Raw genomic sequence first — 57,671 nt, 5'->3', positions numbered from 1 at the left:
CTGCTGGAAAGTATGTTGTGCGTCAGGACATCAGCAGGATTCTGCACGGACTGGGTCCTCAACAAGGAGACGAGCTGCTGAAGGACGTCCGGGGTGACCACGGTTCCCTTTGCCACGAGACCACGGACTTCTTCGAGAAGTCTCATGATCCGGGGGATGACGGTGGAAGGTCCCGTCATGGAGAGCTCGTTGCCGCGGACATGGAAATTGACGTCCTGGAACTGTTCCTCGATGTACCGCAGGGCTTCGTCGTGGCTGCCCAGCGAGTGAACCATCTGGTCGGAGTTATCGAACGTGACAACTTCCGTGCGCGTGCCCGGTAAGGTGTGCGGGAACTCGTTGGGCGGCTGGTTGCCGTTTCCGGTCCTGAGCCGCCCGTTCAAAGATTCACTCATAGTGCTGGCCGTCAGGCCTGTTCTCCTCCGGTTGGTCGTAATAACGCCATCGATTCGACATCAGCGGTGGACTTTCAGCGACCGCATTGATGCCGGAATGTCTCCAATCCTACGCCAGCCCGGCCTGCGATGAACCTCAGCAGGCGGCCACGTTCCGGCGCGCATCGTGATTGCCGACTTTTTGTCTCAACTCTGCATCAAGCCGGTATCAATCACGTTTCAGTTGGCGCAGGTCCACGGAATCCCGGCCGCCCGCCGTCGGCAATGTGCCAAGCTGGCATAGCGGGTGGAACCACAACCCCGCACCCCAGCCGCTCCATGGCTCCCAAATAAATGCAGGGACAGGACAGGAAACCCATCAAGAAGTCAGCCAACAACGCTCCGGGCGTGCACAAGCGGACCAAGTCCGCTATCGCCGTGCCTGTGATGCTTGCTGCCCTCTTGCTGACTGGGTGCATTGCCAACGGCGAGAGCACCCAGGCCACATCCAGTCCGCCGCCTTTGACCATGCAGGATGCCCCGGCCAGCAACGCCCCGTTGGAGACTACCCAGGCCTCAACCAAGATCCCGGTCTATTGGATTGGGCGCAGCAAGGAAGAGGTCTACCTCTACCGCGAGTTCAGGGATATCTCCGGCGACGGAAACCCCGTGACCACGGCGCTGCGGATCATGATGGCGGAAAAGCCACTGGACCATGACTTCTTCACGCCATGGCAGGAACCGGCCAGCCTGGCCACGTCCATTTCAGGCAAGAACGTGATTACCGTCGACATTTCCCGCGACGCATTCAATTCGAACCTGGACGCCGGTATGGCGCAGCGGGCCATACAGCAGCTGGTGTATACGGCGACAGCAGCGGCTTCGTCCTCGGGCCTCATCAATTCCGGACAGCAGATCCAGGTGGTCATCCTGGTTGACGGACACAAGGATTACATGGCGTTCGGGCAAATCCAGTTGGGTCAGCCCATGGCCCGCGATGCCTCCCTGGTGGCGCCTCTGTGGATCATCGATCCACAGGAAGACACCTCGATGCCCACAGGCTTGGTCAAGTTCAATGGGCGGAGCACCGACAGCTCCAAACCCATCGCGTGGCAGGTCCTGCAGGACAACGGCAAGGGCGAGAAGACAAGTCTGCTGACGGGTCAAACGAAAGCCACGGGCGAACCCGGACAGTACGGCCTCTTCACGTTCGGCGCCACACTCAAGGCCGGTCAGTACGAGGTACGTGTCTCGCAGGTCGACGATGCTGGAAACACGATCGCGACAAGCACTGACACCCGGTTGTTCAGGGTCGGATAGCTCCTCAGGGTAGCCCGGCCGGCTACCAGCGACCCAGAATGTCGCTCGCAAGAACGACGGCGGCAGGTCCCGCCGTCGACGATCGCAGAACGTGATGACCCAACAGCGCCGTAACGGCCCCGGCGTCACTGAGCCGCGTTACTTCGCGGGGCGAGATTCCACCCTCCGGTCCTACGATCAGAAGTACTTCCCGGAACGTCCCGGTGTCCGGTCCACCCTGCAACACCTCGAGGACAGTCCTCAACGGGTTTTTGGCGTCCTCGTGCAGGATGATGGCCAGGTCGGCGGCGGCGACTGCTTTGGCCAAGGCTCCGGTATCCACGATTGTCCGCACGTCCGGAATCCATGCCCGCCGTGCTTGCTTGGCCGCGGCGGCTACCACAGACTGCCACTTCCCATGGGCTTTGGCGGCGCGGTCGCCCTTCCAGCGCACGATTGATCGCTCTGACTGCCACGGAATCACTGCGTCGATACCCAGCTCGGTGGCCGTCTCGATGGCAAGTTCATCGCGGTCACCCTTGGCCAAGGCTTGGACGAGCACCAAGCGGACGTCGGGCTGGTCCTCGAAGACAACATCGGAAGCAGTGACGGTCAGGCCGGCGGGCCCGGCGTCGGCGACCGTGCCGGTCAGCCGTGTGCCGGAACCGTCGGCAATGTCAACGGGCTCCCCCACTGCCAGTCTCTTGACCGTGACGGCGTGCCGTGCTTCAGGCCCCTCCAGCACGAACGTGCCACCGGGACTTACATCGCCAAGACTCCCGGCCGGGGTGAAGAAAACGGGGTTGCTCACCGCTACAGGTTACCGAGCTTGTCACGCAGCTTTGCGAACATGCCGCCACTGGCCACGAGTTTGCCTTCGGTGAACTGCTCCCCGCGAAGCTTGGCGAGCTGCTGCAACAATTCTTCCTGGGCGGGATCAAGCTTGCTCGGCGTTTCAACATGGAGGTGCACCTTGAGGTCTCCCCTGCCGTAACCGCGCAGGTGGGTGACGCCAAGGCCGCGGAGCGTGATGACCTCGCCCGACTGGGTTCCGGCCTTCACATCAATGTCCTGTGCGCCATCGAACGTTTCCAGTTGCAGCTCAGTGCCCAGTGCAGCGGCTGTCATGGGCACGCTGAGGGTGGCGTGGAGGTCGTCGCCTTCGCGCATGAACATGGAATCGTTGTTGACCCGGATCTCCACGTACAGGTCGCCGGAGGGGCCGCCTGCGGGTCCTGCTTCGCCTTGGCCGGACAACTGGATACGCGTACCGGTCGCAACACCGGCGGGCACCTTGATGGTCAGGGAACGGCGGCTGCGGATGCGGCCCTGGCCGTTGCACTCGTTGCAGGGATCCTTGATGACCGTGCCGAAACCCTCACAAGATCCGCAAGGGGCCGTGGTCATGACCTGGCCAAGGATGGATCGGACGGCGCGCTGGACCTGGCCGCTGCCGCCACAAATGTCGCAACGTTCCGGATGGGTTCCCGGGCGGCAGCAGCTGCCGTCGCACGTAGGGCAGGTGACGGCAGTGTCTACTTCGAGCTTCTTGTTAACACCAAATACGGCGTCCTTGAGGTCAATACGGACACTGATGAGGGCGTCTTGTCCGCGACGAACGCGGGAAGCCGGTCCACCGTGGCCGCCGCCGCCACCAAAGAAGGTGTCGAAGATGTCCTGGAACGCGAAGCCCTGGCCGGAGTAGCCACCGCCGAAGCCGTTGTCCGTTCCGTTCTCATTGCCGGTGGCATCGTAGACGCGACGCTTCTGGGGGTCCGACAGAACCTCGTAAGCATGGGTCACGGCCTTGAACTGCTCCGCGACATCCTCACCCGGATTTACGTCCGGGTGGAGTTTCCGCGCCAACTTGCGGTACGCCTTTTTGATCTCTTCCCCGGTGGCTTCCGGCGAGACTCCCAAAACGTCATAGTGGCTGCTCAAAGTCGGTATCTCTTCCTTGTCGTACTGCGGATGTTTCCTCGGGCCTGCGTTCAGCCGCCGAGAATGCGTGAAAGGTAGCGGGCCACGGCCCGAACTGCTGCCATGGTGGTTGGATAATCCATGCGGGTTGGACCGAGGATTCCCACTTTGGCACCCGAGCCGTAGCCAGTGGCCACCACCGAAGCTTCGGCCAAGCCGTCATAGGGGTTCTCCCGGCCGATGCTCACCGTGACGCCGCGGGGGTCGTCCCCCATGTCGGACAACAACCGGAGCATGACCACTTGTTCCTCAAGGGCTTCCAGCACGGGTCCGATACTCAACGGGAAGTCCACGTTGGACCGGGCAAGATTGGCTGTGCCGGCCATGAGGATGCGCTCTTCGCGGCTGTTGTCGCTCAGTGCCTGCAGTCCGTGCGCCAGTGTTTGAGCCAGGCCACGGAGTTCCGGCGGGCACAGGGCAACCACTGAGGGAAGTACTTGCGGCAACAGGGCCAGTTGCGTCCCTGCAATGCTGCCGAGGAATCGTGACCTCAGAAGCATCAAAGCGTCATCGCCCACGTCCGAGCCTGCCTCGATGACCTTCTGGCCAACGCTCCCGGTATCCGCAATCAGGACGACGAGCACTTGCTTGGGAGCCAGGAGGACGAACTCCACGTGCCGCACCAGCGCCCGGTTTGAGTGTGGATATTGCACGACGGCGACCTGGTTGGTCAGCTGCGACAGGAGCCGCACGGTGCGCTCCAGGATGTCGTCGACGTCGTCGGGCCCTTCAAGCAGCGAATGGATCGCGCGGCGTTCCGCCGCGGACAGCGGCTTGACCTGGGAGATGCGGTCCACGAACAGGCGGTAGCCCTTATCAGTGGGAATGCGTCCGGCGCTGGTGTGGGGTGCCGCAATGAGGCCTTCTTCTTCAAGAACAGCCATGTCGTTCCGGATGGTGGCACTTGAAACACCGAGGTGGTGTCGCTCCACGAGGGCCTTCGATCCGACAGGCTCCCTGGAATGCACGTAATCTTCAACGATGGCACGCAGTACTTCCAACTTGCGCGGTTCACTCATTACTCCACCTCCTGACGACTGCCATGGTCACTGCGACCGGCCACCGCGGGATCCCATGGGATCACCGCACTTAGCACTCAACATGCCCAAGTGCTAACCAGTCTAGTATGAGCCACCCCGTTGCTAGCATTGAAACTGCCCATGGCCAGCATCAAGCAACCCAGCATAAACCAGTACAAAAAGGTAGGAATTCCTTGGCTTTCGACTCTTGGGGTCCGCAGGACCTAGCAGCTCCAGCCAAACGACAACTCCCCGAGGTAGCCGTCCAGCGCGGGATGGTCCTCGAAGATGTCCAGTCAGGCTGGGTGGGCGAAGTCACTCGGGTTGAAAAAACCGGGGGCATGCACATCGTGTCCCTTGAGGACAGGCGTGGTAAAACGAAGTCCTTCCAACTCGGCTTCGGCTTCCTGCTTGAAGGCCAACCCATCCGGTTGATGCCTCCGGCCCCCCGCCAAGCGACGGCCCCCGCGCAACCGGGACGAACGGCCTCGGGGTCGGTGAAGGTCCAGGGACAACGCGCCCAAGTGGCAAAAGCCAGCCGGATCTGGGTGGAAGGAAAGCACGACGCCGAACTCGTGGAGAAGGTCTGGGGCGACGATCTCCGCGTCGAAGGCATCGTGGTGGAGCCATTGCACGGCGTCGATGACCTCAAATCTTCCATCGCCGCCTTTAATCCGGGCCCTGGCCGCCGCCTAGGCATCCTGGTGGATCACCTCGTGGCCGGATCCAAGGAGTCCCGCATTGCGGCCGAAGCCATGACGGTCCCCGGGGCGCCAGGAAATGTCTTGATTGTCGGCCACCCGTACATCGATGTCTGGCAGGCCATCAGGCCGAAGGTGCTCGGCATCGATGCCTGGCCTTCCGTGCCTCGCGGCATCGACTGGAAGACGGGAATTCTCACCGCCTTCGGGTGGCCTCACGAGACCGCTGAGGACATTGGCCTGGGCTGGCAACGGCTTCTCGGGGCGGTTCGCAGTTACGCCGACCTTGAGGCCTCCCTGCTGGGCCGAGTGGAGGAAGTCATCGATTTCCTCACGGTTCCCTGACACTGGCCCCGAAAGCGGCAGCAACTGACGTGTCTTCGTGGCGCTTGTCCCGGGAAGTCCACGGAGGCCGGTATTCTGGGACAGCAACACCGCAGCATCTTTACAGCAAAGGGAACACACCGTGGCAGAGAACGCTCCTGAAGAACCGGGCAGCGCCGCAGGCCAGCCCCAGTACCATGGCGCGCCTGCAAATGCGCTGCCACTGACCGCCAGCGAGGACCGGCAGTGGGCAACCTTGGCCCATTTTGGCGGCATTTTGGGATGCCTGCCATCTCTCCTGATCTACCTGATCTTCCGCGACCGCGGACCCTTCACGGCACAGGAATCCAAGGAAGCGTTGAACTTCACGCTGCCTCCTACAATCGCCGCAGTTTTGGCGAACATCCTGGTGCTGCTGCCTGTGGTGGGCAACATTTTCGCAGTGATCGCCACCGGCATCTGGGTGGCCCTGACGTGCTTCTCCGTCTCGGCGGGCATCCGGGTCAACCATGGCCAGCCGCACCGTTACAAGCTCAACCTGCGCTGGATCAAGTAGCTTCCCGCCGCCTTCGCCCAACCACTGATTGTTAGTCGGGCAGGATCCTGCGCACTACAGCGTCAGCGAGCAGTCGACCCTTCAACGTAAGGATCAACCGGCCCTTGAAGGCCTGCACCGGATCCACAAGTTCATCGGCAATGAGCCCAGCCATCGCGTGGCGACCAATCGCGTCCAACGCATCTACGGCCAACCCGGTACCCAGCCTTGCTTCAAGCATGACGCGCTCGACTTCCCGTGTGTCGGAGTCCAAGGTCTCCCGTCCTGCTGCCGGCGAGCTTCCTGCAGCCAACCGTCCGGCATAAGCAGTGGGGTGCTTGACGTTCCACCAGCGGACGCCTCCCACGTGGGAGTGCGCTCCTGGACCGATGCCCCACCAGTCGTCCCCGCGCCAGTAGGCCAGATTGTGCCGGCAGGCTTGGTCCGGCGTCCTGGACCAGTTACTGACCTCGTACCAGCTCAAACCGGCTTCAGAGATCATTTTGTCGGCCAGTTCGTACTTAGCGGCGTGATCGTCGTCGTCGATGCCCGGCACTTCGCCACGCCGGATTTGGGCAGCAAGTTTGGTGCCGTCTTCCACTATCAACGCGTAGGCACTGATGTGGTCAGGTTCGTAAGACAGAGCCGTCTCAAGCGACAACCGCCAGTCCTCCATGGACTCCCCCGGCGTACCGTAGATCAGGTCGAGGCTGACGGCGAGCCCGGCCTCTCGCGCCCACTGCACAACGAGCGGCACACGACTGGGAGTATGGGTGCGATCCAGCACCTTCAGGACATGCGGCACAGCTGACTGCATGCCGAACGAGACCCTCGTGAAACCGGCCTCGGCCAGTACCCTCAGGGATTCGGGAGTCACCGAATCGGGATTGGCTTCAGTGGTTACTTCAGCACCGGGCTCAAGCCCCCAGTGCCCGACGGCGGCACGCAGGATCCGTGCCAAGTCTTCCGCGGGCAGGAGTGTCGGAGTGCCGCCACCGAAGAAGACTGTGCTCATGCGCCGTTGAGGCAGCCCCGAGGCGTCAAGGGCCACAGCCGCAAAGTCGAGCTCGGACACTGCGGTGGTGGCGTAGGCATCCTGGGAAGCACCGCCTCCCAGCTCGGTGGCTGTATAGGTGTTGAAGTCACAGTAGCCACAACGAACGGCACAAAAAGGGATATGGACGTAGAGCCCAAACTTGCGGTGCTCGACGCCAGCCAACACCTGCGGAGGCAGTATGCCGTCCGCAGGTGCCGGATCGCCCAAAGGTAGGACGCTGGGCATCTACTTCTTGGCCTTGTCCTTGGACTCGTCAGTGGTCAGGGCTGCGATGAATGCCTCCTGGGGCACCTCGACGCGACCCACCATCTTCATGCGCTTCTTGCCTTCCTTCTGCTTCTCCAGCAGTTTGCGCTTACGGGTGATGTCACCGCCGTAGCACTTGGCAAGAACGTCCTTGCGGATGGCCCGGATGCTTTCGCGGGCAATAATGCGGGACCCGATGGCAGCCTGGATGGGCACCTCGAACTGCTGCCTCGGAATCAGCTCGCGAAGCTTCCCGGTCATCATCACACCGTAGGCGTAGGCCTTATCCCGGTGCGTGATGGCGCTGAAAGCGTCCACTTGCTCACCCTGCAGCAGGATGTCGACCTTAACGAGGTCGGCGACCTGTTCGCCGTCGGCCTTCCAGTCAAGCGAGGCGTAGCCACGCGTCTTGGACTTCAGGAGGTCGAAGAAGTCAAAGACGATCTCGGCCAGCGGGATCCAGTAGCGGAGCTCGACGCGGTCCTCGGACAAGTAGTCCATGCCGCGCATCTGGCCGCGGCGGCTTTGGCAGAGTTCCATGATGGACCCAACGAACTCGTTGGGCGCGAGGATGGTTGCCGAAACCATTGGCTCACGGACTTCGGAGATTTTGCCTGTGGGGTATTCGCTGGGGTTGGTGACGTGGATGACCTTCTTGTCCTCGAGGGTCACCTCATACTCCACGTTGGGAGCGGTGGAGATGAGGTCGAGGTTGTACTCACGCTCCAAGCGCTCACGCGTGATCTCGAGGTGAAGCAAACCAAGGAAGCCAACGCGGAAGCCGAAGCCGAGTGCTGCAGACGTCTCGGGTTCGTAAACCAACGCAGCGTCGTTGAGCATCAGCTTTTCAAGAGCATCGCGCAGGACCGGGTAATCCGTGCCGTCAAGGGGGTAGAGACCAGAGAAGACCATCGGCTTGGCGTCTGCGTAGCCGCTGAGTGACTCCGATGCCGGCTTGGCCAGGTTGGTGACAGTATCGCCAACCTTGGACTGGCGTACATCCTTAACGCCGGTGATCAGGTAGCCCACCTCGCCGACGCCCAGGCCCTTGGATGGCGTGGGCTCCGGGGAACTGACACCAATTTCAAGGAGCTCGTGCGTTGCCCTGGTGGACATCATCTGGATGCGTTCGCGCGGGTGGAGCATGCCGTCCACCACGCGCACATAAGTGACGACGCCGCGGTAGGTGTCGTAGACAGAGTCGAAAATCATGGCGCGGGCCGGGGCATCGGGATCACCAACGGGCGCGGGAAGGTCGCGGACAATCTTGTCCAGCAGCGCCTCCACGCCTACGCCGGTCTTGCCGGAAACCTTGAGGACGTCATCGGGATCGCCGCCAATCAAGTTGGCAAGCTCCGCTGCGTACTTCTCGGGCTGGGCGGCCGGAAGGTCGATCTTATTCAGCACAGGAATGATGGTGAGGTTGTTTTCCATCGCCAAATACAGGTTGGCGAGGGTTTGTGCCTCGATACCTTGGGCCGCATCCACCAACAGCACTGCGCCTTCGCAGGCGGCAAGCGAGCGGGAAACCTCATAGGTGAAGTCGACGTGGCCGGGAGTATCGATCATGTTCAGCGCATAACTGTTGCCATCGAGTTCCCACGGCATACGGACAGCCTGGGACTTGATGGTGATGCCGCGCTCACGTTCGATATCCATGCGGTCCAGATACTGGGCCTTCATGTCGCGTTGCTTAACGACGCCGGTGTACTGCAGCATGCGGTCGGCCAAGGTGGACTTACCGTGGTCAATGTGGGCAATGATGCAGAAGTTCCGGATGATGGCCGGATCTGTTGCGGCGGGCACCGGTGCGGTGCGGGCCATGGGAGACACGCAGGATCCTTACTGTCGACACTCACACGGCAATTCCCGGAACTGGGCATAGGCCAGCCGGAACACGCCGCGCATCTGATCCTCTAGTCTCCCATGAACCGGCGCTTCGCCGTACATTGCCTGCCGGGGCTTCAGCCGCATACGGCTGTAGCGTGGTCACATGGCTTTCGACTTGCGCCCCTTGGGCAATCTCATCCTGCGGTCCCTCAAGTCGCTTGGAGGCAATGGCACCAAGGCAACCACCCCCGGAGGTGCCCGAAGGACGCAGACCCGGCGATCCGACGTCGTGCATCAGCCAGGCTCCTACCCAGGCGACTTTCGCGGTTCATTTAAGGTCAGCTACTCCCCTAAGCCCGATGGTCAACCGGACCCCGGCGAAATTGTCTGGAGCTGGGTCCCCTACGAAGAGGACCACACTCAAGGCAAGGACCGGCCGGTGCTTTTGGTTGGTCGGGACCGCGAATGGCTTCTGGGCCTCATGCTGACTTCCAAGGACCACGACAATGGCGCCCGGGCGGACGACTACGTTGACATAGGAACCGGTTCCTGGGATCGGCAAGGCAGGCCCAGCGAAATCAATGTCGGGCGCGTTATCCGGCTTGATCCCGGCACGATCCGGCGCGAAGGCGCCGTCCTGGGAAAGCCGCGGTTCCAGGAGGTAGCCCGGGCCCTCCAAGCGCGGCAATAGAGCGACTGAGTACCGGTTCGGCGTGAGCCCTGACTTTCTGCTATCCTTTATAGCTGTGTGTCCGTGCAGGTCGACGGCCACTCATGGTTGGCTGCCATAGGCATCCCCACGCCGCTCAGTCGATGGCCAACCTGAAAACCCTCTAGACCATTTCCGCATTAAAAAGAGAGTTCATACGTGGCTAATATCAAGTCCCAGAAGAAGCGCATCCTCACCAACGAGAAGGCTCGCCTGCGTAACAACGCAGTCAAGTCCGAGCTGAAGACGGCCATCCGCGCCGTCGCCACCGCCGTTGAGTCTGCTGACAAGGATGCTGCTGGAACTGCACTTGTTGCTGCCAGCCGCAAGTTGGACAAGGCTGTCAGCAAGGGCGTTATTCACAAGAACAACGCTGCAAACCGCAAGTCGGCGATCTCCAAGAAGGTCAACGCACTCTAAGGTTTTTCCAGTTCGACTGAGCTGATCAAAAGGCCGGCACCCTTTGGGTGCCGGCCTTTGGGTTTAACCGGCGATGCCGCCGCGCGCTGGCTTCAGCGTCGACTGGCTGACATGGCAATCACAGTCACCGCATGCTCCACGGCGTAAACGGGGTCACGCGACTCACCCTTCACCTGGGCATCCGCTTCCGCGATGACCTGGATGGAACGGATCAGGCCTTCGGGCGTCCAGCGGCGGACGTCACGCTGCGCCTGCTCTACAAGCCACGGCTGCATTCCCAGGTTCTTGGCGATGGTCGCCGGAGAACCGTTGACTCCGGCAACTTTGGCCAGGGTGCGCAGCTTGGCCGCCAGCGCCGCAACCAGGGGAACAGGATCGACGCCGGTGGCCAGTGCGTGCCTCAGGGTGGACAGCGCCACTGGCCCATTGCCGGCCATTGCAGCATCGGCCACCTTGAATGCCGTAGCTTCCACTCGGCCACCGTAATAGCGTTCCACCGTCTCCGCCGTCACGGCGGTAGTGGCGTCGGCAATCAGTTGGTTGCACGCTGCTGCAAGTTCGGAAAGGTTCGCGCCCACGGCGTTCACTAGTGCCTGGACAGCTTCGCCCTCAATGCGGCGACCTCCGGCCCTGAATTCGGAGACGACAAACGCGGTCTTGTCTGAGTCCTTCTTCATCGGCTGGCAGTCGATCACTGGCCATCCCGCGGACTTCACGGCGTCGAGCAGCTTCTTGCCACGGACTCCCCCGGCATGACGCAGGACAAGGACAACGTCCTGGTCCGGATGCTGGAGGTAGGCCAATCCGTCGGCCAGGAAAGCATCATTCATTGCCTCGAGGCCCTCGACCTCGATGAGCTTGCCCTCGCCAAAAAGCGACGGCGTGACGGTCATGGCTAGGGAACCGGACTCGTAGGAGCTTGCGTTCAGTCGGCTGAGCTCGACATCCGGAGTAGTGGCCCGCACCTGGGTGCGGATGCCATCCATTGCGCGGATCCCAAGGTATTCTTCCGGGCCCATGATGAGGACTACGGCGGCGGGCGCCGCTTCCCGCCAGCTGACGGTGTTTGCCGCGGCACTCTTGGCCCGGGTGTTTTGGGCAGCAGCCACAGATGGTTCCTTCCGGATGTTACTTTGCAGGCTTCAAGTCTGCCATGCTTGCGCCTTGCACCGCGCTCCAGGAGCACCGTCACAACACCGTGCAGGCCCATGACGTGCCGCTTCACAGCCGCAGGATGCAGCGCCGCCCAGACGACCAGCACAGTCACGACCGATGAGAGCACCATAGCCATCATTCCGATCGGCCCCTCAGCCCAGGGCAAAGCAGCTCCAGGCAAACCGGCAAAGAACCGTGCCAGCCCCGCAACCATCCCCGCGCAGGTCCCCGCAACGGCGATCGGCACCACCGCCAGCCAGGGCAGGACCGTGGCCAGCGGCGCAGCGATCGTCCCAAAAATAGTCACCGGCGCCACCAAAGGACCCGCCGCCACGTTGGCGATCAGGGCATACGGCGTGAACTGAGGCTGAAGTGCCACAATCACCGGCCCGCACAACAACTGCGCCGACAAAGGCACCGCAATTCCGGCAGCCAACCACCGTGGTACCCACAACGGAATCCACGACGCAATACGGGTGGCAAGCAGCACAATCCCGAGCGTAGCCAGAACCGACAAGAGAAACCCCACGTTGGCTGCCATGGCCGGGTCCAGCAACAGCAGAATCGTCGTGGCGAGGCAGAGGAAAGTCAAGGACCGGCCCCGTAATCCGCCCGTCAGGGCAGCCAAGCCCACAGCTCCCATGACCGCAGCCCGCAAGACACTCGGGTCCGGCCCAACCATCACGACGAACGACAACAGACCGCACGCAGCGAACGCCCCGGCGGCCGGGCGTACCAGCCGGAAGCAACGCGCCAACAGCCAAGGGCCGGGGTGACGGACAGTGAGTGCCGCCCACCCCGGAACCTAAAAACGGGCACTCGACGTCTTCCCTCGCATTGTCAGCCGCCAGAGCGCCTCAATGAGTGGCAGACTACAATAGGACCCTAGACCAAAATGTGTCATGAGGCCTTATCAAACGAGGAATCTTTGACTAATAGATTTGCCAAACATCGCATCAAAGTATTAGTAATCGGCTCCACGGGATTTATCGGAAGCCGCGTGATGACGGAACTTGATTCGTGCGATAACGTGGAAGTTTCCATAATGACCAGAAGACGGTATAGCGTCCCCAATCACCCAAGAATAAAAGTCTTGCTTGGTGACGTAACCGACCTCACCTCCTTAAACCTCGCTATCAGAGACTTCGAGGTTGTAGTCAATGCTGCCTCGTACGTCGGAGATGATCCCCTTAGAGCACAACAAGTGAATCACCTCGGTGCTGAAAATGTCGCCCATGCATGGAAATCCTCCGGCGCACGAAAACTGATCCACATCAGCACGACCGCCGTGTATGGCACGGGACCTCACCGATCTCACCCGGCCAACCCTACGGTCTATAAACCCGACTCGGTCGTCAGCCAGACCCGGGCGGCAGGGGAAGCATCCATTCTCAACCTCGGCGGAATAGTCATCCGACCAAATCTCATTTATGGGCCGGGGGACCAATGGTTTATCCCAGGAATTATCCGGCTCTTCAGGACGCTTGGCACCCAAATTGACAATGGGGCCGCCAAAATTTCCGTGGTTGACGTTGCAGACTTGGGGCGTCTCGTTTCTGCTTTGGCGACTTCCCCCGCACCCCTAGATGGCGCCTTCCATGCAGCTAACCCGACCCCCACAACACTCGCACGTCTCGCATATACGATCAGGCGCGAGGTCAGCCCGTTACAGATAGAGGGGACTACAACTCTCGACGAGGCCGTTCGCATTCTCGAGCCGGCCGGCTTCCGCCCCCACCAAGTCAAAATGGTAGGCATGGACCATCACTATGAATCGCAGAATCTCTGGGATCTAGCCGAATTAGGCAAGACCTCACCGACGATTTCGCGCGAAGCGGTAGACTGGTATCGTTTAGTTGCGAAGATTTGAAACAACATTCCAGATCCGAGGCATAGTTTGCAGCGCCCCCACACATCCCCACCCCCCAGAATGGAGTCCGAGGGCGGAGCGCCCACCGGCGGCTTCACGGAACCGTCAGCTTGCCAGGCAACGCAGCTCCCAGCTAAGCCGGACATTGATATAATAGATGAATCACCCCAGATTGAAGGATTAGTGTTGAATCAGAGCCGTGCCGTTGAAACGCGAAGGAATATTCTCTACGCGGCAGCGCGTGTTTTCGAGCGCAAGGGATATTCGGCAGCCACAATTGCCGAAATACTGGCTGAGGCCGACGTAACGAAGGGTGCATTGTATTTCCACTTTGAGTCGAAGGAAGCCCTCGCAAACGTAATTGTGGAGGAACAGTCAAACTGGATCGACGAGAACACCGACCCCCGCATCTCGCCTATACAGAGAAGCATCGATCTCAGCTACCGGTTTATTGAAGCTCTCCAAAATGATCCCCTCGTACGGGCTAGTATTCGACTCACCCTGGAACGAAATACTTTCGGCACGGACAATCCATCACCGTACGTAAGCTGGGTCTCTCTCCTCGCAGACATGCTGGAAAACGCAGCTGCACAAGGCCTGCTACTACCGCATGTCAGCCCACAAGATGCCGCGCACCTGCTTGCATCAGCAGTCACCGGAACACAGTTGACATCGGAAGCGATCACACACAGATCGGACCTTAAATACCGAATAGAACAGATGTGGGTAATTCTGCTGCCGGCATTGGTCCCTTCCAGTCTGCTACCGGCGCTGAACTCAACAGCACCGGCCGAAACCTCTGCCGCCTAGAATCAACCACTCAGCAACTGACAAGGCGAAATCTGCCGGGAGGGGTTAATATAGCCCGTTACGGTAGAGAGGCTTGCCCGGAATGGGTGCTGGATATGGCTACAATGGCGAGAGTCCTTCCCAATTGCTTGAAAATGAATGAGCACTCATCGCCGCTTGGGCCATCAGGAACGTCCGTCGCGATCTGAACGGGCTCGTGCAGTTCCCCGTAATTGAAGAATCGCGCACTGATGACGTTGAACGAAGGATCTCCTCCTCTATTCAGTGCGAATGCCTGCCTGGCAGCGTCGATGACCAGCATTCCTGGAATATGGTCCGCAGGGTGATCAAACAGCCATTTATGTGATGTGTTGATAAGCAGATCACCACCGCCCTCATTCAGAAGGACGTCCTCTTCACAAGTCCGCCCCACATGGGAGGCCTCTGCTCTGAGCCCGGGCGAACGGAACTCCTTGGGCTCGGCGCCGTTGCGCACCCGATGGTACGAGTGTTGTTCCAAGACGATCAATTTCCCCCGCCCTGTCCCAATAATGGCTTTATCGAGCCGGAATGTAACCCTGATGCCCAGTCCAATGAGGCGAGTGCCGCTGAAGTCAGGAGTGAGTTCCAGCCAGAGATCCGGCGTTCCAGTCATGCGACAAGAGTCAAGGCTGATCCCGATGTGCTGTAACGAAAAGGCCGATTCCAGCGGCACGCCATACATGGAATGCGCAACGATGATGACGGCCTGGCGGAAAGTCTCTAACGCCAGCATAGGATCACTCATGCCTTGAGATGCAAGACAGTGATACTCCTGCTCCGCTGCCCATGAGGCCGTCAGCTCTGCAGTGTTCTCACACGTGCTTCGCCACCGGGCTATGAAGTTGGCGGCCGCACTGACTTTATGCACAAGTCGATCCTCAGCCGGACGCCATTCAGCGAAAGCTTGACCGGGCAAGTATGCCTCCGCAGCGAGCAGAGCCCCCCCTCCATTGATGTGACTTTGCGTCATCAAATCCCCCCCTAAGAAACCATCCATGCGGTTTTTTAGAGATTAGTCCAATTGGAGGTGAAACTCACAACGCGCAGGTTCCTCCGGCATGTTCCGTAACAAGTAACGAACTTTTGACATGTACGACTAAGGTTGGCGGCCGCTTGATCACGACAGACCAGTCATCGGGTTATGCATCTCCGAGGTCGAGCTCATTTCCGAGGTCTTCGGCGACCGCCCTCCTGTATATGGACTCCGCCGTGGCCACGTCCAGGGCCCCCAGCCCGAAAGGTGAGCAAACGATGGGCCTTTCGGTAGCCTGCACCTGAGCATCCCGGCGAAGCAGTGACGGAATTTCAAGAACGGAAAGTTCGTTGGGGCCGTATGCGTCGACGGCCAAGTTCAGGGATGTTCGCTCCCTACAAGCGTGCTCGAAATCATCTACAACGTTCACGGCATCGCGAAGTACTGCCGGTGTCAGGTCGCGCAATGATAGGTGCAGAATGATCTGCCCGGGCCGAAATCGATGATCCAGGTAAGGCTCACCGGCGGTTGTGGCCAGCAGAACAACATTCTGGACCAATGCGTCCTCCACGGATCCTACGATCGCATCGACTCCCTCAAGGAGTAAGCGGTCTACTGTCGCTTGAGCTCGCAGCGGATCTACGTCAGAGACAACAACGCGACCAAGGCCAAGAACATGTCGAATGTAGTCAGTCGTCGTCGATGCTATGAGTCCAGAACCGACAATGCCTACGTTCGGCCGCTGGGTTCCGCCAACAACTTGTAATGTGAGTGCTGCTGACGCCGCGGTACGGGCGGCATTCACGGGGGCAGCACTCAAGACGGCCTTGAGATATCCCGAATCCATCGAATTCAGTAGGATCGTTGCGCCAGCGCGCTGAAGCCCTCGACCTGTGTTTGCCGGAACGCTGGACACCCATTTCATTCCCGCAACATCGAACAATTCGTCCTTGACTCTGGACAACAGAGCGATAATTCGATCCCCGGGCCTATCGGGAAATTTCAGAAACGTCGACTGCGGCGTTGAGCTGCTTCCCACGCCATGGGCTAAATAGGCTCTTCTCACAGCATCGAGAACCAAGTCCTTATCCTGAAGGACATAAGAGACAACACGAGCGTCAAGAAAATGAATTTTTGTCACAGAAAGCAACCTTCGATAGTTTTTGGAAGATGAAAATCTATTGGGGACGTCGTTCTTCGGCAACGCGCCCGTCTCCTCACCTCGAATAATCAGGGACCGCGGCGGAGGAAGAACGCAGGTAGTCACGAGCTTCTATGAACGGCGCCAAGGGCGGAGTGAAGTACATAGTTCCAGCAATCCCACCCCTTCGAAGGGTCGCGCCAATGTGAACCGGCGGGACCAGACCCGAAGCCGCGATCGAATCCACGTCAAATCCGAATGGAACACCGCGTTGTCTTAACGCCGGGATCCTAAGGTTTGGATGCTCTGTCCACGCTATGTCGTACATGGATTCCGTAAGCCGACTCATGTCCTGCGGCGTTCCTACCGAACCCGGACTCATACACGGAGCAGCGGCAGCCGAAACTGCACCAAGACCTAGCGTCTCCATCAGCAGGCTGTCGCCTCCGCTGTACCCCAGGAGCTCGCGTTCGCTCCTGCCTACGAGCCGGATGGGGACATCCGAGATCGGCGGAAGCGCGGTACGGAACCAGCGGCCGGGAGCACCAGCGACTCTGATCGCAAATTCCTTCTCATTCATGGACATCGCCGTGAGAATTGAGCTTCCAGGTACATCGGCAGCAGCCTCGCTGACTACTTTTGCAGCGGCCATGGCAACATGCAGGAAATGGAAGTCGGCTGACACCAGATAGCCCAGAAGAGAATGAACAGCAGCATTGTCCCAGGAACCACGAACCTTGATGATGCGCTCCTGGATGGCCGCCCTAAAAATGTAGCCGGCGGCGTTCTGCCGCCCATGCATTTCATCGCCCATGGACAAGGCTTCGACCATCATTGGCATCAGCGCGATGGGTGCCATACGCACGTAATGCCCCAATGCGGGTCCGATGACATCGCGAACGAGTTTGAGGTTGCTGTCTACGCATGCGTTCCAGGAACCAAATGTTAGTGACTCCGCGTGACCGCCCTCGTTCAGACGGCACATTGCAATTCTTCCGGACGTTCGATCACGAACAACCAAAACCGGCATGGACGCGCTGCAAACACCTGTCAACGACCCGACAGTGCCGTGATCCTGGCTCGAGGCAAGTTTTATTCGACCCGATCTGATGCCGGCGTCCGCTTCATAAGGATTTGAGGCGAGGCCTTCGAAGATGGAAGCACCGATAATGGCTCCTCGTTGGCATCCGTCATAGTCCTCCCAATCCATGATTGGTCCGGAGACAAGGACCATATTCGCCGACATATCGGGCACTGTGTCGATCGCGCTCACGACGTCAACCAGCTCCGGTTCGACACTTGCCATGGCTGAGGTAGCAATCGTGTTGGGACTGAGCTTGGTTGAAAGGCGTGGCCCCATGGACGTTGTAGCAGTCAAGAGAGCTCCTAGTAGAGGCTTCAATCTGGGAGCTGAAGGTCTGGAAGCTGGCTTCCCAGCGAGAACCGCGCTTTCCAGCGTCAGCAGCTAGTCCAACTTTACATACAAACCGACCATGTGGTTTTCTTTTCTTGGCAGCACACTCCGCTCGCGTCGAACAGATGCGAGTTGGGTGCCATCAGGCCGAGAACAGCGACCCCCATCTATCGGGCCGCCAACCGGAGGACGAAATTTTGATCTACAACAGCGCTCACGAAATTGCCCTGGACGACTGCTTTCTTCGCATGGATACTCTTGTTCCCGGCTCGGAGTTGTTCCTGAAAGTTGAGGGCCTGAACGCCGCAGGCTCCATCAAGTTGAAACCAGCGTTGGCTATGGTTGAGGCCGCAGAGAGGCGTGGTGAGCTGCAACCCTACTCTCAGATTGTCGAGTCCTCTTCGGGAAACCTGGGCATCGCACTTGCCATGGTTGCAGCCAGCAAAGGTTATGGCTTCCTATGCGTGGTCGATCCCAACGCCTCCCGACAGAGCATCGGAACGATGCGCGCCTACGGCGCCACAGTCGTAGAGGTCGCCACCAGAGATGCAAACGGCGGTTATCTCGGAGCCCGTGTCGAAAAGGTCAACTCCCTTCTACAGGAGGATCCAAGTCGTATTTGGCTGAACCAATACTCAAATCCTGCAAATCCCGCAGCACACGCTTCCACCACTGCCACACAGATTCTGAGTGCTATTGGCCGCGTCGACTATCTCTACGTCGGCACGGGAACGGCTGGAACTCTTATGGGTTGCGTAAAGCACTTTCGTCAGTACTCGCCAAAAACCGTGATCGTTGCAGTGGATTCAATGGGCTCTGTGACTTTTGGCGAGCAGGCTGGCCCACGCCATATTCCAGGACTCGGCGCAAGTCGGCCCAGCTCGCTCTACCGCGAGGGGGCCCCGGACAGAACTTCGCTCGTTGCCGAACGTGACGCCGTGTCGATGTGCCAAACGATGGCCAAGCAGCATGGAGTTCTATTGGGCGGGTCGACAGGATCAGTTTTGGCAGCAGTCGAGATGGACAGCCACAGCATCCCAGCCGGCTCCAAGCTCGTAACCCTCTCTCCCGACTTGGGCGAGAAGTACATCAACACCATTTACAACGACGACTGGGTCGATATGAAATACGGCCTACTTGGCTCCTCGGAAGCCATCGCCGGAGAACCTAAGAGCTATGGCAAGGGCAAAGTCGACCCCACCATTCATCCACTGCAAGTCGTGTAGGGACTTCTGCATAGCATCCAAACGTGAAGCACCACTTCTCTAGCTCTTCCAAAGACCAAAAGTGTACGCAAAGGCGGAATCAAAGTTCTCATGACTTCACATAATCCCAGCACTGTTCTAGCACCGCCAGAAGCAGAGCTGATCAATCTTGTAGTTGAACGGATATCCAAGCAGTTTCCCTGGTATGCAGAACTCGCCAAGACTGACGCCCCTTCACTTTCCACCCTGCCGTTGATCAATCAAGCCATTCTTGAAAAGCATTATTACCTGGAGACACAGGTCCCGAACGGAACGGATACATACTTCACGTCAGGAACCTCCGGCGGAACTCGGAAGCGGATCCTGTACGGGGAAGACGATGACAACGCCTACGTCGCTCAGCGGCGCCAACTCTTCGATCGCTTCCTTACCGGGGTACCCCGCGGGTCAAACGCTGTCGCTGATCTGGGTACCGGTCATGCAGCGGCATCTGCCAGGAGAATCTTCGAGGAGATGGGCCTTCAGTCCTTTGACATAGACTTCCAGCGGCCGATCAGTGAACACATCAGCCTGCTGAATGAGTGGCAACCTGACGTACTCTTCACGATGCCGATGATCCTTGACCAATTGATGCAGCAGTCAGCCGCGCTGCAAATAAGCCCACGCAAAATCATCGTGGTGGGAGATCTCGCTACAGCGGCGTGGCGTCAAAGAGTGGCCTCGCATTTTGGGATTCAGTTCAATGACGTTCTCGATCTCTTCGGGTCAATCGAAATCGGTGCGATTGCGTATTCAGACGCAACGACTGGCCGCTACAAATTCCATTCGCACATTATCCCAGAGTTAGTGAACTACGAGGAGGTGACACGAGGCCATGCGCGAGGCAGCCGCAGCGGCTCTGGAATCCTTGTGTTGACTTCAATTAGCCGACGTTATTTCCCGGCGATTCGTTATGTGACGGGCGACTCAATCACCGACTTGCGCAAGGAGACTTCGGGCGAATGGACCTTTGAACGTATCGAAGGCAGGCAGGTCGGAGATTTCAAGCATGGCGAACGTATCAGCAGTCATGACCTTTGCGAGGCCATGGCCACCGTATTCCCCGCTCAGCCTTTTGAAGTACTCGACGGAAATGCAATGACTATCCGCGTTGTGGGTAGCGTTTCGGATAACCAAAGGAAGGAATTCCGTCGCTACGTGCATCATGCCTCCCCTGATATCGCCGTCATGACAGATGCAGGACTCGTAGGTGAAATACTCATCCAATCCGTTAACTCATCGGATGCATTGGTCAGTGGCGCCAAGCGTCGTTTTAACGTTCGCAGCTCCTGATGTGCGGCATTGCAGGAACAGTTACCTTTGACGGGTCAAGGGTAAGCGACCGTTTCACCGAAACGGCGTGCGAGGTGATGAAACACCGCGGACCGGACGAAGTTGGATACTTCAATGCCCCGGATGCAGCTCTCGGAATGTGCCGCCTATCAATCATCGGTTTGCATGGTGGTAGCCAACCTCTGTTCAGCCGCGATCGTTCAGTGGTGTGTGTCGTCAACGGTGAGATCTACAACCACATGCAGCTGAGAGCCGAGCTGGAGCGCTCGGGCTACGACGTCGATGGCACAAGTGACGTGGCCGTGATTCCCGCCCTGTACCAAAGGTACGGCGATTCTTTCGTCACGCATCTCCATGGGATGTTCGCTATAGCGCTCCTGGACATAAATCTACAACGAGTCATTCTGGCAACAGACAGAACCGGCAAAAAGCCTTTGCTGCATGCAACCTCAGCTTCCGGACAGCTCGTTTTCGCGTCCGAGATGCAAGCCTTGCTGACACATCCAGGCATAGGACGTTCCACATGTCCCACAGCGATTGATGCCTACCTGAGCTATAGAGTCGTCCCGGCGCCCGCGACGATATACCAGGATGTCAAAAAGGTACCGCCGGCCACCTTGATATCGCTGGAATCATCAGGCACGCGCACTTGGCAGTACTGGGATTTTCCATTTACAGCTGAGCTTCAGGACGAACCCGAAGAAGAACTTGTAGCCACGATCGATGCCCTGCTGCATCAAGCTGTTCAGGATCGTCTGGAGTCAGAAGTTCCATTGGGTGCCATGCTCTCCGGCGGCCTCGATTCCAGTTTGGTTGTTGCCTTGGCTGCGAAAAAGTCGTCAGAACCTCTGCACACCTTCTCCGTGGGCTTCGATCACCCAGACTTCGACGAGTCGGTATTTGCAAAGGAAGTCTCCGACTACTGCTCCACAATTCACCACAACGTGCAGTTGAACGCATCACACGCAGCCGCAAGCATCGACCGGATCCTTCGTCACATGGGTGAACCCTATGCCTTCCCGTCCGCCATCGCTTCCGATGCCATGTACGCCTTGGCTAGGAAGACGGTCGAAGTAGTCCTCACCGGAGACGGTTCTGACGAAGTATTCTGCGGATACAGGCGCTATAAGTCACTCCTTTCACTCCCCCACGGGAACTTGGCGGATGACTATGAAGGCATACTGGTCGACGGTCTCAGCCAGGCGAACAAAGCACTTCTGTATTCAGATTCAATCAAGAATGCGCTTGGCAACTTCCCTGAAAACCATCTGTCTCACCGGTTCGAGCTGACCGACAGAAAGAGTCCACGACTAGATCGAGCGATGCATGTCGATGCCCGGTTCTGGCTGCCAGATGCCCAACTGGTGAAGATTGATCGCATGTCCATGGCAAACTCCATAGAGCCGCGGAGTCCTTTTCTGGATCATCGACTGATTGATTATGTTGCTCGCATTCCAGCAGCACGCAAGATGGTTGATCTAAATGAAAAGGCTCTGCTCAAATCCATGGCGGTCAACTACCTCCCATCAAGTATCGTCAACCGACGAAAACAGGAGCTGGCTGTCCCTCTTGAGGGTTGGCTGACCACATCACTTCGACCTGCAATTCAGTCAACGCTGCTGTCCGAGGAATCTCTTTCACGGGACTATTTCGATGCAGATGCTTTGCGCATCTTCGTAACCGACTTCAGGCCCGAAAACGCATACGCCCTTTGGACACTTTTCATGCTTGAAAGATGGCATCTACTCCAAACCGGAACTCCCGACCCGATATCCGTCTGAAAGGACTGCTAAATGAAAACTCAACCCATTGGTGAATTCTCGACGCCTGCTGAAGCTGCCCGCTTGAAAGGTAAGTACGACCACGAGCGCATGCAATCAGAGCTTCGCACAGCTACCCGTGAATCCTGGAGCAAGCAACGTTCATATAACGAACACGGCGTTGGAGCCGAAACCGAAGCCGACTGGCGTTGCCTGGCGTTGAGAAGCCCAGGCGGGGACCCCAGCCGGACCGATCCCGGTGGACCCGGCCCGGAACTTTTTTCCGACACAAAATGGATGTCAGAGTTGCCCTACCTGCGGGAGGTTCTCAACAGCATTCCCGCGCCGATGCATGCCGTCCGTCTCATGGCACTTGGTCCCGGAACCGTGGGAATGACCCACGATGATCCGAAGTACAGCCCAAAGTACGGCGTCCTGAGACTGCATATACCAGTAGTCACCAACCCCGACGCACGGACCATTCTCGACGGAAAACCTCACCACTGGGAACCTGGCGAGTTCTGGTTCGGAGATTTCAGCCGGCTGCACCACGTAGAGAATCTTGGTCCCGAACACCGCACGCATCTGGTGATGGATACCCTTGCAGTGCCAGGCACGGCGTCACTCTTTCCAGAAGAATGGAGCGAATACTTTGCCAGCGGTGATGTCCTTTTCAACAGGCAGCCTTCTCCCTTGCGTGAAGACGAAATGCGCAAGTTCGAATGCGACCTCAAGATTCCCTTTGGTTTCACTCTCTGGGAAGAATATTGGCCCTTGGAAGGCCATGCCGACGATGAACAGGCCAGCATCCGACTGGATGCCTCCGGCCTCGCTCTATCACCAACGGATGGCCAACCGATCGTATTGGTGCATGTTGGGGATGGGGAATTCAGGTTCTCCGGCTGGAGTGAAGAACGCACGATTCAATTGTTCCCGGGAGGTCCCAACCCGACAGCCGTTCTACGGCTTCGGGCTGGCCGCGACGTAATCGAGCGCGTCATTCCGATTCGCCCCACGCCATGACCGCTCAGTCGTCACCTCCGAGGGATCCAGTCGTCCTGGTCGTCACAGACCTTGTCGTCTTCCGGCGCCACACTGCGCTGATCGGCGAGATTCGACGCCAAGGATGCGAACCGGCATTCATCTTTGGTCCAGAGACGGATCCTCAGGAATTGGCAGCATGGAGAAACTCCCCGGGTATGCCGCTTGCTGGACTCGATTTGATCTTCCATGTCACTGATACCGACCTCGTATCCCTCATCCATCCGGTTCGTGAAATTCAGCGCAAGTTTCAGATTGCCGGGCTCATTTGTTGTGGCGAGGTGTTTGTTGAAGCGGCCGGGGTCCTGAGCGAGTCGCTCTGTCTCCCCGGCCCCGGCAGCCATGCTGCACGTGTAGCGCGGAACAAGGCACTACAGCGCCTCAGTGTTCCTTCGCTGTCACCCACATGGCATCTTATCGGTACGGACAGGGACACAACCTCAGCTTCTGGCATCGCATTCCCGGCCATACTCAAGCCCACAGGCCGGATGTCCAGTTCAGGTGTCTATGAGGTGAGCTCCCAGGAACAGCTGAGGGATCTCATCGAGTCATATCGACCCGATGAAGAACTCTTGCTCGAATCCCGAGTGAGAGGGCAGGAGTACTCAATCGAATCAGTTGTCGTTGCCGGAGTGATTCGTTGGGTCGGCGTGACTGCAAAAGATACGAACGAGTCAAGCACCAGCTATTTCACCGAAGTTGGTCACACCTCCCCCGCGCATGAACTTGACAGTAGAGATATCGAGACTCTTCTGGCAGCCAATGAACTGCTGCTGGAGCAGATAAAGCTGTGCACAGGCATAAGCCACGCTGAATTTCGAATGACGCCGTCAGGACCCGTTCTCATGGAGGTCGCGGCCCGTCCTCCGGGAGATGCAATCTCAAAGCTATGGCTCTTGGCAACAGGCATATCCTTTGAGGCGACAATGGTGGCCCTGGCCCTGGGGCTGGAGCCAGAGACGCGGCATAGCGTGCGTCGAGCTCGACAAGTGTTCCTGGATCAGCCGACCGGTGTCCTGCAATCAGTAACGTGTGAGGCTGACGTCCCGGTTACGTGGATTCACGAAAGCCACATATGGCCGGAATTTGAACCCGCCGCACCTGATGCGCCGGCCAGATTATGCGCTGTCATCGTAGGCAAACGACCGGGCGATCGCGTTGGTCCCGTGCGGGACTCATCAGAACGTTGCGTATCAATTGTCGTTGATTGCGCATTGGACGAAGACATTGCGGCCATTACGGAAAATCTTGCCAGCTACGTGCAGACCACCTATACGGATACATCGGATGTCAGGAAGCTGACAGAGGTGCCGTCTTGATCAACAGTGAAGCCTATTTTAGCAGCCCAGTAGGTTCGGTCGGATCTCAGAGATGGGCCGAACTCGCCGGAACGAGCTTCATGAGTAGCGAGGAATGGCTGACATACTGCGCCTTGGAAGCGGAGTTCAGTGGTGCAATCCATACCACCGGCCCCAACGGGTTGGGGGCCGTAGCTGTCACTGCGGTCGACCACTGCAGCAACAGCCTCTATCGCTGGGATCGTATTCTGGCTGAACGGGGCTTGGCCTCCCCACCACCATGTGGTCTTCATATCGGACCGGCCAGAGGCTATCAAGGCGACTTCCTCTGCGAAGATACGGATGTCATTCCCGATCTAGTAGCACTCGGCCAAGAAGCTTGCCAGGAAGCTGTACCCCGGAAACTCAATCGGAAAGCACCTGTTCCTTTCGTGGGTATGTACCTCAAGGACCACGACGTAAACCACCTGACTTCACACGGCTTAGGCTCAGAACCACTGTTGATCGCCTTGGATGCCTATATCCCGGTTCGCGGTCAAAATCTTGACGAGTTCGCAGAGGGACTACCTCGAAAGCGGAGACACACAGTGCGAAAGGAACACGGGGAGTTCCTGGACGCCGGCTACGGAACCACCAGCACCCTTCTCAAGGACAGCACTAGGACGGTCGCTGAGTTAAATGTCGAGATGCAGCTCCGCCGAGGCATCGTAGACGACGTTGACGTAACCCAGGGCCTCTTCCAGCAACAGGCGGCCATTTTTGGGGATAAGGCACATGTTGAAATCCTTCACGACAAGGACGGGCAGAGCGTTGGGTTCATGCTCTGGTACGACAAAGGTGACACCCTTTACGTTCGAGCCGTGGGCTTCAAGGAAGACAAACTGGTGGGCGCGTCGGAGTACTTCAACCTGACCTACTACTGTGCCATCGAGATAGCACAAGATCGAGGACTCAACTGGGTCCACGCGGGTATCGAGGCTTCCAAGGTAAAGGCAATAAGAGGGGCAGAGCTGCGTGGCTTGTGGCTTGTGGACTTGTCAACGGACTCGATCCTACTGCCTTATTCCGACGACATCCGACTGAAGAATGGACAATTCATACAGCAAGCAGTATCGACATCACCCCAGGTGGGGGATGCTCTCGTGGGTGGCGCGTCTCTACTCCTCTAGTACTCCCACGGACCCACCTGACCCGATTGAACATACACCGCAGCCAAAGGCAGTCAATAGCCAATGAACCCCCTAAGCAAGCACAAATCTGTGAAGTACGTTTGGAACAGATTCCCATCCATGCTGCTCGACCAGACCGCAGGCTTCATCATTCCTGTATCCGTCTACGCTCAATCAGGCAATGTGGCTCTTTCCGGGATTGTATTCTTGGTGCAATGGGCTCCAAGAGTGCTATCAACCGGATTGTTAGGAACCCTGCTCGATAAATACACCAGTCTTAGAATATTCGCCACCTCGGATCTTGTCCGCGGACTACTTTGCCTTATTGTTGCTGTCTCAGACTCGATGGTGACACTCTTCCTAGGCGCTGCTCTGCTGATGTTCTTCGGTGGCATCGCGGTGCTTGGTATCGAGAAGGTGATTTCGCTGGATGACCTTGATTCCAGAGAGGTTAGCCAGTCCCATCAACAGGTTGCACTTCAGCTCACGCAAGTAGCAGGGCCACTACTCGGTGGGATGTTGATTCTCTTCCTACAGCAAAAGCTCACGTTCCTGATCCTCGCTGGGGGCTTTGTTATTTCTGCGCTGTCGGCGATCGCTTTCCGGACGACGAAGGCTCAAAAGGGCGACGCAAAGGCACGTCGTGCCGTCCATTCATCCCTGTTTCTTGGAGTCCTCCAAGTCTGGCGTAACAAGGGACTTATGAAGCTTCTCAGCATGGGCGTGATGGTTAATTTCATAGCCGGATTGGGATTGGCAATAGCGCCAGCGGTGGTGATTGGCGAGTTCGCCGGAAACGAATCCACGGTGGGGATGGTTAGTGGTGTTGGCGCTTTGATCGGAGCCGCCTCGGCGATCAGCCTCGCGACGTACGTAAGTCGGGGAGGCAAGATATCCCTTTGGATTGTCAAGGCCAGCTTCATTCTTATGTTTGTCTCGGGGCTCGGGATGGGTTTGGCTGGCAATGCCATCATCTTTGCTGCGGCCTTTGGTCTCTGGTCAGCAGGTTTAACTGTTTTTTCCGTTTGGCTCAGAACCGAACGATTGAAGATCGTTCCCGCTGCCGAAGTTGGGAGTACCATTGGGGCTTTTGTTGCTATCTTGTTGCTCTCGGTACCGTTGTCGGGCGCCGTTTTGGCCCTCTTGGGCGGACTAATGTCACCTCGGCTGATAATACTGCTATCGGTAGCCCTCGTGGGACTAGTGGTTGTCCTAATGTCTATTCGATACGGCATGCTCCGGCATGCCCGTGCTGCATCCGGGCAACCTCGCGAGGAGGATTCTATTGTGCAGCACTGACCAAGGTGACATAGTCCGGTTCTGTTGACGTCAGCCACGACGCCGGTGCTTCTCATTGATAGCGGGGCTTCGCCTTAGGCCTATCCCTTCAGTAAGCGGATCGATTGCTCAGCACAGCATCGCTGCCTCACAACTGGCTCAACCAGGCAGCTCTCCCGCGGCGATGCAGTCGGCGGCCAGCTTGTCAGTGAGGTAATCCCCTACGACAGTGGCGGTAGTTCGCCATACGTTCTGGTTATCGTGTGCCTGGACTATTGCTGTAGGAATTGGTCTGAGCTGCGCTGGTCGTTCCTCATACGTTTCGCAATCCTTGTGAGGATGGCGGCTGCTCTATGCGCGGCGGCTAGCCTCTGACTATGCTGGTCTGATCGGTGCCATGAGGTTGACCCGGAACGATGCCTTAACGTGCAGGTCGTCACCGACGACGGCACAGCGAAGCATTGCGCGTCAAGGGAGTCGGTTCCTCGTGAGAGTCTGCTGATGGACAGCATCTTTTCGGAGTGTTGCACTCGATGATGCCCGAGTACCAATTCGACGCGCTGACCGCGCTCCAGGAGCACCGTCACAACACCGTGCAGGCCCATGACGTGCCGCTTCACAGCCGCAGGATGCAGCGCCGCCCAGACGACCAGCACAGTCACGACCGATGAGAGCACCATAGCCATCATTCCGATCGGCCCCTCAGCCCAGGGCAAAGCAGCTCCAGGCAAACCGGCAAAGAACCGTGCCAGCCCCGCAACCATCCCCGCGCAGGTCCCCGCAACGGCGATCGGCACCACCGCCAGCCAGGGCAGGACCGTGGCCAGCGGCGCAGCGATCGTCCCAAAAATAGTCACCGGCGCCACCAAAGGACCCGCCGCCACGTTGGCGATCAGGGCATACGGCGTGAACTGAGGCTGAAGTGCCACAATCACCGGCCCGCACAACAACTGCGCCGACAAAGGCACCGCAATTCCGGCAGCCAACCACCGTGGTACCCACAACGGAATCCACGACGCAATACGGGTGGCAAGCAGCACAATCCCGAGCGTAGCCAGAACCGACAAGAGAAACCCCACGTTGGCTGCCATGGCCGGGTCCAGCAACAGCAGAATCGTCGTGGCGAGGCAGAGGAAAGTCAAGGACCGGCCCCGTAATCCGCCCGTAAGGGCAGCCAAGCCCACAGCTCCCATGACCGCAGCCCGCAAGACACTCGGGTCCGGCCCAACCATCACGACGAACGACAACAGACCGCACGCAGCGAACGCCCCGGCGGCCGGGCGTACCAGCCGGAAGCAACGCGCCAACAAAATGAAGCCACCCAGGATCAGGCTGCAATTGGCGCCCGAAACGGCGGTTAGATGTGTCATGCCCGTGGTCTTCATTGCGGTTTCCAGACTTTCCGGGAGCGCACTGGTGTCGCCTGTCACCATCCCCGGAAGCAACCCGGCCGAGTCCTCGGGGAGCCACTGTGCAGCGGCTACAAACCCTTTTCGCATGTCGGCCGCGGTTTGTCGGACATCGAACCCAGAGCCCGTAACGACGGGACCAGAGGACGCGTTCAGAAGGGCAGCTTTCGATTGCCCCTCCCTCACCTGTTTGAGCGCACCGGTTGTCCTGATCCTTTGCCCTGGCCGGACATTCTGCCATCCGTCGCCGCCTGTGATGACGATGTCGGCAGATCCGCGCACCACGCTTCCCTCGGACCTGAGATCAATCAGGCTCGCATTCACCATCCACCTGTCGTCATGTGAATGCCCCGGTGAACGCGCCGCTGTGGGGCTGCCAGTAATGAGTACATGGATCACAACCCCATCATCGGCGGCCACCGCCGGGGCTAGCGGCCCATTCTCACGGTTGCCGGCCGAGACCCCGCAGTGCACCGCCACAGCGGCTCCCAGAACGCAGGCAAGAGCGAGGGTCGCGAACAGAGTTCTGCCCCGTACTCCGGACGGCCTTTGGCGGCGCCCCAACACCAGGAACACTCCGCCCATCACGGTCAGTGCACCCGCCAAAGCTGCAGACCAGGATGCACCTATGAAGCCACCCGCCAGCGCTACGGACCACGTCACCAACACAACAGGAACGAGCCTCAGGTCAATGCGCTTTCCCGATTCCTGACCACCCAGGGATTCAGCCATCCTGCACCGTCACAAGGTCCTTGAGCGACTCCATGAGCTTGGGCCCTATCCCGTCAATGGCATCCAGTTCGTCCACCGATGCGAAAGCTCCGTGCTCTTTCCTCCAGTCGAGAATTCGCTGGGCAGTTACGGGCCCCACCCGAGGCAAAGTCCCCAACTCTTCCAGGGAGGCTGTGTTGAGATTGACCTTCGTTGAACCTCCACTCGAGTCGCCGGTAGCAGCGCCACTGCCGGCAAGCGCGGACGGGGCAGGCTGCGGCGCCTCTCCTACGACCGGAACGACGATTTTGACCCCGTCGTTGAGCACCTCCGCAAGATTCAAACCGCCGAGTTCAGCGTTGGTGGCTGCACCCCCGGCGGCATCTATGGCCTGAAAGACGCGGCTACCCAGCGGAAGGGAAATAACGCCGGGCTTCTGTACGGCCCCTGCAACATGAACCAGGAGGCTCCCTTGAGCCTCCGATCCCGCTGGCTCCGTCGATTCTGACGGATCCGGAGCTTCCGGACCAACCGACGTCGACGAATCCAACGGTTCTGATGTTGGCTGACCCAGGGAAGACTGCCACAAGTGCCACACAATGAGACCCGCCGCTACGACAGCCAGGAGTACCGCCACCCGCCAGGGAGTCCGCCACCGAAGCCGGACACTTCGAACGTGGGCGCCGGGTTCTTCATGGCCAGCTGAGCCGGGCGGATCTTCCGCTGGCAACTCCAGGAGCGGCGAGGCCTGGGTGTCCCCTGCCATTCGCGAGGCAAAGCGTTGCCGGACTGCCTGCGCTGCGGCATCTGGGGAGGTATCCCGGCTCAGGCGTGGCATACAACGAGCCTATGGCTGCCGCCGCTGCCACGAAGGGGACGCGGTGCCTTATGTGGATAAGACGACCCAAGGGTCAGTCTGTTGGCGTGCTGCTCTCCCCCACGATGACAGCAAGAACGCCCAAGCCAGCATGTGCCGCCAGGACGGCCGGGAGCGCGCTGATTTGGGGCGCGGGACAGTCGGGGCACATTTCGTTCAGGCGGGCAGCCAAGGCTTCGGCCTCCAACTGGTTGCCAAAGTGGTGAACTGCCAACCGTTGCTGTCCGGCCGGGCGGGACGCAACGTCCGCTGCAACAATCTCCTCCAAGCGAGCTACGGCGCGCACAGCGGAACGGACCTTCTCCAGCGGCACGATCTTGCCGCCGTCGACCGCCAAAATGGGCTTGATGGCGAGGACTGTACCCAACAGCGACGCTGCCGCACCGATGCGTCCACCGCGCCTTAACTGCTCCAGGCTGGGCACGTAGAAGTAGACCTTAGTGCGCTCCATACGCCTCTCGGCGAAGCCGCGAACTTCTGCTGCCTCCTGCCCGTCGGCGGCGGCCACCACAGCGCTTTGGACACCCATGCCCTGTGCCATACCGACCGTGCGCGAGTCGATGACCTCAACCGGGATGCTGACGCGGGCAGCGGCAAGCCTCGCGGCATCAGCCGTTCCGGAGAGCTCGGAAGAAATGTGAATGGAGACCACGGACTCGAAGCCGTGGCGCTGGGCAGCGAGATACGCCTGTTCAAACTGCCCGGGCGATGGCCGTGACGTTTTCACCGAAGCACCGGAAGCAAGAGCCAGCGACAACGTTTGGGTGATGTCGTCTTCGCCCTCGCCGTAGATTTCGTTCCCGACCATGACGGGCATGGGAACAACTGCAAGGCGTCCGTCGGCGGTAAAGGCCGACACCCAGTCAGGCGGCAGTGCAGCTGCTGAATCGGTGACGACTGCTGTCTTGACGACGGCGGCCAGCGGCTCGACAACGGATGTAACCGGGGCAGTGGGTTGCCTGAGGCGCGCCACTCTTTCCTTGAGCCATATCCATGCGGGTGGTTCTCGCTCAGGCACGCAACCTCCAAAGATGATGGCTGGCCGCCGGCACAGTGCCGGCGGCCGCGCAATCCCTGCTAGGCAGGGACGATGTTCACCAGTTTAGGTGCCCGTACGATCACGGTGCGGATGCCGCGTCCGTCCAGCGCACGCTGGACGTTTTCCGAGGCAAGCGCGAGTTCGCGCAACTCGTCTTCCGTGATGTCGGGCGAGACATCCAGGCGATCGCGAACCTTGCCCTGGACCTGCACCACGGCAGTGACGGTGTCCTGCACCAGCAGCGCTTCGTCGTGCTTCGGCCAGCCGGCGTTGGCCACGGAAGCGGGGTGACCCAAGGTGTTCCAGAGGTCTTCCGCGGTGTAGGGAGCGAACAGGCTCAGGATGACCGCAACGGCCTCCACCGCTTCCCGTACAGCCGGATCTGCGGAACCTGCACCCGAATCGATGGTCTTGCGGGTGGCGTTGACCAGTTCCATCAGTCGGGCTACCACGACGTTGAACTTGTTGTTGTCAAGGAGGTCAGCGGCGTCGGCGATGGTCTTGTGGGTCACGGTGCGCAGGGCGCGGTCACCGGTAGCCGGGTCTGCACCCGGCTCGCTGCTGACGTCCTGGCCGAGCCGCCAAGCACGGGCCAGGAACTTGGCCGAACCCGACGGCGAAACATCCGCCCAGTCGACGTCGTCCTCCGGCGGGGAGGCGAAGACCATGGTGAGACGGACGGCGTCGACGCCAAATTTGTCCAGCTGCTCGCCGAGGTCAACACCGTTGCCCAGGGATTTACTCATGGCCTTGCCGCCGTTGAGCACCTGGCCTTGGTTGAGCAGCGCGGAGAACGGCTCATTGGCTTCGATCAGGCCAATGTCCTTGATGACCTTGGTGAAGAAGCGTGCGTAGAGCAGGTGCAGGATGGCGTGTTCAACGCCGCCAACGTACTGACCCACCGGCATCCAGTTGTTGATCTTTTCGGGATCGAACGGGCCTTCGGTGTACTCGGGCGAGACGAAGCGCAGGAAGTACCAGGAGGAATCCACGAAGGTGTCCATGGTGTCCGTGTCGCGCTGGGCTGCGCGGCCACAGTTGGGGCACTCAACGTTGACCCATTCGACGGCGGCGGCCAGCGGAGAGGTCCCCTTCGGAGACAAAGCCTCACCGCGCAGGTTGTCGGGCAGCCTGACGGGCAACTGGTCATCGGGGACGGGCACTTCGCCGCATTCACCGCAGTGGATGATCGGGATGGGTGTGCCCCAGAAGCGCTGGCGGCTCAAGAGCCAGTCGCGCAGCCGGAAGTTCACGAACTTCTCGCCGGTTCCGAGCTTCTCAAGAATTTCAATGGCGGCCGGAATTCCTTCGGACTTGGACAGCCCGTCCAGCTCGCCGGAGTTCTTGAGAGTGCCTTCGCCGGCAGTGGCTACGCCCGTCTCTGCAGGGTCCTCGGCACCGGTTTCCAATACCGCCCGGACGGGCAGGCCGAATGCCTTGGCGAAGTCGAGGTCGCGCTGGTCATGCGCGGGCACGGCCATGATGGCTCCCGTGCCGTAGTCGGCCAGCACGTAGTCAGCAGCCCACACGGGGAGCTTTTCGCCGTTGAGCGGGTTGATGGCGTAACGGCCGGTGAAGACGCCGGTCTTCTCGCGTTCGGTGGACTGCCGCTCGATTTCGGACAGGGCCTTGACCTTCTCACGGTAGGCCATGAGTTCGTCATGCTGTCCCGGCGTGACCAGGTCCAGCGCCAAATGTGCATCTGCTGCGACAACGAAGAACGTTGCGCCGTAGAGGGTGTCCGGACGGGTGGTGAATACGGTGACTTCACGCTCGGCGCGGTCCTCGGTGGCTTCGATGACGAAACGCACGTGGGCACCTTCGGAGCGGCCGATCCAGTTGCGTTGCATGGCGAGGACGCGCTCGGGCCAGTGACCCTGCAACTGGTCCATGTCCTCAAGCAGACGGTCGGCGTAGTCGGTGATCTTGAAGTACCACTGGTTCAGTGACTTCTTGGTGACAGGCGTGCCGCAGCGCTCACAAGCGCCATTGACGACCTGCTCGTTGGCCAGCACCGTGAGGTCCTTGGGGCACCAGTTGACGGGCGAATCCTTACGGTATGCCAGGCCACGCTCGTAGAAGCGCTTGAACAACCACTGGGTCCACCGGTAGTACTCGGGGTCAGAGGTGTGGAGGCGGCGCGACCAGTCGGCTGAGATGGCATATCGCTTGAAGGACGCCGCTTGGGTGTCGATGTTCGCGTAAGTCCACTCGCTGGGGTGTGCGTTGCGCTTGATGGCAGCGTTCTCGGCCGGCAGGCCGAAGGAGTCCCAACCGATGGGGTGCAGTACATCGAAGCCCTTTTGGCGCAGGTAGCGTGCCACGACATCGCCCATGGCGAAGGCCTCGGCGTGGCCCATGTGAAGGTCGCCCGAAGGGTAGGGGAACATGTCCAGCACATAGCGGCGTTCCCGCGAGCCGTCGTCGGCGGGCGTGAAGACTTTGAGGTCTTCCCAGACCTGCGGCCACTTGGCTTCCATCGCAGCGAAGCTGTAGACGCCTTCTTCGGGCGCTTCGGCTGCGGCTGTTTGTGCTGTTCCGGTCTCTGTCTCCGGCTGAACGCTCACTGCTGCCCTCTTCTGTTCTTCGATGGCGGTTTTGCCTCCTGCTGCGGTCCCGGATACCCCCGGACACACAAAAGCCCCTCAACTATGGAGGGGCGGCCGCACGGCTATTGAAGCCGAGCGGCTAGCTAAGCAGAAGGATCGCACGCATACCAATACCTTACCCCACCAAACCCATGGGCTTGGTGTAAGACGTCCGTATGCGGCAAGAGGTTCCGGGGACTCCCCGCCATGGTGTGGTGGGCACCGCGAAGCGGGCGGGCGGGAGTCCCCGGAACCTCTGTCAAGAGAAGACTACTTAACGTCCTCGTCGACCCAATCCATGGACTTTGTCACTGCCTTCTTCCAGAGACGCAGTTGGCGCTCCTGCTCTTCAGCGGGCATCTGCGGTTCCCAGCGCTTGTCTTCGTTCCAGTTGGCGCTCAGTTCACCGAGGTCCTTCCAGAATCCGACCGCCAGGCCAGCGGCGTAAGCAGCACCGAGGGCCGTGGTTTCGACGACCTTCGGGCGGACAACCGGTACGCCCAGGATGTCTGCCTGGAATTGCATGAGTGCCTCGTTGGCCACCATGCCGCCGTCGACCTTCAACTCGGTGAGGGGAACACCCGAGTCGGCGTTGACGGCGTCGAGTACCTCGCGGGTCTGGAAGGCCGTGGCCTCCAGCGCTGCACGGGCGATGTGTCCCTTGTTGGCGAAACGCGTGAGGCCAACAATCGCGCCGCGTGCATCTGCCCGCCAGTATGGTGCGAACAGTCCGGAGAAGGCGGGGACGATGTACACGCCACCGTTGTCCTCCACTGCTGCGGCCAGTTCCTCTACCTCCGGGGCGGAACTGATCATGCCCAGGTTGTCGCGGAGCCACTGGATCAACGAGCCCGTGACCGCGATGGAACCTTCAAGGGCGTAGTGCGGTTTGGCATCGCCCAGCTTGTATCCGAGCGTGGTGAGGAGTCCGTTCTTCGAGTGAACAATGTCCTCGCCCGTATTGAAGATCAGGAAGCAGCCGGTGCCGTAGGTATTCTTGGCCTCGCCGGCTTGGAACGCCGCCTGGCCGAAGGTTGCGGCCTGCTGGTCGCCCAGAATGCCTGCTACCGGGGTTTCGCGAAGCAACTGGGAGGTGTGGACCTGGCCGTAGACCTCGGAGGAGGACTTGATGGCCGGCATCATCGAGGCCGGGACTCCAAAGACATCCAGGATTCCCTGGTCCCACTGCAGCGTCTCGAGGTCCATGAAGAGGGTGCGGGAAGCGTTGGTGACATCCGTGACGTGCACGCCGCCGTCCACGCCGCCGGTCAGGTTCCACAGAACCCAGGCATCGGTGTTGCCGAACAAGAGGTCGCCGGCTTCCGCACGCTCGCGGGCTCCTTCGACGTTGTCCAGGATCCATTTGATCTTGGTGCCGGAGAAGTAGGTGGCCAGCGGCAGGCCGACCTTCTGTTTGAAGCGTTCGAGCCCACCGTCCTTGGCCAGTTCATCGACGATCGGCTGGGTGCGGGTGTCCTGCCAGACGATGGCGTTGTAGACAGCCTCGCCGGTGTTCTTGTCCCAGACAACAGCAGTTTCGCGCTGGTTTGTAATGCCGACGGCGGCGATGTCGTGCCGGGTCAGGTTCGCCTTGGACAGGGCTGAGGCGATGACCTCGCGCGTGTTGTTCCAGATTTCGGCGGGATTGTGCTCTACCCATCCAGCCTGAGGGAAGATTTGCTCGTGTTCCATCTGGCCGGTGGAGACGATGTTGCCCGAGTGGTCGAACACGATGGCGCGGGAGCTGGTGGTGCCCTGATCGATGGCGATGACGTATTGGTTCATGGTGACGTCCTTGTCTGAAGTTGTTGTCTACGTTCGGGTGTTTATGGTGTGCGGGTGGGTAGGTGCAGAACTAGCCGGCGATTGCAGGCATGATGTCCGGAACCCAGATGGCCACGAGGCCTGCGAGGGCGCCGCCAACCAGCGGTCCCACGACCGGGATCCAGGAGTAGGCCCAGTCGCTGGAGCCCTTGCCCTTGATGGGGAGGACGGCGTGTGCGATGCGCGGGCCGAGGTCACGTGCAGGGTTGATGGCGTAGCCGGTGGGGCCACCGAGGGATACACCGATACCGACAACCAGCAAGGCAACTGCCAGCGGGCCGAGGCCCGAAGGGGTGCCGCCGAAGGTCAGGATGACGAAGACCAGGACGAACGTGCCGATGATTTCGGTGATGAGGTTCCACGGGGTGGAACGGATGGCGGGGCCGGTGGAGAAGGTGCCCAGCTTATTCGCTGCCAGGGGCTCCTCATCGAAGTGCTGCTTGTAAGCGAGCCAGCAGACAACGGCACCCAGGAAGGCGCCGAGCAGTTCGCCGCCGAAGTACGTGAGCGTCGAGGCGAAGGTCACCGCAACGTCCTTCGCGTACTCATCGCTACCTTTGACCAGCAAACCCAGGGTGACAGCCGGGTTCAGGTGCGCACCGGACTTTGCGGCCACGAAAACGCCCGCGAAGACCGCAATACCCCAGCCCCACGTCACCATCAAGAATCCACCGTTGTTGCCCTTGGTGCCTTTGAGCGCAACGTTTGCCACGACGCCACAACCCAGCAGGGTCAGCATCATGGTTCCGAATACTTCGGAAAGGAAAACAATTCCAAGAGACATCTTTGACTCCTCATTTTTCTGTTGTCAGCCCCCTCGCGGGTGAAGAGGCTGTTGGGACGGTTCCGTTGTCTCCGGAACCGTCCCGGTGTGGTGGTCCCCTGGCGGGCCCACCTACCCCATTCCGTCCCTACCGCACGCTGGGACGGTCAAGCTGTTTTCCGCTGCTTGGTGTCAGGCTACGAGACTGTGCACGTCAACCTTGTGGAATCGCTGCAGTACTTCCTGGGCGTGGCGGATTTCCGCTTCGCGGGCAGCAGCGTCCCACCCCAGCGGCTCTGCCAACGCCGCGGCGATTTCGTTGAGCAACTCGCCGGTAACCAGGCCACGGAAGGCCAGCGATGTCCTGCGGATGAGGACATCCACCAAGTGACCGATCTGCTCGTGCTCGGCCATGAACGCCAGCTCACGGAGACTCAGTTCGCGAGTGGAACGCAGCGGCGCGTCGTGTCCGGCATTGAGGTACTCGATGACAGCGTCTGCGCGTGTTCCGTACCGGGTCAGCAGGACGGCTACGCGGTCAGCGTCGAGGCCCGGCCCCATGTGCTTCTTGATCCATTCCTGTTCGCCCTGCTCGGTGGACGGGAAGCCAGCGCCACCGCCGATGGCGAGTTTCGCCGTCGAGACTTTGCGTTCCATGCCGAGTTCGCGGAGGACGTCGTTGGTCATGTGTTCGGCCAGGGCGCGGAACGTGGTCCACTTGCCGCCCACCAGGCTCAGTACGACGGCGGCCTTCCCGCCTGGCGTTGTGACGGCGTCGCTGCCGGTGCGGACGCTGCGTTCGATGCGGTAGTCACGTGAGACGAAACCGGGCTGGGTTTCGTCGTGGCGCGGCAACGGGCGGACACCGGCAAAGCTATAGACGATCTGCTCGCGCCCAACCTTGATGGTGGGGAACACATGTCCGACGAGGTCGAAGAAGTAGTCGATCTCTTCGTCCGTGCACACTGCGTCTTCGGACATGTCGGCGTCCACGTCCGTGGTTCCGACCAACACGCGGTCGCCCATGGGGTAGATCAGGACGATGCGGCCGTCGGTGTGTTCAAAGAAGATTTCCCTACCGTTGCAGGCAGCGAGGAGTTCCGGGTGGTCCAGGACGATGTGGGATCCCTTGGTACCGCCCATGAACTTGCTGACGGCGCCCATGGCCTGGTTGGTGAGGTCCACCCAGGCGCCGGTGGTGTTGACGATGACATCTGCCTGGAACTCAAATTCCTTGCCGGTCAGTTCATCGCGTAGCAGTACTCCGTCGGGGCCCATGGACACGAGGGAGACGTAGTTGCTGGCGCGGGCGCTTCCTCCCGGAAGTCCGCCGCCACGTCCGGCCTTCTCGCCATCCTGCAAGACGTCCAGGGTCAGGCGTTCCGGGTTGTGAACAGAGGCATCGAAGTATGTTGCTGCGTACTTGATACCGGAGTTCAGTTTGGGAAGCTCGGCAAGGGCCTTGGTCCGGCCACGGAACTGGTGGCGCGGAACGCTGCCGCCGTCACGGGAGAAGAAGTCGTACAGGCTCAGGCCAACCTTGATAAGGAAAGCGCCCCGCTCCTTGGGCTTGCCCTGCTTGTGTGTAAGGAAGCGCATGGGCGCGGAGAGGATGCCGGAGAACGTGCTGTAGATCGGGATGGTGGTCTGAAGAGGCTTGACGTAGTGCGGTGCGATGCGCAGGAGCCGGTTGCGCTCAACCACTGATTCCTGGACCAGACGGAATTCGCCGTTTTCGAGGTAGCGGATGCCTCCGTGGATCATGTGGGACGAGGCGCCGCTGGCGCCTTGGCAGTAGTCACCTCGCTCAACAAGCGCGACGTCGACGCCCTGCAGGGCGAGGTCGCGGAATGTCCCAACACCATTGATGCCACCGCCGATGATGAGTACCTTGGCCGAGGGCCGCTCCTGCAGGGCAACGACGGAGTCGCGCTGCTGTGCGTGCTGTGAGGTACCGGAAATCCTGTTGTGTCCCAAAACTGCTCCCTTGGGCTTGGTTCGTGCGCCGCGCCACTCGCTGCTGCACCGTTCACCACTAATCTTGCGAAGGTGGAAAATGGAGTCAAGCTATTTGCACAAACGTGCAGTAAGGAAATGAGATGGCACGATCACGTCACTCGGATGCGCTCCGGGCTGCACAGATGTATTACCTGCAGGACCTGACCATGGATGCGATAGCCCGCGAGTTGCGGACCTCCCGATCCACGGTGTCCCGGCTGCTGTCCTCAGCCCGGGAAACAGGCTTGGTCCAGGTCCAGATTCGGAGCCCGTTCGACACCGGACCGGAACTGGAAAGCCAGATCCGGAGCCAGTACGGCGTTGATGTCCACGTGGTTCCGGTCCTCGATACCCTCAACGAAGCAGAGACCTTGGACCGGGTGGCCATGCAGGCAGCACGAACAATCGGACCTTTGGTGGACTCGAATGCAATCATCGGCGTGGCGTGGGGGGCGACGCTTAGCGCCGTCAGCCGGCACCTCACCCGCAAGGTGACCCACGACAGCATCGTGGTCCAACTCAACGGTGCAGGAAACATGCAAACCACCGGCATTACCTACGCCAGCGACATCATGCGTCGCTTCGGCAGTGCGTATGGCGCGCGGGTGGAGCAGTTCCCCGTTCCGGCGTTTTTCGACCACGCATCCACCAAGACGGCGATGTGGAATGAGCGCAGCGTTCAACGCATCCTGGATTTGCAGGACCGCATGAGCATCGCAATATTCGGCGTCGGATCGGTCGATTCGGACTACCCGAGCCACGTGTATGCCGGAGGCTACCTCGATGAACACGACCTCACCGTGCTGGCTGCCGACGACGTGGTGGGCGACGTCGCCACCGTCTTCTTCCGCAGTGATGGGTCCTCGGACGGCATCACCCTTAACCAGCGGTCGACCGGCCCCAGCCACGAACAACTCCGTCAGGTCAGGCGCCGGATTTGCGTCGTGTCCGGGGCCTCAAAGATCAATGGCCTCCAGGGGGCACTGGCGGCAGGGTTGGCCACGGACCTCATCCTGGACGAAGCTTCCGCCCGACGACTGGTCAGTTTCAACGGCCATGCCTGAGGCATTCGTGCAGGGAATGGGTAGAGTCGTTGCTATGAGATCCCCAGCCCGGCTGACATTGAACAACGGCGTACAGATGGAACGCCTGGGATTTGGCCTCTATAAGGTTCCACCCAAAGACGCCGACACCCTGGTAGCTACCGCGTTGGGCGAAGGGTACAGGCGCTTCGATACAGCAGCCATGTACGGCAACGAGGTAGGCGTGGGCCGGGGCATCGGCGGCGCAATCGGAGATGCGGCGGCAGCCAACAACGGCACCGGCGGTTCCGGGGAATCTGTGCACACGCTCTCACGCGAAGACCTGTTCGTCACCACTAAAGTCTGGAACGACGACCACGGCTACGATGCCACCCTCAGGGCTTTCGACACCTCCATCTCCAACCTTGGCCTCGACTACGTGGACCTCTACCTCATTCACTGGCCTTGCGCGGGCCGGGGGCTCTTCGCGGAGACATACAAGGCAATGGAGACCCTGTACCGGGAAGGCAAAGTGCGGGCGATCGGTGTGTCCAACTTCCAGCCCGGGCACCTTGAAGAACTCATGCAGAAGGCCGAGGTTGTTCCAGCAGTGAACCAGGTCGAGTTGCACCCCTGGCTTCAGCAGACCCGGTTGCGGACTTTGCATGACCAGTTGGGAATCGCCACGGAGGCGTGGAGCCCACTCGGCCGCGGACAGGTCCTGGCTGACCCCGCCATCGTGGCTTTGGCGGAGCAGTACAACCGGACGCCGGCGCAGGTCGTTCTCCGCTGGCATCTTCAACTGGGGAACCTGGTCATTCCCAAAGCGAGCTCTGCGGGACGGATCAAGGAAAACTCTGCCATCTTCGACTTCGAATTGGACGCCACCGACATGGACGGCATCGCAGGACTCGAACGCCACCACCGGACCGGGTCGCACCCGGACAACGTGAATTAGGACCACCGCATGGAAAGAGTGGACACCGCGCATTCGCCTGACAACGCGCAGGCCCCCAGCGTATTTTTCAGCAAGTCATTGACGGGACGCACGCACGCTTCGGACGTGGATGTCGATGGCAGCAATGTTGCCTACTGGACCTACGAGCCAGTGACCGTAACCCCGGCTACCCGCACCATCCTGGTCATTCATGGGTTCCGTGGAGACCACCACGGGCTGCTGCGCGTCGCGGACCAGCTTCCGGAAATGCGCATCATCATGCCGGACCTGCCGGCTTTCGGAAGCTCGGAGCCGTTCGTCGATGCCGAGCACAGTGTTGAACGCTACGGCCGGTTCATTACCGGCTTCATGGCCGCCCTGGGGATGGGACCCAGGACTGTGTTAGTGGGCCACTCCTTTGGTTCGATCGTGGCCAGCCACTTCGCCGCCTCGCACCCAGGCGCTGTCTATCCCCTGATCCTGATCAATCCCATTGCCGCACCGGCACTGGAAGGTCCCAAGGGAATCATGACCAAACTTGCCGTCCTGTACTACCAGGTGTCAGCCAAGCTCCCCCGCCGCCTGGGACTGGCAGTCCTCCGCAACCGGGCGATCGTCCGGGTCATGAGCATCACGATGGCCAAAACCAAGGACAAGGAACTGCGCCGTTTCATCCACGGACAGCACGATGCCTACTTCAGCGCGTTCGCGGACCGGAAAAGCCTGCTGGAATCCTTCAAAGCCTCGGTCTCCGGACACGTGGCCGAGGTTGCCGAGCAGCTAACCCTTCCAGTGCTCCTTGTCGCCGGCGAAAAAGACGAGATCGCCACCCTTCCCAACCAGCACAAACTCATGGAGCGCCTGCCGGACGCCACGCTGGAAGTCATTCCCGGCGTCGGACATTTGATCCACTATGAGACGCCGGTTCCGGCGGCAGCAGCCATCCGCACCTTCCTGGAGGAACATCCCGCGTGAAAATTGTCATCGACGCCCGCTTTACCAGAACGGACCACCACGATGGCATCAGCCGCTACGGTTCCAGCCTCATAGCCGCCACATCCAAGATTGCGGATGTCACCATGCTGATCAGCGACAAACGCCAACTCGCACTGTTGCCCGATGTCCCCTATGTGATGGTCAACAGCCCCTTGTCCCCATTGGAGTTGTTCGTGGCCCGGCGTGTTAACCCCCTCGGTGCAGATGTTGTGGTGTGTCCCATGCAGACCATGGGAACCCTGGGGCGGCGTTACGGCCTGATTCTTACCCTGCACGACCTCATCTACTACGAGCACCCGACTCCCCCGGGCTTCCTCCCTGCGCCCGTGCGCCTGCTGTGGAGGCTTTACCACAAGGCCTTCTGGCCGCAGCGTCTCTTGCTGAACCGGGCGGACGTGGTGGCTACCATCAGCCGCACCACTGAAGCTTTGATGGCCAAATACAAGCTGACCAAACGGCCCGTGCGGATTGTCGGCAATGCTCCCCAACCAGGTCAGACGCCGCGCGATCCCGCCGCAGGCGCCGAAAAAACCTTGCTGTACATGGGTTCGTTCATGCCGTACAAGAACGTCGAGACCATGATCCGGGGCATGGCAGGCCTGCCGGACTACACCCTTCATCTCCTCAGCAGGATCACCCCGCAGCGCAAGGCGGAATTGGAGGCTTTGGTTCCGCACGGAGCCAAAGTACAGTTCCACAATGGCGTCACGGACGCCGAGTACGACGAACTCCTTGTCCGGGCCACTGCGCTGATCAGCCTTTCCCGCGCAGAGGGATACGGCCTGCCCCTGGTGGAAGCGATGGCCTTGGGTACTCCGGTAATAGCCAGCGATATCCCGATCTTCCGGGAGGTGGGCGGCGACGCCGTGAGCTACGTAGACCCGGAATCGCCGACGGAGTTCGCGGCAGCGGTGACCGCGCTGGGCACCGACGGCCTCTGGCAGCAGCGCTCCCGCACGTCTGTGGAACGCGCGTCAGACTTCAACTGGGACGAATCCGCGCGGCAACTTCTTGCCGCCGCCGAGGAAGTCGTGGCGGTCCGCAAGCGCAGGGCTTAGTCCCTCGCCTAGAGGACGTCCACCCCGTCCAAGCGAAGCTGTACCGGACCAGACGTGCGCTTCGCGGCGTTGGCTGCCCGGACGGCCCGCAGCGCCCGCGTGGTTTCCGCGGCATCAGCATACGGAATGAAGTAGAGCGTCCGGACGTCCGCATCAGCCTCGCCGGTGGTCCCCTGGGATGCGCCGGAGAACAGCTGCACCGGAGCTGGCCCCGCAGTGCGGAGCTTGGTGCCCGCGGCACGCACAGCGCTGGCCTCGAACGCATCTGCAAAGTGTCCGACGTCGGCCCTTGAACCAGTCACTGAGGCCACCCTGACCGCAGGGGGCAACTGCAGTTCTTTCCGAAGGGCCAGCTCCCGCGACGCATAGCCGGGGGCGTCCCACCGCAGGAGTGCTCCCGTGGCGGCGGTATCGTCCGCAGTGATGACCACGAGTCCGCCTTGGTTGGCCGGCTTCACGAGGGAGGCGGCATTGAACCAACGACGGACGGTGTCCTCCCCTGCCCTGAGGTTCTCGCGTCGGAGGAGCGAATTTCCGTCCAACAGCAAAGCGGCCGCATAGCCTTGGGGAGCCACCGGCTCAGCTCCAACCGTGGCCACTACCAGGGCGGAAGCATCAGGCACGGTTGCCTTGATGTGCTCACCTGAAGAGGTCACCACGGCCTTCCCCGGGAAGGCCCGCCCCAGCTCTTCGGCCGTCCGCAGAACACCCGTTGCGCCCTTGCGCAGCCTGGTTGCACTGCAATGCGTGCAGCGCCATTGGGGAGCAGGTGTGGAGCACCAACGGCATGCGGGTATGGCGGAGCTGCAGGAGGCTGCCAGGGGCCCTTGGCAGGCGTTGCAACGGGCAAGCTCACGGCACGTCTCGCACACCAAGGACGGTGCGTAGCCGGCACGGGCCACCTGCACCAAAACCGGTCCACGTTCCAGACCCTCCTTGGCAGCGCGCCAGGCAGCACCGGGCAGGCGTGCGATACGTGCCAACGGATCACGTTCCTGCTCGAAGCTGTCCGCCGTATTGAGGACCCTTGGCACCGTGGAACGGACTGTAGTGCGCGGCGCCTCAACAGGCACTGCCCACTGCATTTCGACAAGGCGTTGGAGTTCAGTACTGCGGCTGTGGGAGGCCATGAGGCATGCCGCCCCCTCCTGCTCGGCGCGCAGCAGCAGGATCTCCCGAGCGTGGGCGTAAGGGGCGCGCTGCTCGATGTGGAGGTCGTCGCCGTCATCCCAGCACACCACGAGACCAAGATCCTTGACGGGCGCGTAAGCAGCCGAACGAGTGCCGATGGCAACCCCGGCCGCACCACTCAGAAGCCGCAGGAAGTTCCTGTAGCGGGGCGTCTGGCCGTCGTCCGCGGTGAGTCGTGCAACGTCCGAAGACGGCAGGACTTTGGTCAGCGCGGCCTCCAACTGCTCAAGATCCCGATAATCCGGCACTACCACCACGGCGCCCCGCCCTGAGGAACGGACTGTTGCAACTGCTGAGGCGATGAGAGCCGGCCAACCCGCAGGTCCGAATCCCTGGAGGGCCGTGAGGACAGCCTTGGGCGAACCGCCGCTGGCAAGGTGCTGCAAATACTGCGTTCCGTTGGAGTACGCCGCCCAGGTGTAGGGATCCGTGAACGGCTTCAGATCCGCAACGTCGCCGGCCAAACCCCCGGCAAGTAAATCCTTCTCCACCTTGGCAACACGGGGAGGAACCGCCGTCCGGAGAACATCGCTGAGCGTACCGGCGTACCGGGCAGCAACCGTACCGGCCAACTCAGCAACGGCCGGCGTCAAGACAGCCACCGGAGAAACCACTTTATGGAGCGCCGTCAGCGGGTGGGCCGCATCCGAGTCCGCACGCCGCTCAATGATGTAGCCGTTGAGTTCCTGGCCATTGAATTTGACCTTCACCCGGACGCCTGGGACGGCGGAGTCGGAGAGTTCGGCAGGCACGCTGTAGTCGAACGGCCTGTCCAAATGGGGCACCGACGACTCAAGCACCACGCGCGCCACGGGATTCTCCGCAGCAAGGGGTGGGCCGTTGATCGGCGCACGGTCAGGAAACCCTTGCAACAACGAGGGCTGGAGCAGCGACGGCTGGGCCTCGCGTCCTGCCATGCCTTTCACCTCATCCTCATCCTCATCGAGCGGTAACCCACCGCACACCTTCAACGCGAGATGCCCGCAGCGGGATTAACCCGCTGCGGGCATCTCTCTGGCTCCAGCCAACCACGAACCACCGACAAAACAACATCAGCGATGGGATCGACCGGAAGGACCAGCAATCAGGCGTTGAAGTATTCCTTCAGGTCAGCCACCCTGTCCAGGCGCTCCCAGGTGAAGTCGGGCTCGTCGCGGCCGAAGTGACCGTGGGCCGCCGTCTTGGCGTAGATGGGCCGCTTGAGGTCCAGTGCGTCAATGATGGCGCGGGGACGGAGGTCGAACAATTCATCGATGGCCTCGCTGATACGGGCCGGGTCCACGGTCTCCGTGCCGAAGGTCTCGACATACGTTCCGACAGGACGGGCCTGGCCAATGGCGTAGGCAATCTGGATCTCGGCGCGCTTGGCCAGTCCGGCGGCCACCACGTTCTTGGCAACCCACCGCATGGCGTAGGCGGCCGAACGGTCAACCTTGGACGGATCCTTGCCGGAGAACGCGCCGCCACCGTGCCGGGAGAACCCACCGTACGTGTCCACGATGATCTTGCGACCCGTGAGGCCGGCGTCGCCTACCGGGCCACCAATGACGAAGGCTCCGGCCGGGTTCAGGATGTTGGCTGTGCGGGACAAATCGAGGTTGGACGCCGCCAGAACGGGATCAATGACATAGCTCGCGAGGTCCGCCCGAAGCTGCTCAAGGCCCGCTTCTTCCGCATGCTGGCTGGAGATGACCACCGTTTCAACCGAAACCGGGCGATCGCCGTCGTACCCTACCGTGACCTGTGTCTTGCCGTCCGGGCGGAGGTATGCCAGCTCGCCGTTTTTACGCACTTCGGTGAGTCGTTCCGACAAGCGGTGGGCGAGCCAAATGGGGGTGGGCATGTACGACGCGGTCTCATCACTGGCGTAGCCGAACATGATGCCCTGGTCGCCGGCGCCCTGGAGGTCGTAATCGTCTTCCTGGCGGCCTTCACGGGCCTCCAACGAGTTGAAAACGCCGCCTGCAATGTCATTGGACTGCTGCCCGATAGACACGGAGACACCACAACGTGCGCCGTCGAAGCCGTTGGCCGAGGAGTCGTAGCCAATGCCAAGGATGGTCTCGCGGACAATCTGCGGAATCTCCACGTAGGCGTCCGTAGTAACCTCACCAGCCACATGCACCAGGCCGGTAGTGGCCATGGTCTCAACGGCCACGCGGGATTCAGGATCAGCGGCAAGCAGCGCGTCCAGGATGGCGTCGCTGATTTGGTCGCAGATCTTGTCCGGGTGCCCTTCGGTGACCGACTCGGAAGTGAAGAGCCGGAGCTTGGACGGGGTGCCATGGGGTTCATGGTGCAGCGGTAAAGTCACTCGACCACCTTACTGGGTTGCGGGACAGCGGTATTTGCCGTGTGTCCCTATGCTAAGAATTCGGGGTGGGCCCGGTTACAAGGCCGGGAAGACGCGTTCGAGCTCGGCCCCAACTCGGTCAACCACGGCAGCCGCGACGTCGGACTTGGAGCCGGCGGCCGATTGTGGCTTGGCACCGTGACCGGACAGAATGACCACGGAATTCTCGTCCTGGCCGAAAACACGGCCAATGCCCACCTGATTGACCACCAGGAGGTCGCAGCCCTTGCGCTTGAGCTTTGCCGTGGCGTGTTCAAGGACATCTCCTTGGGCGTCGCCCGTTTCAGCCGCAAACCCGACGATCAGTTGCTGGCCGCCCTCAGCGTTCCGCCGCTCAACCAGCTCGTGCAGGATGTCCGGGTTCCGGATCAGGCGCACCACAGGTGCGTCCTCGCCGTCGACCTTTTTGATCTTGGTGTCCGAGACCTCCGCAGGACGGAAATCGGCAACGGCGGCCGCCATGATGACGACGTCGGAATCCGCTGCCGCTTTCAGCGCCGCCTCCCTCAGTTCCAAGGCCGACTCAACGCGGACAAGCTCGACGCCGGCAGGCGGCTCAACGTCCATATGCGCTGCGAGGAAGCGCACGGAGGCACCGGCAGCCAAGGCCGCAGCGGCCAACGCAACGCCCTGTTTGCCGGAAGATCGATTTCCCAGGAAGCGGACAGGATCCAGCGACTCCCTGGTTCCGCCGGCGGAGATCGTCACGAGGCGGCCGGCAAGGGGCTTGGCCGCGGCAGGCAAAGCCGTGGCCCCATTCGCGGCCTCAGCCAATGCCATGGCAGCGGCAAAGATCGCCTCGGGTTCGGGCAGGCGGCCGGGACCCGAGTCGGAACCCGTGAGCCGCCCGGACGCCGGTTCAAGGACGGTCACGCCGCGGCCGCGCAGTGTCTCCACGTTGGCCTGCGTAGCGGCATGCTGCCACATTTCCGTATGCATCGCCGGAGCGAAGAGCACCGGCCCGTGGGCCATGAGGAGTGTGTTGGTGAGGAGGTCGCCCGCTTGTCCGGTGGCTGCTCTGGCCAGAAGGTCGGCAGTGGCCGGCGCAACCACGATCAAGTCAGCCTCATGACCCAATCGGACATGGTTGACTTTCTCGACATCGTCAAAGACGCTGTTGCTCACCGGGTTGCCAGAGAGGGCCTCCCACGTGGCCACCCCGACGAACCGGGTAGCAGCTTCGGTGGGAATGACCGTCACCTTGTGACCGGCTTCAGTAAAAAGCCGGAGGAGCGATGCAACCTTGTAGGCTGCGATCCCTCCCCCGACTCCGAGGACTATGCGCACGTGACCTCCGTCAACAGGCAGTCTGCTTTATTCTGCGGGCTCGATCGGCGTGGAAACCAGAAGGCCTTCGTTGATCTCGCGGAGGGCGATCGAGAGCGACTTCTCGTTCAGCTTGGTGTCAACCAGCGGGCCGACGTACTCGAACAGGCCCTCGTGCAGCTGGGCGTAGTAGGCGTTGATCTGGCGCGCACGCTTGGCGCCGAAGATGACCAGGCCGTACTTGGAATCAGCAGCCTCAAGCAGCGAATCGATCGGCGGGTTGATGATGCCTTCAAGGTTCGTGGACACGAATTCTCCAAATTTTAGCGGGCCAACAAATGCAAGCGCTTAGCGCCCGTGCGGGGTAAGCCCCATGAGTGAAACAAGCTCGTCTGCTGCCCGGCGAACGTCGTCATTGATGACGGTGTGGTCAAACTCCGGTTCAGCAGCAAGTTCCAGTTTAGCGGTTTCCAGCCTTCGCTGCTGTTCCTCGGGAGTTTCGGTGCCGCGGCCCACCAGTCGACGGACCATTTCGTCCCAGCTGGGCGGGGCCAGGAAGACAAAATTCGCGTCCGGGACTGCCGCTTTGACTTGCCGGGCGCCCTGGAGGTCGATCTCCAACAGCACGGACTTCCCGTCGGCGATGGCCGCATCAACGGTGCTGCGGAGCGTGCCGTAGCGGTTCTGGCCGTGGACGACGGCCCACTCCAGCAGTTCCCCGTCAGCCACCAGTGAGTCGAATTCTTCGGCAGACTTGAAAAAGTAGTGAACGCCGTCAGTTTCTCCGGGACGCGCGGCCCGGGTGGTTGCCGAGACTGAGAGCCAAACCTCCGGATAGTTGTCCCTGATGTAGGTGGATACGGTTCCCTTGCCAACGGCAGTGGGGCCTGCAAGGACAGTCAGTCCGGGTTTCTTGCTCACGGATTCCTTCGGGGAGATGCGTTACACGCTTTGCTGGGTATCCATAAAATCTACCAGCGCCCGGGCCTGGTGAATTCCCAGGCCCCTGATGCGGCGGGATCCTGCGATGCCAATCTCCGCCATGATCCCGGCCGCCCTGACGGGCCCAATACCCGGCAGGGCCTCCAGGAGTTCCACCACCCGCATGCGTGCAATCGCCTCGTCGGTAGAACCTGAGGAGATCAACTCGGCAATGCTCACCTCGCCACGCTTGAGCCGATCCTTGGCGGCGGCACGCACTGCCCGCGCCTTGGCGGCCTTCTCCAACGCATCGGAACGCTCCTGTGGTGTCAGCTCTTTAAGGCCCACTGCCAAACCCCTGTCAGATCGAGATTGTGATCCAGATCACGCGGACTGATCCTGAACCTACCGGCAGGGGCCCGGTTGCGCAATGAGGCTTGGCAACTTACTCCGGGCGAAGTCCCCGCAGAGTCTCCTCGGTTGCGGCACGCAGCGCTGCGACGGCTGGACCAGCAGCCAGGATCCCACGGCTGGAGGTGGCCAGGACGCTCGGATACGCATCGCCGAAAGTCGCACGCAGATCGGCCGGTGTAGCGCCCTGGGCACCGAGTCCCGGAGCCAGGATGGCGCCGCGAACTGGACCAAGATCGATATCCAGATCCTCCAGTGCCGAACCAATAGTGGCACCCACCACCAAGCCAACCGAACCCAGGGCGCCGCCATAGCGCTGGTTCTCCGTGGTTGCTGCAGCCACGATCCGGCGGGCAACGGAATCAGTTCCGCCAACATGCTGGACCGACTTGCCTTCAGGATTGGACGTCAGTGCGAGCACAAACACTCCCCTGCCGTACTGGGCTGCGAGGTCCAGCGCCGGACGCAGCGACTCAAAGCCAAGGTATGGGCTCAAAGTCACCGAGTCCGCGGCCAAGGATGACCCGTCACGCAGCCAGGCATCGGCATAGGCAGCCATGGTGGAACCGATGTCTCCACGCTTGGCGTCGGCGATGCTCAGCACGCCGGCCTCCGCTGAGGCAGCCAGCGTGCGCTCCAGGACGGCCATACCAGCCGACCCATGACGTTCGTACAGCGCCACTTGCGGCTTGACCGCGGCAGCGAGGGAACCCACGGCCTCCACGACCGTCAGCGAGAAGCGCTCCAGCCCGGCGGCGTCGTCGTTCAATCCCCATTCAGCCAGGAGCTGCGGATGCGGATCGATTCCGACGCAGAGCGGACCGCGCGCGGCCATGGCGGCAGCCAGCCGGGAGCCAAAGGACTCCCGGACCGGCTGCTGCCCTTGCTGTGCTTCAGCAGACTCAGGCATTGGCCGCTTCCACTGCTGCTGCCAGGTTGGCTGCGTGCTCCTGCAAGCTGGTCACGGACCACTCGTAGGTGCGCAGTGCCTCGATGGCCTGCACCGCGGCATTGAATTCGGCGACGGTGGTGATGCAGGGAATGCCGATGGAGGTGGCTGCGGCACGGAGTTCGTAGCCGTCGCTCCGGGCTTCGCCACCGGAGGGTGTGTTGAAGACCATATCGATCTCGCCCGCGATAACGAGGTCCGCGATGGTGCCTTCGCCTTCGGCGCTGCTGCCCTCGGCTACCTTGCGCACCGGAGTCGCCTGGATGCCGTTGCGGCGCAGGACGTCAGCCGTGCCACCGGTGGAGACGATCTCGAAGCCCAGGTCCGAGAGGCGCTTGACGCCCATGATGACCGAGCGCTTGTCGCGGTTGGCCACGGAGACGAAGATCTTGCCCCCTGTGGGCAAGGCGTTGTTCGCAGCGGCCTGGCTCTTGGCGAAGGCGGTGTCGAAGTGCTTGTCGATACCCATGACTTCGCCGGTGGAGCGCATTTCCGGGCCGAGCAGGGAGTCCACGACCTTGCCCTCCGGAGTGCGGAAACGGCTGAACGGCAGAACGGCTTCCTTCACGGCAACCGGCGCGTCCAAAGGCAGCGTGGAACCGTCACCGGTTTCCGGCAGCATCTTGTAGGCGCCGCGGAGCTGGTTGATGGTCACGCCGGTGCCGATCAGGGCAGCGGCCTTGGCCATCTGCACGCCCGTGGCCTTGGAGACGAACGGAACGGTGCGGGAAGCGCGCGGGTTGGCTTCAAGGACGTACAGGACGTCTGAGGCCAACGCGAACTGGATGTTGATGAGGCCGCGGACGCCCACGCCTTCAGCGATGGCACGGGTTGCCGTGCGCACGCGCTCAATGACGTTGGTGCCGAGCGTGATCGGCGGAAGCACGCAGGCCGAGTCGCCGGAGTGGATACCGGCTTCCTCGATGTGTTCCATGATCCCGCCGAGGTACATGTCGGTGCCATCGAAGAGGGCGTCGACGTCGATTTCGACGGCGTCTTCGAGGAAGCGGTCGATCAGCACCGGGTGGTCCGGCGTGATCTCCGTGGCGTTGGCAATGTAGCGGGAGAGATTGGGTTCGTCGTAGACGATCTCCATGCCGCGGCCGCCAAGGACGTACGACGGACGCACCAGGACCGGATAGCCGATCTCGTCAGCGATCTTCTTGGCGTCCTCGAAGGAAACGGCGGTGCCGTTCTTCGGGGAGGTCAGGACGGCTTCGTCCAGAACGCGCGCAAAGGCGCCACGGTGCTCAGCAAGGTCGATCGCCTCAGGGGAGGTGCCCAGGATCGGCACGCCGGCGTCGGCCAGCTGCTGTGCCAGCTTCAGCGGAGTCTGTCCACCGAGCTGCACGAAGACACCCATGACACCGCCAGTGCGCTCTTCGGCGGCGATGACTTCGAGGACATCCTCAAGGGTCAGCGGCTCGAAGTACAGGCGTGTGGAGACGTCGTAGTCGGTGGAGACAGTTTCAGGGTTGCAGTTGACCATGACGGTCTCGTAGCCGGCTTTGCGCAGTGCCATGGAGGCGTGCACGCAGGAGTAGTCGAACTCGATGCCCTGGCCGATGCGGTTGGGGCCGGAGCCAAGGATGATGACGGAGGGCTTGGCGTGCAGGCCGACTTCGTCTTCTTCGTCGTAGGCGGAGTAGTGGTACGGCGTGTAGGCGGCGAACTCCGCGGCGCAGGTGTCCACCGTCTTGTAGACCGGACGGATGCCCAAGGCGTGGCGGACCCCACGGACAACGGCCTCAGGGTTATGCGTCAGGGCACCGATCTGCTCGTCCGAGAAGCCGTGGCGCTTGGCGTTGCGCAGCATGTCTTCGGTCAGCACACCGGCCTTGCGGATCTCCTGCGCGGTCTCGTTGAGAAGCTGCAGCTGGTCCAGGAACCAAGGATCGATCTTGGTGGCCTCGAAGAGGTCCTCCACGCTGGCGCCGCCGAGCATCGCACGCTGCACCTGGTGCAGGCGGTCCGTGGTGGGGCGCTTGGCTTTCTCGATGAGCTCGGCCACTTCGTACTCCGGCACCGAGCTGAAGTCCAGCTGGGACCCCTTCTGTTCCAAGGAGCGCAGGGCCTTCTGCAGGGCCTCGGTGAAGTTGCGGCCCATGGCCATGGCCTCGCCGACGGACTTCATGGTGGTGGTCAGCGTGTTGTCCGCTGCCGGGAACTTCTCGAAGGCAAAGCGGGGAACCTTGACCACAACGTAGTCGAGTGTCGGCTCAAACGAAGCCGGCGTCTTCTGGGTGATGTCGTTGGGGATCTCGTCCAGGGTGTAGCCCAGGGAAAGCTTGGTGGCGATCTTTGCAATGGCGAAGCCGGTAGCCTTGGATGCCAAGGCAGAAGAGCGGGACACTCGCGGGTTCATCTCGATGACCACCACACGACCAGTGGCGGGGTCGATGGCGAACTGGATGTTGCAGCCACCGGTGTCCACGCCGACTTCGCGGATGACGGCAATGGAGACGTCGCGCAGCTTCTGGTACTCGCGGTCGGTGAGGGTCAGGGCCGGAGCAACCGTGATGGAATCGCCGGTGTGGACGCCTACGGGATCGAAGTTCTCGATGGAGCAAACAACAACGACGTTGTCGTTCTTGTCCCGCATCATCTCGAGCTCGTATTCCTTCCAGCCGAGGATGCTCTCTTCAAGCAGGACCTCGGTGGTGGGGCTGTACTGCAGCCCCTGGCCTACGATGCGGCGGAGGTCGTCCTCGTTGTACGCCAAGCCGGAGCCCAAGCCACCCATGGTGAAGGAAGGACGGACCACCATCGGGTAGCCGAGGTCCTCCGCGGCTTTGAACGCTTCTTCCATGGTGTGGATGATGTGGCTGCGCGCGGACTCTGCGCCACAACGCTCTACGACGCCCTTGAACTTCTCGCGGTCTTCACCAAGCTCAATGGCAGCAATGTTCGCACCGATCAGCTCTACGTTGTACTTCTCCAGCACGCCGTTCTTGTCCAGCGCAATGGCGGTGTTCAAAGCAGTCTGGCCACCGAGGGTCGGCAGGATGGCATCCGGGCGCTCCTTGGCGATGATCTTCTCCACCACCTCGGGGGTGATGGGCTCAACATAGGTGGCGTCGGCAAACTCGGGGTCCGTCATGATGGTGGCCGGGTTGGAGTTCACGAGGATGACGCGGAGGCCTTCCTCCTTGAGGACGCGCAGTGCCTGGGTACCGGAGTAATCGAATTCGGCAGCCTGCCCAATGACGATCGGGCCGGAACCGATGACAAGGACGCTCTTGAGATCTGTACGCTTGGGCATTACTTCTTGTCCTCAGTCTTGGAGTCGGTGGTGTTGGCGGCGCCGGACTTCGTCTCAGCCATGAGATCGATGAAGCGGTCGAACAGGTACGCGGCATCGTGCGGCCCGGCCGCGGCCTCGGGGTGGTACTGGACCGAGAATGCCGGGATGTCGAGGCAGGCGAGTCCTTCAACGACGTCGTCGTTCAACGACACGTGGCTGACTTCAACCCGTCCGTAGCGCTCTTCGGGAGCCACCGTGGCACCGTTCATCGGGGCGTCGACGGCAAAGCCGTGATTCTGCGAGGTGATTTCCACCTTGCCTGTGCGGCGGTCCATAACGGGCTGGTTGATGCCGCGGTGACCATAGCGGAGCTTGTAGGTGCCGAAGCCGAGGGCGCGGCCCAGGATCTGGTTGCCGAAGCAGATACCGAAGTACGGCAGCTTCTCGTCCAGCACCGAGCGCAACAGGGAAACCTGGTGATCAGCCGTGGCCGGGTCGCCAGGTCCGTTGGACATGAAGAATCCATCCGGGTTGACCGCGTTGACGTCTTCCAGCGTGGAGGTCGCCGGCAGGACGTGGACGCGCACACCGCGCTCGGCGAAGCGAACAGGTGTCATGGCCTTGATGCCGAGGTCAACGGCGGCGATGGAGAACCGCGGCTCGCCTTCCCAGCCGTGGTCCTTGGGCTCAACGACATACGCCTTATCGATGGAGACTTCCTCCGCCAGCGCTGCACCTTCCATGGGGGCGCTGGCCAGGACGGCATCGACCAGTTCCTTGTCGGATACCTGAGCGGCCTCACCTGAGAAGATGCCGGCCCGCATGGTCTTGTGCTCGCGGAGGTGGCGGGTGATGGCGCGGGTGTCGACACCCTGGATGCCAACAATGCCCTGCTCCACCAATTCGTCATCGAGGCTCCGTTCGGAGCGCCAGTTGGAGGGTCGGCGGGCGGCGTCGCGCACGATGTATCCGGCAACCCAGATACGGCGGGACTCAGCGTCTTCGCTGTTGACTCCGGTGTTGCCGATGTGCGGGGCCGTCTGGACTACCAGTTGGCGCGCATAGGAGGGGTCGGTGATGGTCTCCTGGTAACCGGTCATACCGGTGGCGAACACGGCTTCGCCGAGTGCGGTTCCCTGTGCGCCGTAGCTGCGGCCGCGGAACATGCGGCCGTCTTCGAGCACCAGCACTGCTGCTGAGGAGGTGGGTGTGGTGGCTGCTTTACTATCCGTCACTTTATTACTTTCCACTATCGGCATCTGCCTGAGGGGCTGCGGAGGTCAATTCCTGGAGGGCTTCGAGGAGGAGCTGCTTGTCGGCTGCGTGCCTGGAACGGAACCCGGTGTCGAGTTCCTGGCTGCCGAGCTTCCAACTGATGACCAGGAGTCCGTCCTTCTCGACGAACTTTCCAGCCATGCCGTTGGACTCGCGACTGTCCACTACTGCGGCGCGCGGGATGAACACGGGGGCGGCACCGGATCGGTCGAACAGCACGCCTTCGGCGTGGATGCTCAGTTCCGCGTTGGTCCGGATGCCAAGGCCCTGGACCGCGATCCGGTCCAGCCAGTCCCCTGCCGTGGTGGTGGCAACATACTGCCCTTCCGCGACGACGGTGGCCGGCGTCAGCTGCTCCGGCACCCCGGGAAGGCGTTCGACGTCGGCCTGTCGTCTGAGCCTGTTACGCCACCCCAGCCAGATCATCGCCAGTACGACGACAATCAGTGGCACCGTGATGATCACGGTCAGTGTCTGGTTGTCCATTAATTGCTGCTGACTGCCGGGTACCGGTACGGCGTGTTGAGCTTGCCGTCAAGGACAGTGGGGTGGCCCTTGAAGAAGGTAGCCACAACGGATCCGGGCAGCTCCTTGCCCTTGAATGGTGAATTGCGGCCCATGGTTGCCATTTTATGGGGGTCAACGGTCCAACGCGCAGCCGGGTCCACAAGAATGACGTTGGCCGGCTCGCCAACCTCGAGCGGACGGCCCTGATCAGCGACGCGGCCAATGATCGCCGGAGTGAAGGACGTAACCCTCGCGAAGTCCGCCCATGTCATGAGGCCGGTCTCGATCATGGTCTCCTGGACCACCGAAAGCGCGGTTTCCAGGCCGGTCATGCCCATCGCCGCCTGCGCCCACTCGCATTCCTTGTGCTCGCTGGGGTGCGGGGCGTGGTCCGTTCCGACGACGTCGATGGTGCCGTCGGCGAGGCCCTCGCGCAGCGCTTGTACGTCAGCATCTGTACGCAGCGGCGGGTTGACCTTGTACACGGGGTCGTAACTGCGGACCAGCTCGTCAGTCAGGAGCAGGTGGTGGGGTGTGACCTCGGCTGTGACGTTGATTCCCCGTGCCTTGGCCCAGCGCACAATTTCCACGGATCCGGCAGTGGAGACGTGGCAGACATGCAGGCGTGAACCCACATGCTGGGCAAGCAGGACGTCGCGGGCAATGATGCTTTCCTCGGCAACAGCAGGCCAGCCAGTCAATCCCAGCACTGCCGAGACGGTGCCTTCGTTCATCTGTGCCCCGGCGGTAAGGCGCGGTTCCTGCGCGTGCTGGGCCACCACGCCGTCGAACGCTTTCACGTACTCCAGCGCACGGCGCATGATCACGGGGTCGTGGACGCAGATCCCGTCGTCGGAGAACATGCGGACCCGGGCCCGGGAGTCGGCCATGGCGCCGAGCTCGGCGAGCTGCTCACCGGCCAGGCCCACGGTGACTGCACCCACGGGGCGGACGTCCACCCAGCCGGACGCGCGGCCCAGGCTGTGGACCTGTTCCACAACGCCCGCAGTGTCGGCCACCGGGTTGCTGTTGGCCATCGCATGGACGGCGGTGAAACCACCCAAGGCGGCAGCACGGGTACCGGTTTCCACCGTCTCGGCGTCTTCGCGGCCGGGTTCGCGCAGGTGGGTGTGCACGTCCACCATGCCGGGCAGGGCGACGAGGCCCGCGGCATCGATGACGGTGGCACCCTCAGCCGCAAGGTCCTTGCCGCGGGCTTCGATCATGCCGTCGCGGATCAGCAGGTCCTCGGCTTCGCCGCCGAGGATGGCGGCCCCACGAATCAGGTAGCTGTTCTCGGCCATCAGTTGGTCTCCTTGCTGGACTGGCTTACGTTCGAGGCTGCTCCGCGGGAATCCCCGGAGAGCAGCAGGTACAGGGCGGCCATGCGGACCGATACGCCGTTGCGCACTTGGGCAAGCACAGTGGATCGCGGCGAATCCGCGGCGGCCGAAGAAATTTCCAGGCCCCGGTTCATGGGACCCGGGTGCATGATGATGGTGTCCTTCATTCCCAGGTCATCCAACGCACGGAGCCTCGCGTCATCGAAGCCCCAGCGGCGGGAGTACTCGCGGGTGGAGGGGAAGAACGAAGCGTTCATCCGCTCACCCTGGACGCGCAACATCATCATGGCGTCAATGCCGGCCTCAAGAGTTTGGTCCAGGTCGTAGCTGACCTTGCAGGGCCAGTGCTCGACGCCGATCGGCAGCAGCGTGGGAGGCGCCACCAGCGTGACCTCGGCGCCAAGTGTCTTCAACAACCAAACGTTGGACCGGGCGACGCGGGAGTGCAGGACATCCCCGGCAATCGCTACCCGCATGCCCTTGAGGTCCGCACCGGTGGACTCTGTGCCGTTGACCTGCGACCAGTGCCGGCGCATGGTGAAGGCATCCAGGAGCGCTTGCGTTGGGTGTTCGTGGGTGCCGTCACCGGCATTGATGACTGCTGCGTCAATCCAGTCCGTGGCAGCGAGCCGGTGTGGCGCACCGGAAGCCCAGTGGCGGATGACGACGGCGTCGGCGCCCATCGCGGCGAGCGTCTGGGCGGTGTCTTTGAGGGACTCCCCCTTGGACACAGAGGATCCCTTCGCGGCGAAGTTGATGACGTCTGCGGACAGGCGCTTGGCTGCGGCCTCGAAGGAGATCCTGGTACGGGTGGAGTCCTCGAAGAAAAGGTTAACCACTGTCCGGCCGCGCAGGGCCGGCAGTTTCTTCACTTCACGCTCGCCGACAGCGGACATTTCCTCCGCTGTATCCAGGACACGAATGGCATCAAAAGCGCTGAGGTTTTCGGTGGAAAGGAGGTGTTTCACTTGCCTGCCTCAATAACTACCTCGTTGACGGGCACACCGTCCACGGAGTCGATTTCCTCAAGATGGACGCGGACCTTTTCCGCGGAGGACGTAGGCAGGTTCTTTCCCACATGGTCGGCGCGAATGGGGAGCTCTCGGTGGCCCCTGTCCACCAGGACCGCCAATCGGACAATCCTCGGGCGGCCGAGGTCCACCAAGGCGTCCAAGGCCGCGCGGATGGTGCGTCCCGAATACAGGACGTCGTCGATCAGGACAACAACCTTGTCATCGATGCCGGACAACGGAAGCCGGGTGTGCCGCGGGGGCCGGGTTGGCTGGTGGGAAAGATCGTCACGGAACATGGTGACGTCCAGTTGGCCAACAATCGTTTCAGCGTTGACTGTGGGATCGGCCGCTGCGATCTTGTTGGCAAGCCGCACGGCCAATGGATAGCCGCGGCTGGGAATGCCCAAAAGAACCAGGTCCTGGGAGCCTTTGTTGGCTTCAAGGATCTCGTGGGCGATACGAGTGAGCGCACGATCAATGTCCGCCTGATTGAGAACAACCCGCGACGGCACGTGCGCTGAAGTGACTTCAGTCATCGCTCGTCTCCCCTTTCCCCGCCTCACGGGACGGAATTAAAAAAGGAATATTTGCTTTTCAAAGCTACCACAACGGCCCTTTCCGGCCTCACCCTCAGCGGACGCCGGGCATGAGTTTAAGCTCACATTCCATGCCGTGGAATAGGCTCGTGTCCATGACCATGAACCCGAACGGGCAGCCTGGCGGACAACCCTATCCGCGGCCCTATCTGGAACCTGCGGCCAACCCCACATGGATTGGCCGCGTCCAACCAGGGAACTTCCAGCCTGCGCCGGGAAATCCGGCATCGCTCCCCCAGCAAACCTGGGCCATGCCACCAGCGCCTCGCGGCCGTTCGTTGGGCACACTGCCCTTGGTCATCACGGGCGCAGTACTGGCCCTTGCCAGTCTCCTGCTGGTGGTGCCGTTCCTTCTTGGCAACACTGGCGTCACCGGCTTTGTGGTTGGTTTTATTGCTTCCTTGATTCCCTTGTCGGTG

At 61.0% G+C, this 57,671-nt stretch carries 50 protein-coding genes (2 of these 50 running past the window's edge); 19 read left to right on the top strand and 31 right to left on the bottom strand.

What is annotated here, in order from left to right; all coding sequences use genetic code 11:
* Nucleotides 1-395, bottom strand: the 5' end (the start) of a protein-coding gene (locus ACSSVG_RS20655; RefSeq protein ID WP_492416049.1) for a PhoH family protein. 688 nt of this gene lie to the left of the window's left edge; 395 of the gene's 1,083 nt are visible here — the first part of the coding sequence; the start codon lies at nt 393-395; the stop codon falls past the left edge of the window.
* Between the two features lie 426 nt (nt 396-821).
* On the opposite strand from ACSSVG_RS20655, the gene ACSSVG_RS20650 reads away from it, so the two are divergent.
* The gene (locus tag ACSSVG_RS20650; protein WP_231342948.1) at nt 822-1,694 is read left to right on the top strand and encodes a GerMN domain-containing protein; all 873 of its coding nucleotides are present in this window, start codon (nt 822-824) and stop codon (nt 1,692-1,694) included.
* A gap of 22 nt (nt 1,695-1,716) precedes the next feature.
* Here ACSSVG_RS20650 and ACSSVG_RS20645 read toward each other — a convergent pair whose 3' ends face one another.
* From ACSSVG_RS20645 to hrcA, 3 genes are read right to left on the bottom strand one after another with little or no spacing between them, the layout of a single operon-like run.
* A complete protein-coding gene (locus ACSSVG_RS20645; RefSeq protein ID WP_492416047.1) occupies nt 1,717-2,484 on the bottom strand; it encodes a 16S rRNA (uracil(1498)-N(3))-methyltransferase in 768 nt (255 codons plus the stop codon).
* 2 nt (nt 2,485-2,486) lie between these two features.
* Entirely contained in the window at nt 2,487-3,614 is a 1,128-nt protein-coding gene (gene dnaJ / locus ACSSVG_RS20640; protein WP_231342934.1) for a molecular chaperone DnaJ, read from the bottom strand.
* A 50-nt stretch (nt 3,615-3,664) separates the two neighbouring features.
* Nucleotides 3,665-4,672, bottom strand: a complete 1,008-nt coding sequence (gene hrcA / locus ACSSVG_RS20635; protein ID WP_231342936.1) for a heat-inducible transcriptional repressor HrcA — start codon at nt 4,670-4,672, stop codon at nt 3,665-3,667.
* 194 nt (nt 4,673-4,866) lie between these two features.
* On the opposite strand from hrcA, the gene ACSSVG_RS20630 reads away from it, so the two are divergent.
* Both ACSSVG_RS20630 and ACSSVG_RS20625 read left to right on the top strand, forming a co-directional pair.
* Nucleotides 4,867-5,718: a DUF3097 domain-containing protein gene (locus ACSSVG_RS20630; protein ID WP_231342938.1), complete on the top strand. Its 852-nt coding sequence runs from the start codon at nt 4,867-4,869 to the stop codon at nt 5,716-5,718.
* A gap of 121 nt (nt 5,719-5,839) precedes the next feature.
* On the top strand, nt 5,840-6,253 hold the full coding sequence (locus ACSSVG_RS20625; protein WP_159699313.1) for a DUF4870 domain-containing protein: 414 nt from the start codon (nt 5,840-5,842) through the stop codon (nt 6,251-6,253).
* 31 nt (nt 6,254-6,284) lie between these two features.
* On the opposite strand, the gene hemW is transcribed toward ACSSVG_RS20625, so the two are convergent.
* Complete coding sequence (hemW, locus tag ACSSVG_RS20620) at nt 6,285-7,514, bottom strand: radical SAM family heme chaperone HemW (RefSeq protein ID WP_231342940.1); 1,230 nt, start codon at nt 7,512-7,514, stop codon at nt 6,285-6,287.
* Nucleotides 7,515-9,368, bottom strand: a complete 1,854-nt coding sequence (lepA, locus tag ACSSVG_RS20615; RefSeq protein ID WP_231342943.1) for a translation elongation factor 4 — start codon at nt 9,366-9,368, stop codon at nt 7,515-7,517.
* Between the two features lie 160 nt (nt 9,369-9,528).
* Here lepA and ACSSVG_RS20610 point away from each other — a divergent pair, with 160 nt between their 5' ends.
* A complete protein-coding gene (locus ACSSVG_RS20610) occupies nt 9,529-10,056 on the top strand; it encodes a type II toxin-antitoxin system PemK/MazF family toxin (protein ID WP_231342944.1) in 528 nt (175 codons plus the stop codon).
* A gap of 177 nt (nt 10,057-10,233) precedes the next feature.
* The gene (rpsT, locus tag ACSSVG_RS20605; RefSeq protein WP_231342946.1) at nt 10,234-10,494 is read left to right on the top strand and encodes a 30S ribosomal protein S20; all 261 of its coding nucleotides are present in this window, start codon (nt 10,234-10,236) and stop codon (nt 10,492-10,494) included.
* A gap of 92 nt (nt 10,495-10,586) precedes the next feature.
* Here the strand turns inward: rpsT and holA are convergent, their stop codons facing one another.
* Nucleotides 10,587-11,603, bottom strand: coding sequence for a DNA polymerase III subunit delta (holA, locus tag ACSSVG_RS20600; RefSeq protein ID WP_492416042.1), 1,017 nt, complete (start codon nt 11,601-11,603; stop codon nt 10,587-10,589).
* Nucleotides 11,522-12,406 (bottom strand): ComEC/Rec2 family competence protein, encoded by an 885-nt coding sequence (locus ACSSVG_RS20595; protein ID WP_231339992.1) that lies wholly within the window; start codon nt 12,404-12,406, stop codon nt 11,522-11,524. The genes holA and ACSSVG_RS20595 overlap by 82 nt, the downstream gene beginning before the upstream one ends.
* Nucleotides 12,407-12,544: 138 nt before the next feature.
* Between ACSSVG_RS20595 and ACSSVG_RS20590 the strand changes: the two genes are divergently transcribed.
* The gene (locus ACSSVG_RS20590) at nt 12,545-13,519 is read left to right on the top strand and encodes an NAD-dependent epimerase/dehydratase family protein (RefSeq protein ID WP_256491495.1); all 975 of its coding nucleotides are present in this window, start codon (nt 12,545-12,547) and stop codon (nt 13,517-13,519) included.
* 183 nt (nt 13,520-13,702) lie between these two features.
* Nucleotides 13,703-14,329 carry a ScbR family autoregulator-binding transcription factor gene (locus ACSSVG_RS20585; RefSeq protein ID WP_231339993.1) on the top strand — a complete coding sequence of 209 codons (627 nt, stop codon included), beginning with the start codon at nt 13,703-13,705 and terminating at the stop codon, nt 14,327-14,329.
* 58 nt (nt 14,330-14,387) lie between these two features.
* On the opposite strand, the gene ACSSVG_RS20580 is transcribed toward ACSSVG_RS20585, so the two are convergent.
* From ACSSVG_RS20580 to ACSSVG_RS20570, 3 genes are all read right to left on the bottom strand, one after another.
* Complete coding sequence (locus ACSSVG_RS20580) at nt 14,388-15,320, bottom strand: AfsA-related hotdog domain-containing protein (protein WP_231340047.1); 933 nt, start codon at nt 15,318-15,320, stop codon at nt 14,388-14,390.
* A 169-nt stretch (nt 15,321-15,489) separates the two neighbouring features.
* The gene (locus ACSSVG_RS20575) at nt 15,490-16,527 is read right to left on the bottom strand and encodes a hypothetical protein (RefSeq protein ID WP_231339994.1); all 1,038 of its coding nucleotides are present in this window, start codon (nt 16,525-16,527) and stop codon (nt 15,490-15,492) included.
* 13 nt (nt 16,528-16,540) lie between these two features.
* A complete protein-coding gene (locus tag ACSSVG_RS20570; protein WP_231339995.1) occupies nt 16,541-17,842 on the bottom strand; it encodes an oxamate carbamoyltransferase subunit AllG family protein in 1,302 nt (433 codons plus the stop codon).
* Between the two features lie 233 nt (nt 17,843-18,075).
* Here ACSSVG_RS20570 and sbnA point away from each other — a divergent pair, with 233 nt between their 5' ends.
* From sbnA to ACSSVG_RS20535, 7 genes are all read left to right on the top strand, one after another.
* Nucleotides 18,076-19,104, top strand: coding sequence for a 2,3-diaminopropionate biosynthesis protein SbnA (gene sbnA, locus ACSSVG_RS20565; RefSeq protein WP_492416038.1), 1,029 nt, complete (start codon nt 18,076-18,078; stop codon nt 19,102-19,104).
* A gap of 90 nt (nt 19,105-19,194) precedes the next feature.
* Nucleotides 19,195-20,415, top strand: a complete 1,221-nt coding sequence (locus ACSSVG_RS20560; protein WP_231339997.1) for a phenylacetate--CoA ligase family protein — start codon at nt 19,195-19,197, stop codon at nt 20,413-20,415.
* Nucleotides 20,415-22,196 carry an asparagine synthase (glutamine-hydrolyzing) gene (asnB, locus tag ACSSVG_RS20555; RefSeq protein WP_231339998.1) on the top strand — a complete coding sequence of 594 codons (1,782 nt, stop codon included), beginning with the start codon at nt 20,415-20,417 and terminating at the stop codon, nt 22,194-22,196. Before ACSSVG_RS20560 ends, asnB begins: the two co-directional genes overlap by 1 nt.
* Before the next feature lie 12 nt (nt 22,197-22,208).
* Nucleotides 22,209-23,198: an aspartyl/asparaginyl beta-hydroxylase domain-containing protein gene (locus ACSSVG_RS20550; RefSeq protein ID WP_231339999.1), complete on the top strand. Its 990-nt coding sequence runs from the start codon at nt 22,209-22,211 to the stop codon at nt 23,196-23,198.
* Nucleotides 23,199-23,374: 176 nt separating this feature from the next.
* On the top strand, nt 23,375-24,535 hold the full coding sequence (locus ACSSVG_RS20545) for an ATP-grasp domain-containing protein (RefSeq protein WP_231340000.1): 1,161 nt from the start codon (nt 23,375-23,377) through the stop codon (nt 24,533-24,535).
* A complete protein-coding gene (locus ACSSVG_RS20540) occupies nt 24,532-25,683 on the top strand; it encodes a peptidogalycan biosysnthesis protein (RefSeq protein ID WP_253468292.1) in 1,152 nt (383 codons plus the stop codon). Before ACSSVG_RS20545 ends, ACSSVG_RS20540 begins: the two co-directional genes overlap by 4 nt.
* Before the next feature lie 120 nt (nt 25,684-25,803).
* Complete coding sequence (locus tag ACSSVG_RS20535; protein ID WP_231340002.1) at nt 25,804-26,982, top strand: MFS transporter; 1,179 nt, start codon at nt 25,804-25,806, stop codon at nt 26,980-26,982.
* Between the two features lie 251 nt (nt 26,983-27,233).
* Here the strand turns inward: ACSSVG_RS20535 and ACSSVG_RS20530 are convergent, their stop codons facing one another.
* The 7 genes from ACSSVG_RS20530 to ACSSVG_RS20500 form a co-directional block, all read right to left on the bottom strand.
* Nucleotides 27,234-29,102, bottom strand: coding sequence for a ComEC/Rec2 family competence protein (locus ACSSVG_RS20530; RefSeq protein WP_492416034.1), 1,869 nt, complete (start codon nt 29,100-29,102; stop codon nt 27,234-27,236).
* Nucleotides 29,095-29,919: a helix-hairpin-helix domain-containing protein gene (locus tag ACSSVG_RS20525; protein WP_492416032.1), complete on the bottom strand. Its 825-nt coding sequence runs from the start codon at nt 29,917-29,919 to the stop codon at nt 29,095-29,097. Before ACSSVG_RS20525 ends, ACSSVG_RS20530 begins: the two co-directional genes overlap by 8 nt.
* Before the next feature lie 73 nt (nt 29,920-29,992).
* Complete coding sequence (locus tag ACSSVG_RS20520; RefSeq protein WP_492416030.1) at nt 29,993-30,976, bottom strand: DegV family protein; 984 nt, start codon at nt 30,974-30,976, stop codon at nt 29,993-29,995.
* Nucleotides 30,977-31,035: 59 nt separating this feature from the next.
* Nucleotides 31,036-33,564 (bottom strand): leucine--tRNA ligase, encoded by a 2,529-nt coding sequence (gene leuS / locus ACSSVG_RS20515; protein WP_492416024.1) that lies wholly within the window; start codon nt 33,562-33,564, stop codon nt 31,036-31,038.
* 291 nt (nt 33,565-33,855) lie between these two features.
* Entirely contained in the window at nt 33,856-35,370 is a 1,515-nt protein-coding gene (gene glpK, locus ACSSVG_RS20510) for a glycerol kinase GlpK (protein WP_231340007.1), read from the bottom strand.
* Nucleotides 35,371-35,440: 70 nt separating this feature from the next.
* Nucleotides 35,441-36,193, bottom strand: a complete 753-nt coding sequence (locus tag ACSSVG_RS20505) for an MIP/aquaporin family protein (RefSeq protein ID WP_231340008.1) — start codon at nt 36,191-36,193, stop codon at nt 35,441-35,443.
* A 171-nt stretch (nt 36,194-36,364) separates the two neighbouring features.
* A complete protein-coding gene (locus ACSSVG_RS20500; protein ID WP_492416022.1) occupies nt 36,365-38,149 on the bottom strand; it encodes a glycerol-3-phosphate dehydrogenase/oxidase in 1,785 nt (594 codons plus the stop codon).
* 122 nt (nt 38,150-38,271) lie between these two features.
* On the opposite strand from ACSSVG_RS20500, the gene ACSSVG_RS20495 reads away from it, so the two are divergent.
* The 4 genes from ACSSVG_RS20495 to ACSSVG_RS20480 are packed head-to-tail and all read left to right on the top strand — an operon-like array spanning nt 38,272 to nt 42,183.
* On the top strand, nt 38,272-39,234 hold the full coding sequence (locus tag ACSSVG_RS20495; protein WP_231340010.1) for a sugar-binding transcriptional regulator: 963 nt from the start codon (nt 38,272-38,274) through the stop codon (nt 39,232-39,234).
* 34 nt (nt 39,235-39,268) lie between these two features.
* Nucleotides 39,269-40,150, top strand: a complete 882-nt coding sequence (locus tag ACSSVG_RS20490) for an aldo/keto reductase (protein ID WP_231340011.1) — start codon at nt 39,269-39,271, stop codon at nt 40,148-40,150.
* Nucleotides 40,151-40,159: 9 nt separating this feature from the next.
* Complete coding sequence (locus ACSSVG_RS20485) at nt 40,160-41,104, top strand: alpha/beta fold hydrolase (RefSeq protein ID WP_231340012.1); 945 nt, start codon at nt 40,160-40,162, stop codon at nt 41,102-41,104.
* The gene (locus ACSSVG_RS20480) at nt 41,101-42,183 is read left to right on the top strand and encodes a glycosyltransferase family 4 protein (RefSeq protein WP_231340013.1); all 1,083 of its coding nucleotides are present in this window, start codon (nt 41,101-41,103) and stop codon (nt 42,181-42,183) included. The genes ACSSVG_RS20485 and ACSSVG_RS20480 overlap by 4 nt, the downstream gene beginning before the upstream one ends.
* A gap of 8 nt (nt 42,184-42,191) precedes the next feature.
* Here ACSSVG_RS20480 and ACSSVG_RS20475 read toward each other — a convergent pair whose 3' ends face one another.
* From ACSSVG_RS20475 to pyrR, 13 genes are all read right to left on the bottom strand, one after another.
* Entirely contained in the window at nt 42,192-44,291 is a 2,100-nt protein-coding gene (locus ACSSVG_RS20475) for a primosomal protein N' (protein WP_492416019.1), read from the bottom strand.
* Between the two features lie 167 nt (nt 44,292-44,458).
* Nucleotides 44,459-45,688, bottom strand: coding sequence for a methionine adenosyltransferase (gene metK, locus ACSSVG_RS20470; protein ID WP_231340015.1), 1,230 nt, complete (start codon nt 45,686-45,688; stop codon nt 44,459-44,461).
* Nucleotides 45,689-45,763: 75 nt separating this feature from the next.
* Nucleotides 45,764-47,014: a bifunctional phosphopantothenoylcysteine decarboxylase/phosphopantothenate--cysteine ligase CoaBC gene (gene coaBC, locus ACSSVG_RS20465; protein ID WP_253468294.1), complete on the bottom strand. Its 1,251-nt coding sequence runs from the start codon at nt 47,012-47,014 to the stop codon at nt 45,764-45,766.
* A 27-nt stretch (nt 47,015-47,041) separates the two neighbouring features.
* Nucleotides 47,042-47,302, bottom strand: coding sequence for a DNA-directed RNA polymerase subunit omega (gene rpoZ / locus ACSSVG_RS20460; protein ID WP_017197559.1), 261 nt, complete (start codon nt 47,300-47,302; stop codon nt 47,042-47,044).
* Nucleotides 47,303-47,341: 39 nt separating this feature from the next.
* Nucleotides 47,342-47,914, bottom strand: coding sequence for a guanylate kinase (gmk, locus tag ACSSVG_RS20455; protein ID WP_159699256.1), 573 nt, complete (start codon nt 47,912-47,914; stop codon nt 47,342-47,344).
* A 21-nt stretch (nt 47,915-47,935) separates the two neighbouring features.
* Complete coding sequence (mihF, locus tag ACSSVG_RS20450) at nt 47,936-48,262, bottom strand: integration host factor, actinobacterial type (RefSeq protein ID WP_253468295.1); 327 nt, start codon at nt 48,260-48,262, stop codon at nt 47,936-47,938.
* Between the two features lie 97 nt (nt 48,263-48,359).
* Complete coding sequence (pyrF, locus tag ACSSVG_RS20445) at nt 48,360-49,235, bottom strand: orotidine-5'-phosphate decarboxylase (protein WP_231340018.1); 876 nt, start codon at nt 49,233-49,235, stop codon at nt 48,360-48,362.
* Nucleotides 49,228-52,536 (bottom strand): carbamoyl-phosphate synthase large subunit, encoded by a 3,309-nt coding sequence (gene carB / locus ACSSVG_RS20440; RefSeq protein ID WP_492416015.1) that lies wholly within the window; start codon nt 52,534-52,536, stop codon nt 49,228-49,230. The genes pyrF and carB overlap by 8 nt, the downstream gene beginning before the upstream one ends.
* A complete protein-coding gene (gene carA / locus ACSSVG_RS20435; protein ID WP_231340020.1) occupies nt 52,536-53,777 on the bottom strand; it encodes a glutamine-hydrolyzing carbamoyl-phosphate synthase small subunit in 1,242 nt (413 codons plus the stop codon). The genes carB and carA overlap by 1 nt, the downstream gene beginning before the upstream one ends.
* Nucleotides 53,758-54,279 (bottom strand): PH-like domain-containing protein, encoded by a 522-nt coding sequence (locus ACSSVG_RS20430; RefSeq protein ID WP_231340021.1) that lies wholly within the window; start codon nt 54,277-54,279, stop codon nt 53,758-53,760. Before ACSSVG_RS20430 ends, carA begins: the two co-directional genes overlap by 20 nt.
* Complete coding sequence (locus ACSSVG_RS20425; protein WP_231340022.1) at nt 54,279-55,604, bottom strand: dihydroorotase; 1,326 nt, start codon at nt 55,602-55,604, stop codon at nt 54,279-54,281. Before ACSSVG_RS20425 ends, ACSSVG_RS20430 begins: the two co-directional genes overlap by 1 nt.
* Entirely contained in the window at nt 55,604-56,611 is a 1,008-nt protein-coding gene (locus ACSSVG_RS20420) for an aspartate carbamoyltransferase catalytic subunit (protein WP_492416012.1), read from the bottom strand. The genes ACSSVG_RS20425 and ACSSVG_RS20420 overlap by 1 nt, the downstream gene beginning before the upstream one ends.
* The gene (pyrR, locus tag ACSSVG_RS20415; protein ID WP_231340024.1) at nt 56,608-57,192 is read right to left on the bottom strand and encodes a bifunctional pyr operon transcriptional regulator/uracil phosphoribosyltransferase PyrR; all 585 of its coding nucleotides are present in this window, start codon (nt 57,190-57,192) and stop codon (nt 56,608-56,610) included. The genes ACSSVG_RS20420 and pyrR overlap by 4 nt, the downstream gene beginning before the upstream one ends.
* Before the next feature lie 110 nt (nt 57,193-57,302).
* Between pyrR and ACSSVG_RS20410 the strand changes: the two genes are divergently transcribed.
* Nucleotides 57,303-57,671: the 5' portion of a PrsW family intramembrane metalloprotease gene (locus ACSSVG_RS20410; protein ID WP_231340025.1), read on the top strand. It continues 924 nt past the right edge of the window; only the first 369 of its 1,293 coding nucleotides appear in the window; it begins with the start codon at nt 57,303-57,305; its stop codon lies off the right edge, out of view.

This window comes from Paenarthrobacter sp. E2MeOHC11 (genome assembly GCF_058744955.1).
The sequence above is the reverse complement of the archived record's forward strand: the minus strand, read 5'-3'. Positions and strand labels throughout refer to the sequence as shown.

Excerpts from the sequence above, each read along its gene's own strand:
- ACSSVG_RS20430 (WP_231340021.1), bottom strand. The coding sequence starts at position 54,279 with ATGGACAACCAGACACTGACCGTGATCATCACGGTGCCACTGATTGTC.
- ACSSVG_RS20530 (WP_492416034.1), bottom strand. The coding sequence starts at position 29,102 with ATGGCTGAATCCCTGGGTGGTCAGGAATCGGGAAAGCGCATTGACCTG.
- ACSSVG_RS20550 (WP_231339999.1), top strand. The coding sequence starts at position 22,209 with ATGAAAACTCAACCCATTGGTGAATTCTCGACGCCTGCTGAAGCTGCC.
- ACSSVG_RS20485 (WP_231340012.1), top strand. The coding sequence starts at position 40,160 with ATGGAAAGAGTGGACACCGCGCATTCGCCTGACAACGCGCAGGCCCCC.
- ACSSVG_RS20650 (WP_231342948.1), top strand. The coding sequence starts at position 822 with ATGCTTGCTGCCCTCTTGCTGACTGGGTGCATTGCCAACGGCGAGAGC.
- asnB (WP_231339998.1), top strand. The coding sequence starts at position 20,415 with ATGTGCGGCATTGCAGGAACAGTTACCTTTGACGGGTCAAGGGTAAGC.
- ACSSVG_RS20590 (WP_256491495.1), top strand. The coding sequence starts at position 12,545 with ATGTGTCATGAGGCCTTATCAAACGAGGAATCTTTGACTAATAGATTT.
- ACSSVG_RS20560 (WP_231339997.1), top strand. The coding sequence starts at position 19,195 with ATGACTTCACATAATCCCAGCACTGTTCTAGCACCGCCAGAAGCAGAG.
- ACSSVG_RS20495 (WP_231340010.1), top strand. The coding sequence starts at position 38,272 with ATGGCACGATCACGTCACTCGGATGCGCTCCGGGCTGCACAGATGTAT.
- ACSSVG_RS20425 (WP_231340022.1), bottom strand. The coding sequence starts at position 55,604 with ATGGCCGAGAACAGCTACCTGATTCGTGGGGCCGCCATCCTCGGCGGC.
- ACSSVG_RS20475 (WP_492416019.1), bottom strand. The coding sequence starts at position 44,291 with ATGGCAGGACGCGAGGCCCAGCCGTCGCTGCTCCAGCCCTCGTTGTTG.
- hemW (WP_231342940.1), bottom strand. The coding sequence starts at position 7,514 with ATGCCCAGCGTCCTACCTTTGGGCGATCCGGCACCTGCGGACGGCATA.
- glpK (WP_231340007.1), bottom strand. The coding sequence starts at position 35,370 with ATGAACCAATACGTCATCGCCATCGATCAGGGCACCACCAGCTCCCGC.
- carA (WP_231340020.1), bottom strand. The coding sequence starts at position 53,777 with ATGCCGATAGTGGAAAGTAATAAAGTGACGGATAGTAAAGCAGCCACC.
- ACSSVG_RS20580 (WP_231340047.1), bottom strand. The coding sequence starts at position 15,320 with ATGACGCAAAGTCACATCAATGGAGGGGGGGCTCTGCTCGCTGCGGAG.
- ACSSVG_RS20610 (WP_231342944.1), top strand. The coding sequence starts at position 9,529 with ATGGCTTTCGACTTGCGCCCCTTGGGCAATCTCATCCTGCGGTCCCTC.
- pyrF (WP_231340018.1), bottom strand. The coding sequence starts at position 49,235 with ATGCCTGAGTCTGCTGAAGCACAGCAAGGGCAGCAGCCGGTCCGGGAG.
- hrcA (WP_231342936.1), bottom strand. The coding sequence starts at position 4,672 with ATGAGTGAACCGCGCAAGTTGGAAGTACTGCGTGCCATCGTTGAAGAT.
- pyrR (WP_231340024.1), bottom strand. The coding sequence starts at position 57,192 with ATGACTGAAGTCACTTCAGCGCACGTGCCGTCGCGGGTTGTTCTCAAT.
- ACSSVG_RS20490 (WP_231340011.1), top strand. The coding sequence starts at position 39,269 with ATGAGATCCCCAGCCCGGCTGACATTGAACAACGGCGTACAGATGGAA.
- ACSSVG_RS20535 (WP_231340002.1), top strand. The coding sequence starts at position 25,804 with ATGCTGCTCGACCAGACCGCAGGCTTCATCATTCCTGTATCCGTCTAC.
- carB (WP_492416015.1), bottom strand. The coding sequence starts at position 52,536 with ATGCCCAAGCGTACAGATCTCAAGAGCGTCCTTGTCATCGGTTCCGGC.
- ACSSVG_RS20505 (WP_231340008.1), bottom strand. The coding sequence starts at position 36,193 with ATGTCTCTTGGAATTGTTTTCCTTTCCGAAGTATTCGGAACCATGATG.
- ACSSVG_RS20525 (WP_492416032.1), bottom strand. The coding sequence starts at position 29,919 with ATGCCACGCCTGAGCCGGGATACCTCCCCAGATGCCGCAGCGCAGGCA.
- ACSSVG_RS20545 (WP_231340000.1), top strand. The coding sequence starts at position 23,375 with ATGCCGCTTGCTGGACTCGATTTGATCTTCCATGTCACTGATACCGAC.